62 protein-coding genes are annotated in these 56,886 nt (G+C 39.2%); 52 read left to right on the top strand and 10 right to left on the bottom strand.

All coding sequences use genetic code 11. The annotated features are described in order from the left end of the window. The first annotated feature begins 141 nt into the window (after positions 1 to 141). A complete protein-coding gene (locus B3394_RS03750) occupies positions 142 to 1,683 on the top strand; it encodes a T9SS-dependent choice-of-anchor J family protein (RefSeq protein ID WP_286913045.1) in 1,542 nt (513 codons plus the stop codon). Between the two features lie 54 nt (positions 1,684 to 1,737). On the opposite strand, the gene B3394_RS03745 is transcribed toward B3394_RS03750, so the two are convergent. After that, entirely contained in the window at positions 1,738 to 2,277 is a 540-nt protein-coding gene (locus B3394_RS03745; RefSeq protein ID WP_286913041.1) for a hypothetical protein, read from the bottom strand. A 119-nt stretch (positions 2,278 to 2,396) separates the two neighbouring features. Here B3394_RS03745 and hpt point away from each other — a divergent pair, with 119 nt between their 5' ends. The 7 genes from hpt to B3394_RS03710 all read left to right on the top strand — a co-directional run bounded on the left by hpt (position 2,397) and on the right by B3394_RS03710 (position 11,661). Then, on the top strand, positions 2,397 to 2,927 hold the full coding sequence (gene hpt, locus B3394_RS03740; protein WP_177732369.1) for a hypoxanthine phosphoribosyltransferase: 531 nt from the start codon (positions 2,397 to 2,399) through the stop codon (positions 2,925 to 2,927). Positions 2,928 to 2,979: 52 nt separating this feature from the next. Next, positions 2,980 to 3,552 (top strand): adenylate kinase, encoded by a 573-nt coding sequence (locus B3394_RS03735; RefSeq protein WP_177732372.1) that lies wholly within the window; start codon positions 2,980 to 2,982, stop codon positions 3,550 to 3,552. 144 nt (positions 3,553 to 3,696) lie between these two features. After that, a complete protein-coding gene (locus B3394_RS03730; protein ID WP_246297046.1) occupies positions 3,697 to 4,920 on the top strand; it encodes a hemolysin family protein in 1,224 nt (407 codons plus the stop codon). A 51-nt stretch (positions 4,921 to 4,971) separates the two neighbouring features. Next, positions 4,972 to 5,976 (top strand): GTPase ObgE, encoded by a 1,005-nt coding sequence (obgE, locus tag B3394_RS03725; protein ID WP_177732378.1) that lies wholly within the window; start codon positions 4,972 to 4,974, stop codon positions 5,974 to 5,976. 186 nt (positions 5,977 to 6,162) lie between these two features. Further along, positions 6,163 to 8,310: a S46 family peptidase gene (locus B3394_RS03720; RefSeq protein ID WP_286913036.1), complete on the top strand. Its 2,148-nt coding sequence runs from the start codon at positions 6,163 to 6,165 to the stop codon at positions 8,308 to 8,310. Between the two features lie 146 nt (positions 8,311 to 8,456). Further along, positions 8,457 to 9,464, top strand: coding sequence for a hypothetical protein (locus B3394_RS03715; RefSeq protein WP_286913032.1), 1,008 nt, complete (start codon positions 8,457 to 8,459; stop codon positions 9,462 to 9,464). Next, positions 9,421 to 11,661, top strand: a complete 2,241-nt coding sequence (locus B3394_RS03710; protein WP_286913028.1) for a hypothetical protein — start codon at positions 9,421 to 9,423, stop codon at positions 11,659 to 11,661. Before B3394_RS03715 ends, B3394_RS03710 begins: the two co-directional genes overlap by 44 nt. Before the next feature lie 28 nt (positions 11,662 to 11,689). Here the strand turns inward: B3394_RS03710 and B3394_RS03705 are convergent, their stop codons facing one another. Beyond that, positions 11,690 to 12,898 carry a carboxypeptidase-like regulatory domain-containing protein gene (locus tag B3394_RS03705; RefSeq protein WP_286913024.1) on the bottom strand — a complete coding sequence of 403 codons (1,209 nt, stop codon included), beginning with the start codon at positions 12,896 to 12,898 and terminating at the stop codon, positions 11,690 to 11,692. Between the two features lie 97 nt (positions 12,899 to 12,995). On the opposite strand from B3394_RS03705, the gene B3394_RS03700 reads away from it, so the two are divergent. Continuing rightward, positions 12,996 to 13,691: a tetratricopeptide repeat protein gene (locus B3394_RS03700; protein WP_286913022.1), complete on the top strand. Its 696-nt coding sequence runs from the start codon at positions 12,996 to 12,998 to the stop codon at positions 13,689 to 13,691. Positions 13,692 to 13,693: 2 nt separating this feature from the next. Next, the gene (locus B3394_RS03695) at positions 13,694 to 15,049 is read left to right on the top strand and encodes a UDP-N-acetylmuramate--L-alanine ligase (protein WP_177732390.1); all 1,356 of its coding nucleotides are present in this window, start codon (positions 13,694 to 13,696) and stop codon (positions 15,047 to 15,049) included. A 37-nt stretch (positions 15,050 to 15,086) separates the two neighbouring features. Here B3394_RS03695 and B3394_RS03690 read toward each other — a convergent pair whose 3' ends face one another. Next, the gene (locus B3394_RS03690; protein ID WP_177732393.1) at positions 15,087 to 15,668 is read right to left on the bottom strand and encodes a DUF1287 domain-containing protein; all 582 of its coding nucleotides are present in this window, start codon (positions 15,666 to 15,668) and stop codon (positions 15,087 to 15,089) included. A gap of 80 nt (positions 15,669 to 15,748) precedes the next feature. Between B3394_RS03690 and radC the strand changes: the two genes are divergently transcribed. The 6 genes from radC to B3394_RS03660 all read left to right on the top strand — a co-directional run bounded on the left by radC (position 15,749) and on the right by B3394_RS03660 (position 20,532). Beyond that, on the top strand, positions 15,749 to 16,444 hold the full coding sequence (gene radC, locus B3394_RS03685; RefSeq protein ID WP_286913011.1) for a RadC family protein: 696 nt from the start codon (positions 15,749 to 15,751) through the stop codon (positions 16,442 to 16,444). A 148-nt stretch (positions 16,445 to 16,592) separates the two neighbouring features. Beyond that, positions 16,593 to 17,222: an ABC transporter ATP-binding protein gene (locus B3394_RS03680; RefSeq protein WP_286913007.1), complete on the top strand. Its 630-nt coding sequence runs from the start codon at positions 16,593 to 16,595 to the stop codon at positions 17,220 to 17,222. Then, positions 17,219 to 18,502: an ABC transporter permease gene (locus tag B3394_RS03675; RefSeq protein WP_286913004.1), complete on the top strand. Its 1,284-nt coding sequence runs from the start codon at positions 17,219 to 17,221 to the stop codon at positions 18,500 to 18,502. The genes B3394_RS03680 and B3394_RS03675 overlap by 4 nt, the downstream gene beginning before the upstream one ends. Beyond that, the gene (locus B3394_RS03670) at positions 18,495 to 19,037 is read left to right on the top strand and encodes a hypothetical protein (RefSeq protein ID WP_273246404.1); all 543 of its coding nucleotides are present in this window, start codon (positions 18,495 to 18,497) and stop codon (positions 19,035 to 19,037) included. Before B3394_RS03675 ends, B3394_RS03670 begins: the two co-directional genes overlap by 8 nt. A gap of 11 nt (positions 19,038 to 19,048) precedes the next feature. After that, positions 19,049 to 19,738 carry a YjjG family noncanonical pyrimidine nucleotidase gene (locus B3394_RS03665; RefSeq protein WP_177732406.1) on the top strand — a complete coding sequence of 230 codons (690 nt, stop codon included), beginning with the start codon at positions 19,049 to 19,051 and terminating at the stop codon, positions 19,736 to 19,738. Positions 19,739 to 19,770: 32 nt separating this feature from the next. Next, a complete protein-coding gene (locus B3394_RS03660; protein ID WP_286912998.1) occupies positions 19,771 to 20,532 on the top strand; it encodes a hypothetical protein in 762 nt (253 codons plus the stop codon). Here B3394_RS03660 and B3394_RS03655 read toward each other — a convergent pair. Next, positions 20,529 to 21,806 (bottom strand): replication-associated recombination protein A, encoded by a 1,278-nt coding sequence (locus B3394_RS03655; RefSeq protein ID WP_286912996.1) that lies wholly within the window; start codon positions 21,804 to 21,806, stop codon positions 20,529 to 20,531. The two genes, B3394_RS03660 and B3394_RS03655, sit on opposite strands and share 4 nt — an antisense overlap. 186 nt (positions 21,807 to 21,992) lie before the next feature. On the opposite strand from B3394_RS03655, the gene B3394_RS03650 reads away from it, so the two are divergent. Next, positions 21,993 to 22,787: a rhomboid family intramembrane serine protease gene (locus B3394_RS03650; protein WP_286912994.1), complete on the top strand. Its 795-nt coding sequence runs from the start codon at positions 21,993 to 21,995 to the stop codon at positions 22,785 to 22,787. A 45-nt stretch (positions 22,788 to 22,832) separates the two neighbouring features. Here B3394_RS03650 and rlmB read toward each other — a convergent pair whose 3' ends face one another. From rlmB to B3394_RS03620, 6 genes are all read right to left on the bottom strand, one after another. Continuing rightward, entirely contained in the window at positions 22,833 to 23,570 is a 738-nt protein-coding gene (rlmB, locus tag B3394_RS03645; RefSeq protein ID WP_177732417.1) for a 23S rRNA (guanosine(2251)-2'-O)-methyltransferase RlmB, read from the bottom strand. 72 nt (positions 23,571 to 23,642) lie between these two features. Beyond that, on the bottom strand, positions 23,643 to 25,199 hold the full coding sequence (locus B3394_RS03640; RefSeq protein ID WP_286912988.1) for a SusD/RagB family nutrient-binding outer membrane lipoprotein: 1,557 nt from the start codon (positions 25,197 to 25,199) through the stop codon (positions 23,643 to 23,645). 19 nt (positions 25,200 to 25,218) lie between these two features. Further along, positions 25,219 to 28,359, bottom strand: coding sequence for a SusC/RagA family TonB-linked outer membrane protein (locus B3394_RS03635; RefSeq protein ID WP_286912986.1), 3,141 nt, complete (start codon positions 28,357 to 28,359; stop codon positions 25,219 to 25,221). A gap of 387 nt (positions 28,360 to 28,746) precedes the next feature. Then, complete coding sequence (locus tag B3394_RS03630; RefSeq protein WP_286912983.1) at positions 28,747 to 30,225, bottom strand: SusD/RagB family nutrient-binding outer membrane lipoprotein; 1,479 nt, start codon at positions 30,223 to 30,225, stop codon at positions 28,747 to 28,749. Positions 30,226 to 30,228: 3 nt separating this feature from the next. Next, positions 30,229 to 33,459: a SusC/RagA family TonB-linked outer membrane protein gene (locus B3394_RS03625; RefSeq protein ID WP_177732426.1), complete on the bottom strand. Its 3,231-nt coding sequence runs from the start codon at positions 33,457 to 33,459 to the stop codon at positions 30,229 to 30,231. A gap of 289 nt (positions 33,460 to 33,748) precedes the next feature. Further along, positions 33,749 to 35,413, bottom strand: a complete 1,665-nt coding sequence (locus B3394_RS03620) for a hypothetical protein (RefSeq protein WP_273246399.1) — start codon at positions 35,411 to 35,413, stop codon at positions 33,749 to 33,751. Positions 35,414 to 35,593: 180 nt separating this feature from the next. On the opposite strand from B3394_RS03620, the gene rpsL reads away from it, so the two are divergent. The 35 genes from rpsL (at position 35,594) to B3394_RS03445 (ending at position 56,851) form a co-directional block, all read left to right on the top strand. Beyond that, positions 35,594 to 35,974, top strand: a complete 381-nt coding sequence (rpsL, locus tag B3394_RS03615; protein ID WP_114757561.1) for a 30S ribosomal protein S12 — start codon at positions 35,594 to 35,596, stop codon at positions 35,972 to 35,974. 26 nt (positions 35,975 to 36,000) lie between these two features. Further along, entirely contained in the window at positions 36,001 to 36,477 is a 477-nt protein-coding gene (gene rpsG / locus B3394_RS03610) for a 30S ribosomal protein S7 (protein ID WP_177732432.1), read from the top strand. 19 nt (positions 36,478 to 36,496) lie between these two features. Further along, positions 36,497 to 38,632 (top strand): elongation factor G, encoded by a 2,136-nt coding sequence (fusA, locus tag B3394_RS03605; protein WP_177732435.1) that lies wholly within the window; start codon positions 36,497 to 36,499, stop codon positions 38,630 to 38,632. Positions 38,633 to 38,643: 11 nt separating this feature from the next. Further along, entirely contained in the window at positions 38,644 to 38,949 is a 306-nt protein-coding gene (rpsJ, locus tag B3394_RS03600; protein WP_020213633.1) for a 30S ribosomal protein S10, read from the top strand. Between the two features lie 115 nt (positions 38,950 to 39,064). Further along, positions 39,065 to 39,682, top strand: a complete 618-nt coding sequence (gene rplC / locus B3394_RS03595) for a 50S ribosomal protein L3 (protein WP_177732437.1) — start codon at positions 39,065 to 39,067, stop codon at positions 39,680 to 39,682. Next, positions 39,682 to 40,311, top strand: a complete 630-nt coding sequence (rplD, locus tag B3394_RS03590; RefSeq protein WP_177732439.1) for a 50S ribosomal protein L4 — start codon at positions 39,682 to 39,684, stop codon at positions 40,309 to 40,311. The genes rplC and rplD overlap by 1 nt, the downstream gene beginning before the upstream one ends. 6 nt (positions 40,312 to 40,317) lie before the next feature. Then, entirely contained in the window at positions 40,318 to 40,608 is a 291-nt protein-coding gene (rplW, locus tag B3394_RS03585) for a 50S ribosomal protein L23 (protein WP_177732442.1), read from the top strand. Between the two features lie 6 nt (positions 40,609 to 40,614). After that, entirely contained in the window at positions 40,615 to 41,439 is an 825-nt protein-coding gene (gene rplB, locus B3394_RS03580; RefSeq protein WP_177732445.1) for a 50S ribosomal protein L2, read from the top strand. A 10-nt stretch (positions 41,440 to 41,449) separates the two neighbouring features. Next, entirely contained in the window at positions 41,450 to 41,728 is a 279-nt protein-coding gene (rpsS, locus tag B3394_RS03575; RefSeq protein WP_014085019.1) for a 30S ribosomal protein S19, read from the top strand. Positions 41,729 to 41,737: 9 nt separating this feature from the next. Then, complete coding sequence (rplV, locus tag B3394_RS03570; RefSeq protein ID WP_136403049.1) at positions 41,738 to 42,148, top strand: 50S ribosomal protein L22; 411 nt, start codon at positions 41,738 to 41,740, stop codon at positions 42,146 to 42,148. 5 nt (positions 42,149 to 42,153) lie between these two features. After that, positions 42,154 to 42,888: a 30S ribosomal protein S3 gene (gene rpsC / locus B3394_RS03565; RefSeq protein WP_177732448.1), complete on the top strand. Its 735-nt coding sequence runs from the start codon at positions 42,154 to 42,156 to the stop codon at positions 42,886 to 42,888. 18 nt (positions 42,889 to 42,906) lie between these two features. Further along, positions 42,907 to 43,326: a 50S ribosomal protein L16 gene (gene rplP / locus B3394_RS03560; RefSeq protein WP_177732451.1), complete on the top strand. Its 420-nt coding sequence runs from the start codon at positions 42,907 to 42,909 to the stop codon at positions 43,324 to 43,326. Positions 43,327 to 43,338: 12 nt separating this feature from the next. Then, positions 43,339 to 43,530 carry a 50S ribosomal protein L29 gene (gene rpmC / locus B3394_RS03555; protein WP_177732454.1) on the top strand — a complete coding sequence of 64 codons (192 nt, stop codon included), beginning with the start codon at positions 43,339 to 43,341 and terminating at the stop codon, positions 43,528 to 43,530. 17 nt (positions 43,531 to 43,547) lie between these two features. After that, entirely contained in the window at positions 43,548 to 43,805 is a 258-nt protein-coding gene (gene rpsQ / locus B3394_RS03550; protein ID WP_177732457.1) for a 30S ribosomal protein S17, read from the top strand. A 2-nt stretch (positions 43,806 to 43,807) separates the two neighbouring features. Then, positions 43,808 to 44,176, top strand: a complete 369-nt coding sequence (rplN, locus tag B3394_RS03545; RefSeq protein ID WP_007803649.1) for a 50S ribosomal protein L14 — start codon at positions 43,808 to 43,810, stop codon at positions 44,174 to 44,176. A 12-nt stretch (positions 44,177 to 44,188) separates the two neighbouring features. After that, positions 44,189 to 44,503, top strand: a complete 315-nt coding sequence (rplX, locus tag B3394_RS03540; RefSeq protein WP_177732459.1) for a 50S ribosomal protein L24 — start codon at positions 44,189 to 44,191, stop codon at positions 44,501 to 44,503. A 2-nt stretch (positions 44,504 to 44,505) separates the two neighbouring features. Further along, positions 44,506 to 45,057: a 50S ribosomal protein L5 gene (gene rplE, locus B3394_RS03535; protein ID WP_177732462.1), complete on the top strand. Its 552-nt coding sequence runs from the start codon at positions 44,506 to 44,508 to the stop codon at positions 45,055 to 45,057. 3 nt (positions 45,058 to 45,060) lie between these two features. Continuing rightward, the gene (gene rpsN, locus B3394_RS03530; protein ID WP_177732466.1) at positions 45,061 to 45,330 is read left to right on the top strand and encodes a 30S ribosomal protein S14; all 270 of its coding nucleotides are present in this window, start codon (positions 45,061 to 45,063) and stop codon (positions 45,328 to 45,330) included. A gap of 76 nt (positions 45,331 to 45,406) precedes the next feature. Further along, positions 45,407 to 45,805: a 30S ribosomal protein S8 gene (rpsH, locus tag B3394_RS03525; RefSeq protein WP_177732469.1), complete on the top strand. Its 399-nt coding sequence runs from the start codon at positions 45,407 to 45,409 to the stop codon at positions 45,803 to 45,805. Between the two features lie 15 nt (positions 45,806 to 45,820). Further along, entirely contained in the window at positions 45,821 to 46,363 is a 543-nt protein-coding gene (gene rplF / locus B3394_RS03520) for a 50S ribosomal protein L6 (RefSeq protein ID WP_177732471.1), read from the top strand. Positions 46,364 to 46,374: 11 nt separating this feature from the next. Next, complete coding sequence (gene rplR, locus B3394_RS03515; RefSeq protein ID WP_177732474.1) at positions 46,375 to 46,725, top strand: 50S ribosomal protein L18; 351 nt, start codon at positions 46,375 to 46,377, stop codon at positions 46,723 to 46,725. A gap of 5 nt (positions 46,726 to 46,730) precedes the next feature. Next, complete coding sequence (gene rpsE / locus B3394_RS03510; RefSeq protein ID WP_177732477.1) at positions 46,731 to 47,255, top strand: 30S ribosomal protein S5; 525 nt, start codon at positions 46,731 to 46,733, stop codon at positions 47,253 to 47,255. Between the two features lie 12 nt (positions 47,256 to 47,267). Further along, complete coding sequence (gene rpmD, locus B3394_RS03505; RefSeq protein ID WP_177732479.1) at positions 47,268 to 47,450, top strand: 50S ribosomal protein L30; 183 nt, start codon at positions 47,268 to 47,270, stop codon at positions 47,448 to 47,450. Positions 47,451 to 47,464: 14 nt separating this feature from the next. After that, on the top strand, positions 47,465 to 47,917 hold the full coding sequence (rplO, locus tag B3394_RS03500; protein ID WP_177732481.1) for a 50S ribosomal protein L15: 453 nt from the start codon (positions 47,465 to 47,467) through the stop codon (positions 47,915 to 47,917). Between the two features lie 13 nt (positions 47,918 to 47,930). After that, positions 47,931 to 49,277 (top strand): preprotein translocase subunit SecY, encoded by a 1,347-nt coding sequence (gene secY, locus B3394_RS03495; protein ID WP_177732484.1) that lies wholly within the window; start codon positions 47,931 to 47,933, stop codon positions 49,275 to 49,277. A 5-nt stretch (positions 49,278 to 49,282) separates the two neighbouring features. Beyond that, a complete protein-coding gene (infA, locus tag B3394_RS03490) occupies positions 49,283 to 49,498 on the top strand; it encodes a translation initiation factor IF-1 (protein ID WP_007136545.1) in 216 nt (71 codons plus the stop codon). Positions 49,499 to 49,509: 11 nt separating this feature from the next. Next, positions 49,510 to 49,626, top strand: a complete 117-nt coding sequence (gene ykgO, locus B3394_RS03485) for a type B 50S ribosomal protein L36 (protein ID WP_002987490.1) — start codon at positions 49,510 to 49,512, stop codon at positions 49,624 to 49,626. A gap of 2 nt (positions 49,627 to 49,628) precedes the next feature. Further along, positions 49,629 to 50,003 carry a 30S ribosomal protein S13 gene (rpsM, locus tag B3394_RS03480; RefSeq protein WP_177732487.1) on the top strand — a complete coding sequence of 125 codons (375 nt, stop codon included), beginning with the start codon at positions 49,629 to 49,631 and terminating at the stop codon, positions 50,001 to 50,003. Positions 50,004 to 50,014: 11 nt separating this feature from the next. Next, positions 50,015 to 50,398, top strand: coding sequence for a 30S ribosomal protein S11 (rpsK, locus tag B3394_RS03475; protein WP_023570324.1), 384 nt, complete (start codon positions 50,015 to 50,017; stop codon positions 50,396 to 50,398). Positions 50,399 to 50,484: 86 nt separating this feature from the next. Continuing rightward, positions 50,485 to 51,090, top strand: coding sequence for a 30S ribosomal protein S4 (rpsD, locus tag B3394_RS03470; RefSeq protein WP_177732490.1), 606 nt, complete (start codon positions 50,485 to 50,487; stop codon positions 51,088 to 51,090). 25 nt (positions 51,091 to 51,115) lie between these two features. Then, complete coding sequence (locus tag B3394_RS03465; RefSeq protein ID WP_177732494.1) at positions 51,116 to 52,108, top strand: DNA-directed RNA polymerase subunit alpha; 993 nt, start codon at positions 51,116 to 51,118, stop codon at positions 52,106 to 52,108. A 36-nt stretch (positions 52,109 to 52,144) separates the two neighbouring features. Next, positions 52,145 to 52,630 carry a 50S ribosomal protein L17 gene (gene rplQ, locus B3394_RS03460; RefSeq protein ID WP_177732498.1) on the top strand — a complete coding sequence of 162 codons (486 nt, stop codon included), beginning with the start codon at positions 52,145 to 52,147 and terminating at the stop codon, positions 52,628 to 52,630. A 192-nt stretch (positions 52,631 to 52,822) separates the two neighbouring features. Next, entirely contained in the window at positions 52,823 to 53,932 is a 1,110-nt protein-coding gene (gene carA, locus B3394_RS03455) for a glutamine-hydrolyzing carbamoyl-phosphate synthase small subunit (RefSeq protein WP_286912977.1), read from the top strand. A gap of 50 nt (positions 53,933 to 53,982) precedes the next feature. Then, positions 53,983 to 55,275: a phosphopyruvate hydratase gene (eno, locus tag B3394_RS03450; protein ID WP_177732504.1), complete on the top strand. Its 1,293-nt coding sequence runs from the start codon at positions 53,983 to 53,985 to the stop codon at positions 55,273 to 55,275. A 292-nt stretch (positions 55,276 to 55,567) separates the two neighbouring features. Further along, the gene (locus B3394_RS03445) at positions 55,568 to 56,851 is read left to right on the top strand and encodes a citrate synthase (protein WP_177732507.1); all 1,284 of its coding nucleotides are present in this window, start codon (positions 55,568 to 55,570) and stop codon (positions 56,849 to 56,851) included. Positions 56,852 to 56,886 lie beyond the last annotated feature (35 nt).

The following is a 56,886-nucleotide window of genomic DNA, read 5'->3' as shown; positions in this document are numbered from 1 at the left end:
TTAAAAGAAATGTTTTAAAAACATGTATAATGTTTGATTTGTGACAAAATCCAATTAATGGGTTGTTTTTTAACAATTTAATTGTAGGGTAATTATAAATATTGTAAATTGTGCTAACGTTTAATCAAAAAAGCACATATTATGATTAAAAAACTACTTTATGGACTAGTACTTGCTCCATTGTTTAGCTATGGGCAGTTCTTACAAAATTTTGACGCAGGAACAACGATTCCTGCCGGTTGGACAGTTGCTAACGGTGGTGATACCGGAACCTGGCAAATTATCGATTTCTCTTCTTCAACAACGCTTACAGCACACAGCGGCACGAATGCGGCCGGAATCAGATACGGATCCACAGCCCACGATGATTATTTGATTACACCGGCTATTACGGTTACAGCAGGTGTATCGGACTTCCTGACTTTTTGGGGAAGAAGCAGAGATCCGCTTTTTCCGGAGGTAATTAGTGTGAAAATATCTACAACAGGAACAGCTCCGGCTAATTTTACAATAGTATTGGATCCTAACGTAGCACCATCCAGCGGCGCTTCTTTCTATAAATACCAATATGACTTAACACCTTATATAGGACAAACCATTTATGTTGGTTTCTATTCTTCAACAACAGACATGTTCTATTTTGATATTGATGATGTTGAGGTAACGGCTTTACCGGCTTGTTTGGCGCCAACCAATCCTTTGGTTGCAGGAGTTACTTCTCAAACAGCTGATTTGTCGTGGACAGCCGCTACTGGAAATTTCCAGGTACAATACGGTGCACCGGGATTTACGGCAGGATCAGGAACAGCAGCTCCTCCTGTGGTTGGGGCAACTACTACTACTTTAAGCGGCTTAACAGCAAATACTGCCTATGAGTATTATGTGAGAAGAGATTGCGGAAGTGGAACATACAGTGCCTGGGTTGGTCCTAAAGCATTTACAACAAGTTGTGCTTCGGTAACGGCATTTCCATTTACGGAAGGTTTTGATAATGCGACGATTCCTTCCTGCTGGAGTAATGAAACGATTTCGGGTACTGCAAACTGGACCTATGTTACTGCAAACGGAAATAGTTCTATTACACCAAGAACCGGAGCGCGAATGGCTGAATTCAGAACAGCGACTACCGGTAATAAAACAAAACTGGTTTCGCCTCCATTGGATTTAACAGGAGTGGCGAGCCCTCAGTTGGATTTCTATTATGCAAATGTTAACTGGTTTGGTGATATCGACGAATTAAGAGTGTATTACAAAACAAGTGCAGGCGGATCATGGGTACAGTTAGGGACTGATTATATTACTGAACATACAGCCTGGACTCAGGTAACATTGCCATTGCCAAATCCATCGGCAACATATTTCATTGCTTTTGAAGGTACTTCAAATTGGGCAAGAGGTCTGAACCTTGATGATGTAACGGTTAGCAGTTCTTTAGCAAATGCCAGCTTTACAGAAGCAGCTTTCAGAGCTTATCCGAACCCGGTTAAAAATGCGTTGAATTTAGCGTATAATGAGACGATTTCTTCCGTTGAGATTTATAACCTTTTAGGGCAAAAAGTTTTGGCTCAAAAAGTAAATCTTTCTGAAACACAAATCGATATGAGCAATCTTTCAGCAGGTAATTATTTGGTGAAAGTTTATGCCGGTGATTTAGTGAAAACAATTAAGATCATTAAAGAATAATCCAGACAATTGATCGGGAATATAAAGGCAGCTCTAAGAGCTGCCTTTGTTTTTTTAGATTTTCTTTAAAATCCTTTTGGCTACACTTTTATAGGCAGGTGTGTGGTTCGGGAAATCCTGGGATAAGATCTGTTTTAATTCCGGATAGACCCATGCCTCCGTTTTGCCAATGAGGTATAAGGTTTGGATGGCATAGGCTTTTGAGGCTACTTTCATATCGTTGATCAGCCAGTCAAAGCAGGTTTCGGTGATTTTCTGAAGATTGTCCTGTGATAAAACAGACTGCTTTTTATTATTGTGGGTAACTAAAAACAGTACAATTTTGGATATCGGGCGAATGGCGCTGTCGTTCGTGAACTTATTGATGGTTTCGCAGAAAATGTTGGTGTACGGAAAGATAAAATCCAGTTTTTGTTCTAAAACCAGTTCCATGACCCAGCAGGCTCTGTGGTGGTTTTTGTCTTTCAGATTGGTGGCTAACGAAAATAAATCGCTGAATAAACCGGGATTTTCAAACAGGTAAGCGGTGTTTTGTTCCCTGCTGGCACGATGTGCGGTGCTGTTCGCAATTTTAGTATAGAAAATTTCGTTCATTTTTTTCTAAGAATCTTCATCGAAAATACAAATTAATTTAAAATTTTATAATTCTTAATTGTTAATTATCAATAGTCCATCTGCAATTATTATCTTTGCCAATTATTCTAAAGGTTACAATGGAAATACAACTTCATGACAAACAGTTTGTGCCATTTCTTTCTGCAAAGGAAATTGATGATGCAATTGCAAAAATGGCAAATAAAGTTGCTGCGGATATGGGTGAGGAGACTCCTGTTTTTGTAGGAGTGCTTAATGGTGCGTTTATGGTTGTTTCAGATTTTATGAAACATTATCCTAAACCGTGTGAAGTGAGTTTTGTGAAAATGGCTTCTTATGAAGGTATGGAAACAACACACGAAGTAAAGCAGCTAATCGGATTAAATCAGGATATAACCGGAAGAACGGTGGTGATTATTGAAGACATCGTGGATACGGGCAATACGGTTGTGGAATTGCAAAAAATGTTTCAGGACAGAAATGTGAAACAGCTCAAATTTGCAACCTTATTCTTAAAGCCGGAGGCTTATGATAAGGATATCACGATTGATTATATAGGTCTGGAAATTCCAAACAAGTTTATTGTTGGTTTCGGACTGGATTATGACGGATTGGGCAGAAACATTCCGGAAGTTTATCAGTTAAAATAAAAAGAAGTTAACCATAACTATATACCATTAAACAACAATTTAAAAAACAACAATGATTAATATCGTATTATTTGGAAAGCCAGGTGCCGGAAAAGGAACGCAAGCTGAATTTTTAAAAGATAAATACAACTTAAAACACATTTCTACAGGTGATGTATTTCGTTACAACATTAAAAACGAAACACTATTAGGAAAAGAAGCGCAGACTTATATTGATAAAGGAGATTTGGTTCCGGACAGTCTGACCATAAAAATGCTACAGGATGAAGTTGAAAAAAACATGGAATCCCGTGGATTTTTATTTGATGGTTTTCCAAGAACTTTAGCGCAGGCAGAAGCACTGGATGCTTTTTTGAAAACAAAAAACTGGGAAATCACCGGAACGATAGCATTAGAGGCCGACGATGAAATTCTGGTACAACGACTGCTGGAAAGAGGAAAAACTTCCGGAAGACCAGACGATCAGGATGAAGAAAAAATCAGAAACCGTTACCAGGAATACAACGAAAAAACAGCACCGCTGATTGCGTATTACCAGGGACAAAATAAATTTCATGCGGTTAACGGAATCGGGAGCATCGCAGAAATTACCGAAAGATTAAGCAGTGTAATCGAGCAATTATAAGCATTGCCCTTTACGATATTCATACAATAATTTATATTAAAATTTAAAAGTAAGTCAGGAAAACTGATACGATAACTAACTAGTAATCACACATTGGAAATAATAATAATTTTCTTTTTAATCCTTTTGAATGGTGTCTTTTCCATGTCGGAAATTGCATTAATATCCGCTCGGAAAAATCGCCTTGAAACTGCAGCTAAAAAAGGGAATACAAGCGCGAAAACAGCTTTGGATTTAGCTAATTCGCCAAATAAATTTTTGTCAACAGTTCAGATAGGGATTACCCTGATCGGAATTCTTACCGGTATTTACAGCGGTGACAAAGTAACCGGAGATGTTAAACTCTTTTTAGACGGGTTTGAAACATTAAGACCATATTCGCCAACATTATCCGTTGGTATTGTGGTTGTTATTTTAACCTTTTTCTCATTGGTTTTAGGGGAATTACTACCCAAACGAATCGGACTGAATTACCCGGAAGCCATTGCTAAAACGGTAGCCGTTCCGATGAAAGTGATCTCTATTGTAACAGCTCCGTTTATATGGTTGTTAACAACTTCTACCGATTTTATACTGGATGTTTTAAAGATCAAACCTACCGCCGACGGAAAAGTTACGGAAGAGGAGATCAAAGCCATTATTAAAGAAGGTACCGAAGGCGGCGAGGTTCAGGAAATTGAACAGGACATCGTGGAACGTGTTTTCCATATCGGTGACCGAAAAGTAAACTCGCTGATGACGCACCGTAAATCGGTCGTGTATCTTTCCGTTGAAGATGATGTTAACGAACAAAAGGAAAAAGTACTGGAAGAAATACATTCCGTTTATCCGGTTTGTGATGATAATTTAGATGAGGTAATTGGTATTGTATTGTTGAAAGACCTGTTTCTGAGCTTTGAAACCGGAAATTTTGACTTAAAGGCAATCATCAAGGAGCCGGTTTACCTTATTGAACATACTTCTGCGTATAAAGCGCTGGAGATTTTCAAAAAAACAAAAGTGCATTATGCTTTAATCACGGATGAATACGGCGTGGTTCAGGGGATTATAACACTTAACGATATTCTGGAAGCTCTGGTAGGGGATGCCTCCGAGTTTTATGAAGAAGAATTCCAGTTAATTGCAAGAGAAGACGGAACATGGCTGGTTGACGGCCACTATTCGCTGCATGACTTTTTAACGTATTTTGATATGGATGACCTGATTAATGACTATGATGTTACTACGGTAAGCGGATTGATCATGACGGAGTTGTCCTATATTCCGAAAGTAGGTGAAAAGCTGATCTGGAATAAAATGGAATTGGAAGTGATTGATATGGACGGTGTTAAAATCGATAAGGTTTTAGTACGTTCGTTAAAAGAATAAAAATAGTTTTTAGTGCCGCCAGCCGGTAACTGAAAACCAAATGGATATTAAATGACAGAAGGGAATTTTGTAGACTACGTAAAAATATATGTTTCTTCCGGTAAAGGAGGTAAAGGTTCTACGCATTTACACAGAGAAAAATTTATTGAAAAAGGTGGTCCTGACGGAGGTGACGGAGGTCGCGGCGGACACGTGTATCTGGTGGGGAATAAAGGACTATGGACTTTGTTTCACCTGAAATTTGCACGTCACATCAAAGCCGGACACGGCGGCGATGGAGGAAGTGCCAGAAGTACCGGTGCAGATGGAGAAGATAAATTTATCGAAGTACCGTTAGGAACAGTGGTAAGGGATAAAGAAACCAATGAGATTCTTTTTGAAGTTACCGAACACGGAGAGAAAAAGATCCTGGTTAAAGGAGGAAAAGGCGGTTTAGGAAACTGGCATTTCAGAAGTTCGACAAATCAGACACCGCGTTATTCCCAGCCGGGTATGCCGCCGGAAGAGCTGGATGTTATTCTGGAATTAAAAGTATTGGCCGATGTTGGTTTGGTAGGCTTTCCGAATGCCGGAAAATCGACGTTACTATCGGTGCTGACTTCTGCTAAGCCAAAAATTGCCGATTACCCGTTTACAACCCTGAAACCGAATCTGGGCATTGTGGCCTACAGGGATTTTCAATCGTTTGTAATTGCCGATATTCCGGGAATTATTGAAGGTGCTGCCGAAGGTAAAGGTCTTGGGCATTATTTCCTGCGTCATATTGAGCGTAACTCCACGTTATTGTTTCTGGTTCCGGCAGATGCTCCGGATATCAAAAAAGAATACGAAATCCTTTTGGATGAGCTGAGACGATACAATCCGGAAATGCTGGATAAAGACCGTCTGGTAGTGATCTCAAAATCGGATATGCTTGATGACGAATTGAAGGCAGAAATGAAAGCACAACTGGATAAGGAATTTAACGGGATGCCGTATTTGTTTATTTCTTCGGTTGCCCAGCAGGGTCTGGTAGAACTGAAAGATAAATTATGGCAAATGCTTAATCAAGAATAAGATAGCTTGCATATTTGTAAAAAGGCGTTCCGTGGAACGCCTTTTTTTATTTTTTGTCACACAATGTTGGAATAATAATAAAATAAAAAGTTAAAGTTGTTTTGTTAGGGATTTTTTGTAATCCATATATTTTATAAAATTCTTAAAAAAAGGTATATTCGCACCACTAAAAATAACAAATTAATTATGAAAAAAATTATTTTATCCTTAATCGCTACGATACTACTTGTTCCTGCAAGTGTTAGAGCAGACGAAGGGATGTGGTTTTTAATGTTCATCGAGCGTTTGAATCACAGGGATATGCAAAAAATGGGATTGCAGTTAACTGCTGAGGAGATTTACAGTATTAATCACCACAGTTTAAAAGATGCAATCGTTCAGTTCAACGGAGGTTGTACAGCAGAAATGATTTCTAAAGATGGTTTGGTATTAACAAATCACCACTGTGGTTATGATGCTATTGCAGAATTATCGACTCCGGAAGCAAACTATTTAAAAAATGGTTTCTGGGCAGCGAACAGAAAAGCGGAATTAAAACCAAAAAGTTTATTCGTTCGTTTCTTCGTTCGTATGGATGATGTTTCTAAAAGAATTTTATCAAAAGTAAATGATAAAATGACAGAAGCAGAGCGTGAAGCAGCAATCAACAAAGAGATCGCTGTGATTGAAAAAGAAAACAACGAAGGTGGAAAATATACGGTTTCCGTTCGTCCTTTCTTCCAGGGTAATGAATACTACTATTTCGTTTACCAGGATTATAAAGACGTACGTTTAGTAGGGACACCTCCTGAAAATATCGGGAAATTCGGTGGGGATACAGACAACTGGGAGTGGCCTCGTCACACAGGAGATTTCTCTATGTTCAGAATTTATGCTGATGCAAACGGAAACCCTGCTGACTTTTCACCAAACAACGTTCCTTTACAGCCAAAACACCATTTACCGGTTAATTTAGGTGGTGTAAAAGAGAATGATTTCGCTATGATTTTAGGATATCCTGGTAGAACAAACCGTTGGATGCCGGCAGGTGGAATTGAGCAAAATGTGAAATTTGCTTATCCTGCATGGGTTGAAGGTTCTAAAATGGGTATGGACAAAATGAAAGTTCATATGGATGAAAGCGATGGAGTACGTTTAATGTATGCTTCAAAATATGCGTCATTGGCGAACTACTGGAAAAACCGTCAGGGAATGATTGACGCACTGACAAAATTCGGTACGGCAAAAACAAAAGCAGCTCAGGAAGCGAAATTCAACAAATGGGCTAACCTGAAAGAAAATAAAGGTAAATATGGTAATGTTGTTGAAACAATCAACAAATATTATACGTTAACGAACGAGAAATCACGTCATGACAACTATTTAATGACGCTTTTAAGATCAAGTTCATTCGGAACAATCTCAAGATCTCTTGGAAGACAATTGGAAAACTACGCGAAAGCTGACGAAGCGAAAAGAAAAGAAATGTATCCAGGTTTTGTAGAAATGATTGATGAGTTCTACAAAGAAGCTTACATTCCTGCAGAAAAAGATATCTTGGCCGGACAGTTAAACCTTTATGCTACAAAAGCAGGTTATACGTTAGCGCCAATGGTTGAAAAATTAGGTAAAGAAAATAACAACAACTTTACAAAATATGTAAACAATGCTTTTGACAGCAGTATTTTTGCTTCACCGGAAAAAGTAAAAGCATTTTTAAATAACCCGAATGCAGCTACTGTAACAAATGATCCGTTAGTAGTATTGTCTAACGACTTATTAAACCACTACAACGCAAAATCGGAAGTGATTTCTAAAGCACAAAACGATTTCGGAGCTTCTTTCCGTTTATTGGTTGAAGGACTTCGTGAATCTAAATTAGCACCAATCCAATATCCGGATGCTAACTCTACATTGCGTTTAACGTATGGTAAAGTTCGTGCATTACCTGCAGATAAACGAAATGATGCTAAAGTAAACAACTATACTACTATGGACGGTATGGTTAAGAAATACAAAAAAGGTGATGAGGAATTCGATTTACCGGTTCGTTTAATTGAAATGAACAAAGGAAAAGACTACGGTCGTTATGCTGATAAAGACGGTTCTATGCACGTGAACTTCTTAACAGATAACGATATCACTGGTGGTAACTCTGGTTCTCCGGTATTAAACGGAAAAGGAGAGTTAATCGGTTTAGCATTTGATGGTAACATCGAAGCTATGGCTGGTGACGTTATCTTTGACAAAAACCTGCAAAGAACAATCAATGTGGATATTCGTTATGTATTATGGGTAATTGACAAATTCTCAAATGCGAAACACATTGTTGATGAAATGACAATCGTAAAATAATCCGATAGCATTTTAAAAATATTCAAAAGCCGTTTCAACAGAAGCGGCTTTTTTTATGCAGTACCGGACAATAAATTTCAGAAGATTTGGTTTTGTTTTTAAACAAGGTCAATTTGAAAGTTTATTATTATAAATTTGAACTAAAAGTGAAGAGAATAATTATTGGTTTCGTTTCCTTTTTCCTGCTGCTGTCCTGCTCGGAAGAACAGGTACAACCGGAGGTTTCCTTTTATTACTGGAAAACAATTTTCCAGCTGAATAACAACGAGAAAACAATTTTAGAAGCAAATAAGGTGTCTAAAATTTATGTTCGTTATTTTGATGTCAGCCTGAAAGATAAGGAGGCAATTCCGCTGTCGCCGGTGGTTTTTAAAGAGAAGAAGATACGCTATGACATTGTTCCGGTTATCTACATCAAAAATGAAGTCATGCTGGAAGAAGCGGTTAATCTGGAAAATATGGCGCGGAATATTTATACCTTTATTGCACAGATGAATGATAAGAATGGTATCCGGTGCCATGAAATACAAATTGATTGTGACTGGACGCTGAAAAGTAAAGACCGTTACCTGAAGTTTATAGAAGATTTCAAAAAGATCAGTGCCAAGAAACTCTCGGCAACCATTCGTTTGCATCAGGTAAAATACTATCAGAAAACCGGTATTCCAAACGTAGATAAAGGCGTGCTGATGTTTTACAATATGGGTAGTATTGCGCCGGATAGTCTGAATTCTATTTACGACCGGAATATTGCCCAGAGCTATATCAAGAGCCTTCACAAGTTCCCGTTGCAGCTGGATATTGCGCTGCCGATTTATTCCTGGGGAATTCACATCCGGAATCACAAGGTGATAAAAGTAGTGGGCAAGCTCGATCATGCGGAACTGGAAAAAGATACCCATTTTAAAAAGACAGACGGGATGCACTTTACCGTTGTGGAAAGTGTTATCAGAGGCGGGAATTACTATAAAAAAGGCGATGTCGTTAAAATAGAGTGCATTACAAAAAAAGATTTAAAAACAATGGCTGAGGATCTGAAGGAACATATAGCGGAGCAGCCGGAAGACATAATTTTTTACGATCTGGATTCTTTTAATTTAAAAGCATATAATGATGATGAGCAATTCTTTAAAAAAGTGGCTGGTTGGTTTTAGCCTGTTAACAGGGGTTACCTATACTGTGATTTATGCCTGTGCGGATGATTTTTGGGGCTATCGGTACCAATCAAACTTTACACCCGAAACCTATGTGGATAAGTCGTATACGCCTTTGCTTTTTTCGGATGAAATGTTTTATAGTATCGGGCATGATACCGAATACACCTCTCGTTTTAACAATGATATTATACAGGAATGGGACGGCTATCTGGATGGCAAAATAAAAAAAGAAGACCTGACCTACCTTATTCTGAAAGACAGTGCGAAGGCTGAATTGAATAACCTGTATGAGGCTGCTTTTGCTAAAAAAAGCCTGAAGTATGCCGATAGAAAGATAGCACTTAAGGACAAAAAAGTAAAAAACTTTTTGGAGTTTATGTATTATGCCAAAATGATCGAGGAGCATGCAACGGTGGCCTATCATTACTGGGATTACGAAAGCCGGCAGGTTTCCTATGTGGCTCCGGAAGTAATCAGGGATGTGGAAAATAAATTCACAAAAGCTACTGACGCCTTTCTGAAAAACAGGTATTGGTTTCAGGTGATGAAAGCATATTTCTACAGCGATTCCAAACAGCAGGCTTTTGTTTTTTTTGAAAAAACAAAAGCACAGGTTCCGCAAAATGTATTGTACTACCGCGCGCTTTCCTATATCGCCGGTGTGTACTATAAAGACAAAGACTATGTAAAAGCCAATTACCTGTACAGTGTGGTATTTGACAAATGCCCGCAGCTGCGTGTTGTAACGGCATATAATTTTCATCCGCAGGAACAATCCGACTTTGATGCCGCATTGCAACTGGCCAAAAGCAATGATGAAAAAGCCGCTTTATGGGCATTGCTGGGCTATTATGCTGATGAACGAAAAGCAATCGATGCGATTTACCAGCTAAACCCGAAGAGTGAACACCTCGAGTACCTGCTAACCCGTTTGGTCAACAAAGAAGAAACGGAATTAAACGGAGAGGAATTCAAATCGGTAAAAGAATACAAGAAAGTTGTCAAAGAAAAGCTGAACAAAGAATCCCTGGCATTGCTCAATAAGATAGCCGGTGAGGAGCAAACACTAAAACCGTATCTGTGGAACATTGCAGCGGGGTATCTCAATATCTTTAACGGTGATTATGCGCTGGCCGAAAAACAATTTGCGAAAGCGGAAAGCAAAGCGCCCAAAACAGAACTGTCGGCAAAACAGTTACGTCTTTTAAAACTGATCAATACGCTCAGCAGGCAGAATGCCATGAATGCCGATGCTGAAAGTAAACTGCTGACGGATTTAAACTGGCTGTATCACGAGTGTCCGAATAGTGACTATAACGAACCGTTCCGGTACACTAAAGCCTTGGATTGGAGTAAAAAATATATTGCCGCGCTTTACAAGACACAAAAGAACGGTGTAATGGCGGAATTATTCGACCGGGACAACAAATACTATTTAACGGGAGTCAATCAGGAAGCAATGAAAACCTTTTTGATGCGCAACCAAAAAAGTGCCTGGGAAGAGTTAGCGGTAAGCGTTTACAGTGTTACACTTTCCGATATTTACGAATACCAGGCTGTGATGAGTGCCTACGCCAATAAAATAGAGCGGGCGATTGCCTTTATGGAGAAATCGGAAAAAGGAAAAGAAGTCATCTTGGAAGGGAACCCGTTTAACGGAAAGATTAAAGACTGTAACGATTGTGACCATCAGGCATATCAAAAAGTAAAATATACCAAGCTTTCGTTTTTGCAAAAACTAAAAGAAATGCAGGACAAAGTAACCAAAGGAGAAGAGGTCTACAGCAACAGCCTGCTGCTGGCAAATGCCTTTTACAATATGACCTATTACGGCAATGCACGTTCCTTTTATTATAGCAATATAATGGATCAGGGAGGAAATTATATCGATGAAGATTATAAACCCTACCTGTTAAACTCGGCTTTGGCCAATTCCTATTATAAAAAAGCTTTTGAAGCGGCAGCCAATCCGGAGCAAAAAGCAAAATGCGTATACATGATGGCCAAGTGTGAACGCAATGCGTTTTATACCGATAACTACCATACCAATCGCTATGATTACCGCCAGCCGGAAGTGCACTTCCTGGCCTGGAACGGTTTTAAAAAGTTAAAGGCAGAATATTCGAACACGCAATATTATAAAGAGGTCATAAACGAATGCGGTTACTTCCAGAAATATCTTGGCATGAATTAACACAAAAGGAGGCAAACCGCCTCCTTTTTTATTTTGTGACCGCCATGTCTAAACCGTAATCAAAAGGAAGCATGTCGCCCGCTTTTTTCCAGCCCATATATCCGAAAATAATAATGGCTTCCGGATCGGCAATCTGTCCGTTGTGGTAAATTTCAAGAGCGCCTTCAGCCAACTTCAGCTGTGAGGTTTGAAAAGTTGGATTCCGGCTACGGGCGCCAATGTAGTTGTCCTCTTCTTTTTCCCGGGTGTAGGTTATATTCAGGTAATCGTCAAAAGCAATAGACTTCCTGTTGGATTCCTCTGTGATAAACGATTCCCTTCTGCTGGAATTCGGTTCGACCACCGTTATAAAAGGCTCTTTGACTGCCCGCAGGTATTTTAGATCCCTGGTTTCGCGGTACTGCTTCATATAATAAGGAATACTGTCGGCACCGGGATATTTAGGATTGCTTTTCAGGAACATCTTACGAACCGTAAAACCTTCACTGTTTAAGGTGTTGTAATAGCAGGCCCTTATAAAATGCATAAAAGAACCTCTGTAAGCATCAAGTCTGTTGCGTTCAACAACTTTCGGATTCAATTTTTTCTCATTTACTATGTCTGTAAAATAAGGATAGCCGAAATGAATTACTGCGGTGCTTGTTGTGCCGTAAACACCGGGTACATGCCCGCGCGGACATTCAAAGCGGACAAGTTCATAACGAATCTGGTAGCCCAGTTTTTCATTATAGATCTGTAATGGTGCGTCTGCATTGGCAACAATTTTCAAAGAATCATCACTGATGCTGAAATACAGCACTTCGGGATTTAGAATTTTTGCCTGTCTCGCTATTTTGCTGTTGCCCAGAAATTCGGTCTGGAACATGTCATAATATTGCTGCCAGTTTTTACGGTTCATTTTCTTTCGCTTCCGGACAATGACCTCATTTAATTCGCTGACCTCGGTTTTTAAATAAATAACGTTCAGGCTTTCGTCTTTTGTCAGCAAAGCCACTGGAGCCATAACACTTTCATAGCCCATAAAGCTGACGATAATCGCATCGTTGTCTTTGAGCCATATTGTAAATAAGCCGTTTTGGTCACTGCTCACCCCATTTGTAGTTTGCGGAACATAAACAGAAGCACCGCTAACAGGCAATTTAGTAGCCGCATCTTTTACAATTCCGGTTATTTTGGTTTGAGCCTGTAAGCCCGTGATGCTGAAAAGAAGATAAATTACAAGATAAATAGATTTCATGGCGTTGAATTTTGTTAACAATATACTGAAAATTTACCGCTTTTAAAGATTCTGGAAATGATAGTGATAATTTGTTCCGTTTCTTTATTTTTGAGTTATGAAGCAATTGGGTTATATTTTCTTTTTACTGCCGTTAGCGGTTTGGTCACAGGGGAATTTTGAAAAGGGAGAACAGCTTTTTAAACAGGAGCAATATGCTATGGCAGCACCCTATTTTGAAAGCTTTTTAAATGAAAACCCGAATAACCCCCAAACGATGGAGTATTTAGGAGATATTGCGGCACATCAAAAAAAATGGGACAAAGCCATTGCCAATTATAAGAAATTAAAAACACAGTTTCCTAAAAACGCAGGCTACCAATACAAATATGGTGGTGCTTTGGGAATGAAAGCAAAAGAAAGCAGTAAGTTCAAAGCTTTGGGAATGATTGGCGAAATTGAAGATTCTTTTAAGGCGGCGGCAAAACTGGATGTCAGACACATAGAATCCCGGTGGGCATTGGTAATATTGTACCTGGAATTACCCGGAATAGTAGGCGGTAGTGAAAAGAAGGCACAATATTATGCCGGTGAATTAATGGCCATTTCGCCGGTGGACGGAAACCTTTCCAAAGGACATATTGCCGAATATTTCAAACGTTATACCGAAGCGGAAAAATACTATCTGAAAGCAATGGCCATAGGACAGTCCAAAACAACCTACCAGCGATTGGCAGACTTGTATAAAAATAAAATGAATTTGCCGGAAAAAGCAAAACAAACCTTAGATTTGTATCAAAAGAAAAGAACATAAAAATGCGTACACATTTTATCGCAATAGGAGGCAGTGCCATGCACAATCTGGCATTAGCGCTACACAATAAAGGATACCACGTTACCGGAAGTGATGATGCTATTTTTGAACCTTCCAGAACCAGGTTAGAAAACAAAGGATTACTACCGGAAGAAATGGGCTGGTTCCCTGAAAAAATAACGGCCGATATTGAAGCGGTTATTTTGGGTATGCACGCCAAAGCGGACAATCCGGAATTATTAAAAGCACAGGAATTGGGATTGAAGATCTATTCATATCCTGAATTTTTATACGAACAGTCCAAAAATAAAACCCGCGTGGTTATTGGCGGTTCCCATGGAAAAACAACCATAACCTCGATGATACTGCATGTTATGCATTACCACAATATTGAAGTGGATTATATGGTGGGCGCACAATTGGAAGGTTTTGATACAATGGTTCATCTAACGGAAGAAAACGATTTTATTGTTCTGGAAGGAGATGAGTACCTGTCGTCACCAATGGACAGAAGACCGAAATTCCACCTGTATCAGCCCAATATCGCTTTGATCAGCGGTATAGCCTGGGATCATATTAACGTGTTTCCAACCTATGAAAACTATGTGGAGCAGTTTGAGATTTTTATTGAAAAAATAACAAACGGCGGTATCCTGGTCTATAATGAAAATGATGCTGAGGTAAAAAGAGTAGCGGAAGCGGCAACAAATCCGATCCGTAAAATTCCATACCACACTCCGGAATATACGGTAGATAATGGCGTTACTTTATTAGCAACACCGGAAGGACCTATGCCGATTGAGGTTTTTGGCGCACACAACCTGAATAACCTTGCCGGAGCCAAATGGATCTGCCAGAATATGGGTGTTGATGAAGCCGATTTCTATGAAGCCATTGCCAGTTTTAAAGGAGCCTCCAAACGTTTGGAAAAAATAGCCGAGAGCAAGAGCAAAGTAGCCTATAAGGATTTTGCACACTCTCCAAGTAAGGTGGCGGCTACAACCAAAGCCGTAAAAGAACAATACCCGAACAGAAAACTGATTGCCTGCCTGGAACTGCACACCTACAGCAGCCTGAATGCGGAATTCCTGAAAGAATACCAGGGTGCTCTGGAGTATGCCGATGAAGCCGTTGTTTTTTATTCGCCTGATGCTGTTAAAATCAAACAGCTGGAAGAAGTTACCTACGAACAGATTGCAAAAGCATTTGAACGGGAAGACCTGATTATCTACACCAATCCGGAAGACTTTAAAAAATACCTCTTCCATCTGGATCTGGAAAATACAGCCTTATTGTTAATGAGTTCCGGAAATTATGGCGGACTTAATTTTGACGATGTAAAAGAGCTGGTAAAATAGCTTACAATAACAATAAAGGTTAGCATTGGCTAACCTTTTATTTTTTATACCGGTAATGACCGGTTATCGCATACTGAAACAAAAAATCTTCCAGCACCTGGCCGGCACCCACATTGTGGACAATCATGTTGCGTTTGCCATCTCTTGATTTCCGGTTTACCACTATCCCGATATGCGGAAGCGCACCCGGAAGCATCCATGTTACGATATCTCCGGTTTTGTAATCGGAAGCCACTGCCGTTACCGGAATTGCTTCGCCATGGCGGGAAAAGAAAACCTCCAGATTAGGAACCCGGCGATGGTCGATGTTGGTATCCGGTTTTTTTAGTCCCCACCGGGTCGGGTATTTCGAAAAATGCTTTTTCATGTCAAGATGAACCTCCTGCTGTAAGTCTATGCCGAGCTTCCGGTAGGCTCTTATAACCACATCCGTACAAACACCTTTGTCTTTAGCCACATCGCCGTTTGGATAGGCTATTTTGGTATAGCCGGAATCGTAAGTCACCTTGTCTTTTGTTAAGGTCAGGGCTGCTTCTGATAATCTGGAATAAAAATTATCCGGAATCCAGGATGTTGAAAACGAACAGCTTAGCAGTAGTAAGATTTGAAAAACTTTCATTATATTTAAGGTTTGCTAATAGGTATAACGGAGATCGGATAACTTTGTTATACATTTTATAATCAAATATATACGCCAAAATGAAAGTTATAAGCTACATCCCGATCAAAGGCTGGGCAACCGATGATAAACCCAGAGAAAAACTGATCCACAAAGGAGAATCGGTTTTGAGTGATACCGAACTGCTGACCATTTTAATACGTTCCGGAAGCAGGGAAGTGAGTGCTTTGGAAGTTGCCAAAAAAATCTTGTCAAGCCTGGACAACAATCTGAATAATTTAGGGAAACTTTCGGTGAAAAAGCTGATGTCTTTTAAAGGAATCGGCGAAGCCAAAGCGGTAACCATTGTCGCGGCTTTGGAACTCGGCCGCCGCAGGAGAGAAGAGGAATTTGTGCGCTGTGATAAAATTACTTCCAGTAAAGCTGTTTTTGAAATCATGAAGCCGTTAATCGGAGAATTGCAGCATGAAGAATTCTGGGTTATTTTTCTGAACAATTCCAATAAGGTAATCAGCAAATCCCAGATCAGCAAAGGCGGCATCGAAGGAACCATTGTTGATGCCCGCCTGATTTTTAAAACAGCTTTGGAAAACAATGCCACCGGAATTATTTTATGCCATAACCATCCTTCCGGCGTTTTAAAGGCCAGTGAGCCGGATAAAAAAATCACCCTAAAACTAAAAGAAGCCGGAAAGAGCCTGGATATTAAAGTGCTGGATCACGTGATCATTGCCGAACGGAATTATTATAGTTTTTTAGATGACGGGCTGTTATAGCAGTATGCTCAGGAATAAGTTATAAAAATCACAATAAAAATAAGAAGATATTTTTTTTTGTTATTTTTGAAAAAGATAGTGGAAAGCTCTTTTAAAGAGCTTTTTTTATGGCATGGCGTTTCGCCGGAATGTTTATTTATAACTGCTTATGATTAATACAAAAGATATCACTTTTTCGTACGGGAAAGAAACTGCGTTTGCTTTTCCCGATATTCAATGCCGGGATGGGGAAGCTATCCTGATTACAGGCGGTTCCGGAAAAGGAAAAACAACATTGCTGCATTTACTGGGAGGATTGTTACGGCCGCAAAGCGGAGCGATTCAGGTGAACAATACTGATATTGGTGCGCTTTCCGAAAAAAAGCTGGACCATTTCAGAGGGGAAAATATCGGACTGGTTTTACAGCAATCCCATTTTATTGAATCTTTTTCGGTTCTGGAAAATGTAGCCCTGGCTTCCTGGCTGGCAACCGGAAAACAGCGTATCGAAAAAGCAAAATCATTATTGAAACACCTGGATCTTGAAAAACAAATGCATAAACTGCCGTCCCAGTTAAGTATCGGGCAGCAGCAGCGTGTTTCTATTGCAAGAGCACTTATTAATGAGCCCAAAGTTTTATTAGCCGATGAGCCGACTTCGAGCCTGGATGATGAAAATGCCTTTAAGGTAGCCGATCTTTTGGGTAACTTATCAAAAGAATTCCAATCGGCATTAGTGATCGTAACCCACGATTCCCGATTAAAACAACGTTTCACCAATCAAATTTCCTTATCATGATTACGAAATTAGCCTGGCGAAATACATGGTTTAAGCCGCTAAACACCACTTTAAGTATTATTTTGCTCACGGCGAGTGTGGCGATTATTACCGTTTTGATCTTATTGCAAAAACAGTTTGAAGACCAGTTTTCCAGTAATGCAGACGGGGTCGATTTAGTACTGGGAGCACAGGGAAGCCCGTTGCAGTTAATACTGTCTTCGGTGTATCAGGTGGATGCGCCAACCGGAAACATCGACTATCCTGAAGCTAAAAAATGGATGGAAAACCCGTTTGTAAAAACCGCTATTCCATTAGCCTTTGGCGACAATTACCACGGATTTAAAATTGTAGGAACCACACCGGATTACCTGGCAAAATATGACGCAAAGATTGTTTCCGGAAAAATATTCGAAAACAATTTTGAAGTCGTTATCGGAAGTGAAATTGCTAAAAAGCTAAACCTGAAAGCTGGCGATACATTTTTCGGTTCTCATGGTGATGCCGAAGAAGGCGAAGTACATGAGGAACATGCCTATAAAATTGTAGGTGTGGCATCAAAAACAGGAAAAGTGATCGATAACCTTATTCTGTCCAATATACAGAGTGTCTGGGCAATGCATGACAGTCACGAGCATGCTGAAGAAGCTGAGCATGATCACGGGCACGAAGAAGGACATGTACATGAAGAAGGAGAAGCGCATCATCACGATCACGATCATGACCACGAAATGCCGCAAATTAGCGAAGAAGGAAAAGAGATTACCGCAGTATTGTTAAAGTTCCGGAACAAAATGGGAATTGTAACCTGGCCGAGAATGATTCCGCAAAACACAAAAATGCAGGCGGCCTCGCCGGCTATTGAAATAAACCGCTTGTTCACCTTGTTTGGTATTGGATTGCAGGCATTGCAATACCTGGCTTACGGGATCATGCTGATTTCCGGGATCAGTATTTTTATAGCGCTGTACAATACGCTGAAAGAAAGAAAATACGAATTTGCCTTATTGCGGGTCAATGGTGCAACACGTTTTCAGCTGCTTTACCTTGTGGTTATTGAGAGTTTGATTTTATGTGTGCTCGGATTCCTTTTTGGAACAATTGTTGGAAGAATAGCCCTGACCTTTATCTCGGGATCATCGGAAGAAGAGTTTAAAATGTCCTTTAACCCTTTTGAGTTTGTTTGGGAAAAGGAAGGATTTTTATTTTTAGTAACTATATTTGTCGGGATTTTAGCGGCTGTTATTCCGGCGGTTAAAGCCTACCGACTTAATATTTCAAAAACATTAGCAAATGCGTAAAAAACATATTTTAGCAGTGGCTCTGATGGCAGTATTGCTGACATTGGAATACGTTTATCAGACAGATAAAAGCGAACAGCCTGAAGCACCGGTAAACCGGGTAGCGAAAGCCGGTTTTTTAGACTTTGACCATAATAGTCCGCTATTGGCAGCGAATCCGGATACACTTAGCTGGAAGCTGTTAGGCGATATAAAATATGTCAAAAAACAGGATAAAACCTATGGAGAAGTAATGTTTCCGCAGGTGAATACCAAACTGAAACTGACAAACAAAAGACGAATTGTGATGAGCGGGTTTATTATCCCGATCGATAATAAATCGTATGCCTTGAGCAAAAACGTATTCGCGTCTTGTTTTTTCTGTGGAAAATCAGGACCGGAAACCATCATGGGGATAAAATTTAAAGGAAGTACACCAAAATTAAAAACAGATCAGTATGTTACTATAGAAGGTAATTTCAGATACAATGATACAGATGTAGAGGATTGGGTTTACCATGTTGAAGATGCTGTTATTGTGAAAGGTGCTAAATAGAAGATTATTAAATGAGATTTACAGATAAAACGGATATTTTTTTTGATCTTGACCATACACTTTGGGATTTTGAGAAAAATTCAGCATTGGCTTTTCAGGCTATTTTTGAAAAACATGAAATTAAAATTCCGCTGGATGACTTTCTGAAACATTATGTTCCGGTTAATACAAAATACTGGAAATTATACCGTGAAGAAAAGATCAGCCAGAAGGATCTGCGTTACAACAGGTTTAAAGAGGTATTCGATTTGTTGGCTTTTCAGATTGATGATGAGAATATCAATTTCCTGGCACAGGAATACATCCTGTACCTGCCGCAGTTCAATTACCTTTTTGATGGAGCCATCGAGATTTTAGACTATCTGAAAGCGAAATATAATCTGCATATTATTACAAACGGTTTTCATGAGGTGCAGCAGGGAAAATTGCGGAATGCCAATATTGAACATTATTTTGTAACGATTACCAACTCGGAAAATGCAGGTGTTAAAAAACCGAATCCGAAAATATTTGAATATGCTTTGGATCTTGCCCGTACGGAAAAACATAAAAGCATTATGATTGGCGACAGCTTTGAAGCCGATATTGAAGGGGCGCTCAGCGTAGGACTGGATGCTATCTTTTTTAGTGACGGTAATATGGAAATTCAGAATACCGTACCGCAGGTAGGGCATTTACTGGAGCTTAAAAACATGCTCTAATCAAAAACAAAAGTTATACTAAACGAATACAAATGAAAAAGACCTTTATTTTACTGACGTTGCTGCTGTTGTCGATTACAGGATTCTCGCAAAAGCTGACAGAATATAAATATGTAATTGTACCGGCTAAATTTTCTTTTCTGAAAGATGCCAATAAATACAACCTGAATGCGTTGACCAAAATGGTTTTCGAAAAGAAAGGTTATGTGGTGTTGTATGATACCGATATACTGCCTGATGATCTGGCGAAAAACCGCTGCAAAGCTTTAAGTGCGGACATGTTAGAGGATAACACGCTTTTTTCTACGAAAATAAAGATCGAGCTGAAAGATTGTAAAAACCAGACCGTCTTTTTTTCGGAAGAGGGAACAAGCAGGCTGAAAGAGCTTGATAAAGCCTATATCCAGGCTTTCCGTATTGTCGGCAAGTCAATAGACGAAGGATTGGCAATGGCTAAACCTGCAACAAACCAAGAGGAAGAAGTGGCTGTTGTAAAAGAAGAGGCCGCGCCTAAAGCTGTCGAAACGGTAAAAGCTGTTGAAACAACAACACCTGTGGCTACAAAAACGGTAATTTCAGGTGCACTTTATGCTCAGCCTATTGCCGAAGGTTACCAGCTTGTAGATAGTACTCCGAAGATTGTAATGAAACTTTTAAAAACCGGAAATGCCGATATGTTCATCGCTAAAAAAGATGCCATTCAGGGTGTTCTGATTAAAAGAAATAACGCGTGGTATTTTGAATACTACCAAAATGAGAAATTGTTATCCGAAAAAATGGATATCAAATTCTAATAGTTGTATTTGTCTTTCCAGCGATTCTTTAAAAACTCCCGGGTCGAATTTTCACGGGAGTTATTTCCCGGTTCATAGAATATGGTATTTTGAAGGTCTTCAGGCAGAAATTCCTGGTCTACAAAATTGTTGGCATAATCATGAGCATATTTATACTCTTCCCCATAACCAAGTTCCTTCATTAACCTGGTCGGCGCATTCCGCAAGTGGATCGGTACCGGTAAATCACCGGTTTGTTTCACGAATTGCTGCGCTTTTCCAATAGCCATATAGCTGGCATTACTCTTAGGCGATGTAGCCAGGTAAATAGCACACTGGCTTAACAGTATCCGGCTTTCGGGATAACCGATAGCGGTTACCGCCTGAAAGGTATTGTTGGCCATGATCAATGCGGTAGGATTGGCATTTCCAATATCTTCCGAAGCTAAAATAAGCAAACGGCGGGCAATGAACTTCACGTCTTCACCACCTTCAATCATCCGGGCTAACCAATATACGGCACCATTAGGGTCGCTGCCGCGGATGGATTTTATAAAAGCAGAAACAATATCATAATGCTGTTCGCCGGTTTTGTCATACAAAACGGTATTTTTCTGAACCAGCTGCATTACCTTGTCGTTTGTAATCTCAATCGTATCGCCTTCGGATGCATTGATCACCAATTCGAAAATATTTAAAAGTTTTCTTCCGTCACCACCGGAAAGCCTTAGCAGGGCTTCGGTTTCTTTCAGCGAGATGTTTTTGGCTTTTAAGATGGTGTCCTGTGCTATCGCGCGGTGCAATAATGCTTCCAGATCTTCTTTGGAAAACGCATTTAAGATATAAACCTGACATCTTGACAATAAAGCGGGAATAACTTCAAAACTCGGATTTTCGGTAGTTGCCCCAATGAGCGTTACCCAGCCTTTTTCGACAGCTGCCAGTAAGGAATCCTGCTGCGATTTGCTGAAACGGTGGATCTCATCAATAAATAAAATAGGGTTTTTAGCCGTAAACAAACCGCCGCTTTGTTTTGCCTTGTCGATCACTTCACGCACGTCTTTTACTCCCGAATTAATAGCACTCAAAACATAGAAAGGACGTTTGCTTTCCTGTGCCATGATTTGTGCCAGGGTTGTTTTTCCGGTACCCGGCGGTCCCCACAAAATAAGGGATGGAATGATCCCGCGGGAAATCTGAAGGGTTAAGGAACCTTGCGGCCCTACTAAATGCGACTGACTGATATATTCGGATAAATGCTGTGGACGTATACGTTCTGCTAAAGGTGCTTCCATGATGTAAAATTACAAAAAAGATTTTTTTATATGGCGGGAATACCGGGCTTAATAGTGATGTGTTTTGTCGGAAATGCGGTGCGGAAAGTTTTTTTAACAACTGCTTGTAAAGAATGAACTGACAAAAAAGCATTAAAAAACTTTTGGTTATGTTTTTGTTGGTGTTTGTGTAGAAAAAAAGAATAGATGAAAGATATTGACTTTAAATTTTCACCTTCTGTAATTGCCTGGCCGTTATATTTCGTCCTGAGTTTATGGCTGGTTTTCTGGGTTGAGGTGAAATTCAAAATAAGCCTTTCGGAATATGGTATTTATCCCAGAACCTTATCCGGTTTGAAAGGTGTGCTCTTTAGCCCTTTCCTGCATGGCGATCTCAAACATTTATATAATAACTCCATTCCGCTGTTAATGCTGATCGCTTCCTTGCGCTATTTTTACAGAAAGCAGGCATTGGAAGTGATGGTTTACGGTATCCTGCTTTCCGGATTCGGAACCTGGCTGATCGGGCGGGAGAGCTACCATATTGGTGCCAGCGGACTGATTTATGTATTGGTAAGTTTTATGTTCTTTAAAGGAATACAAACAAAGTATTACCGCCTGGTGGCGTTATCGCTTACGATTATTGTACTGTATGGCGGAATGATCTGGTATGTTTTCCCGAGTGCCGAACAGAATATTTCCTGGGAAGGACATTTAGCCGGTTTTATTACAGGTTACCTGCTGTCCTTTTTCATGAAAACACCGGAATATCAAAAGTCCATTCGGTACGATTGGGAACGCCCAGATTTCGATCCTTCAACCGATCCGTTTATGAAGCATTTTGATGAAAACGGCAATTTTGTAAACCTGCCGAAAGAGGAGGAAACAGTGATAGAACCTGCCGATGAAAGTCCGGGGCATTATGCCACTCCGAGTATGCCGGTGTATTACCGGATCATTTACCGAAGCAATGAGGAAAGTACAGGAGAAAATAAGGAATAAAAAAAGGATTGGGTACCCAATCCTTTTTTTGTGTTATATATGTTTTTATAAACTTCTCTGACGTACGGTTTCGTATAAAAAGGCACCGCAGGCAACGGATACATTTAAAGAGGAAATGGTTCCGAACATTGGCAGTTTGGCTTTCTCGTCTACAATTTTTAAAACCGAAGGATTCACACCACGGTCCTCACTACCCATGATAATGGCAAGCGGCTCATTCAGGCTAATGTCATAAATGTTGTGCTCTGTTTTTTCGGTAGCCGCTATGGTTTTAATACCGGAACCCTGTAAATAGAAGATCGCATCTTTAATGTGGTCTACTTTACAGATAGGCACGTTAAAAACGGCACCAGCCGATGTTTTAACCGTATCACCGTTTACCGGAGCCGAACCTTGTTTCTGAACAATAATACCATCCACACCGGTACATTCTGCCGTACGGATAATCGCTCCGAAATTTCGGGCATCCGATAGCTGGTCCAAAATTAAGAATAATGGTTTTTTACCACTTTCAATTACCGATTCAACCAGGTTTTCCAAAGTGTAAAAAGAAATAGGAGCAATACTCGCCACCGCTCCCTGGTGGTTATTGTGGGTTAAGCGGTTTAGTTTTTCTACCGGGACATAAGAAAAATTAATGTTGTTTTTCTTAAGTGTTTTCATCAATTCCTGCATCAAATCACCTTGCGCATCTTTTTGAATAAAAACCTTGTCAATCTCTTTTCCTGCATGTACGGCTTCAATGATTGCCCTGATTCCGAATATCTGATGTTCTTTTTCCATGGGGCAAAGATAAAAAAACCATCACATAAATACTGTGATGGTTTTTAAATAACTCAAATAAAAGACAGCGGGTTAATTTGTATCCCAGATTAACTTCGTGTCTAATTTGTCTCCTCCGATGTTTTGGGAAGCTTCAAGGTATTTTGCCGGGTTGAGATCTTTCTGGTTTACCGGATAGGTGAGCCTTGAAGGCATTTCTGTTAATTGTTTCAGAGGTGTGAAGATATAGGTGTAAGATCCGTTGATAGGATTGATGAGCGTGCCGGTTCCGCCCGGCTGGATCAGGATGTTCGGGAAACCGGTTCTTCGCCATTCTGCCCAGGCTTCATAAGGCTGCATAAACAGGGCGATATATTTTTGTGTCAGTACCGTTTCCTGGGTTGCTGCCGGAAGTGCCGCAATATAAGCATCGATGGCTGTTTGCGTAACATTCCATTTTGCCATCGAGGCCCGAATGCCTTTTTCGTAGTGGCTCTGGCTCCAGCCGTTCACTTCGGATAACAGGAATTCAACTTCGGCATATTCCATTAGGTACTCGGTATAATCCGGTCTGAAAATGCTGTAACTGTAATGGCAGACACCGCTAACCTGGCTGTTTGTCTGGCCGGAAGTAATTCCGTATGGCATTCCCTGGTATTTGCTCAGGTCGCTGGTTTCCGTATAATTATTGTTTAGCGAATTGATTTTTGAAGTACCTCTTGGCGCCAGTATTTTTTGTAATCTCGGGTCGGTGCTAAAAGGGCCGATCTGTCCTTTTAAAAGATCGGTAAAGGTTTTCGAAACAGTATAATCGGTTCTGTTGTCTACAAAAAAGGCACGGTAGGTGGGTGCCGGGTTTACAGAATTGGCTTCGAACCGGACACCTATATTATCATTGGCAGAGAGCATTACTCCGGAAGCAATGGCTTCCTGGATATGGGCATTTGCCGATGGGATAACGTTTTTTACCCGGTTGGCGATTCGTAAGCGCAGGGAATTTCCAAAGCGTTTCAGCTTTACAGCGGTGCCAAAAAAGTTATCCTGGTTGTTGTAAAAAACATTGTCGGTAAGGTCAATCATCGCTACAGCCTCCTTTAGTTCTTTTAGCAAATCGGCATAGATTTTTTGCTGTGAGGCAAATTTCGGCGTGAGGTTATTAATGTCCAAAGCCTGGAAATCGGGATCGTCACTCCCAAAAGAATAGTAAGGAATGTCGCCGTAAGTGTCCACGAGATTGTGAAAGATATATGCGAGCATGATCCGGGCGGCAGCTATCTGATTGTTAGTATTGCCATAAACAGACATTCCGGAAGCCGTAGCGGGATCGGTATTGAGTTCAAGAACCGATTTGAAATTTTTCGCCTGTAAATAGTAGCTGTTAAACAAAGAGGTGTTGGTGGTTTCCCTGAATTGAAAACGGTCTTCCTCGGTATAATTCCGCTGCGCAGAATATTGTACCCAGGGTAAGGTCATCCGGGCAGAACCAAAGGATCCTCTCATGTTGACATCAACAATATTCCGGGTAGCGCTGTTAAACAAACCGGGAGTAGTAACATTCGTGGGATTGTTCGGGTTGGTGTTAATCTCGTCAAATCGGTCTGTACAACCGGTAAAGGTGAGAAGAGTGAGTAATAGTATTAATTTATTCATGATGTTTAATTTGAAAAGGTTAGATCTTAATTTCTATGTTCATACCGTAGGTTCTGGTTGAGGGCAATGAACCTCCTTCGATACCCTGAATGTTACCGCTTCCGTAACTGGTATTTTCAGGATCCATTCCTCTCCAGGCTAAGTTCCAGGCAAACAGGTTTCTTGCAAAAGCTGCAAAAGTGACACTGTTTATTTTCTTTCCAAGGAATTTTTTAGGCAGGCTGTACCCCAGAGTAGCTTCTCTTAATTTGATATAACCGGCATCGAAGACGTTTTGGGCATCTACACCATTATAGTGTGCTCTTGCCCAGTTATACCCGGAAAGTACGGTGGTGTTCGGTGAGCCGTCTGCTTTGATACCTTCCAGTACAATTCCGTTTTCGCGAATCCCGTTTGCAGCTGTGGCTTCTAAAAGCCCGGAATAGGAACCCCACATGTGTGAGGTGGAAAAATAGCTTCCTCCTTTTTGAATATCAATTAAAAATCCGAGGTTGATGCCTTTGTATTGGAAAGCATTGCGGATTCCCATATTGTAATCCGGAATTATGGAACCTAATGCTTTTCGTTCGCCAACTTTATAGGTTCCGTTTGCGTTGATTATTTTGTTGCCATTCTCATCATAGGCATAATCGTTGCCGTATATCTGTCCGTATTTTTCACCAACCACCGCTAATAATGAAACACTGAAAGGGGCATTTACCAGCGTTAAGGATTGGGTGTCTTCATATAAGGAAAGCAGTTTGTTGTTGTTTTTTGAAAAGTTCCAGGTAATGTCCCAGCTAAAGTCGTTTGTTTTTATGGGTGTAAGGTATACTGATGCTTCAATACCGCGGTTGCGCAGTTTGCCGGCATTTATATATTTTGATGTAAACCCGGTGGAAGAAGTAATCTGTAAAGGGGTAATCAGATCTTTGGTGATGTCTTCATAAAGCGAAATGTCGAATCCGATCCGGTTGTTCAGCAATTTCATTTCCAATCCTATTTCTTTGCTGGTTTTTATTTCCGGAACTAAATCGGGATTGTTTGCTGTTGACTGATTGGAATAGGAAGGGATGTCCTGAAACGGCGTGCCGATGTTGTAATAATTGGCAATTACATAAGGCGAAGCGCCATTACTCACCCGTGCCCAGCCGCTTCGGATTTTTCCATAGGATAGCCAGGAGGTGTCTTTTAGCAGTTCGGAGAAAATAAAGCTTCCGGTTACAGAAGGGTAGTTGGCTGCTTTTTTAACGGTTGAAAACCAGTCTTTCCTGTTGGTCGCTTCAAGAAACAGCATGTCTGCATATCCTAAGGATACCATGCCATACAGGCTGTTTACCCTTTCCTGTGAATCATAATTGGAAGAACGGGAAAGGTTTCTGGAATTGGAAAGGCTGTACAGGTTCGGGATAATCAATCCTCCGGAAGTAGTTCCGGATAAAGAGCTATAGCTTGAATGTCTCCGGTTTACCCCGACAAAAGTGTTCAGGCTTAATTTGTCCCAGCGTTTGTCAAGATGAAGGCGTCCTTCATAATTCATTTCGGAGACATTTCGCACTACCTGTGAATAGCCTGACTGTGCCTGTGAGTAAACGGCAACCCGTTCTCTGGTGGTAAGGTTGTACAGGTCGCCGTAAACATTTCCAACCACATAAAGGTTTGTTTGTTTGTTTGTTTGTGTGAAATTGTATTTCAGCTTGATGTTCCCGATGTAACGGTTTCGCCGGTCTTCGGAAGTGTTTTCATAAACAGACCAGTAAGGATTGTCGCTATACAAGGGTGTCGCATCGTCCCATGATGCCCTGTTCCAGGAACGCTGCATTCCGTTAGCGAGTTTGTAATCTTTTAAAGCATCATAATCCAGTTGTCGTTGCGTCCACTGGAAAAATTTCTGGGCTACAGAGTTGTCGCCATATCCCTGCTCGGGTCGGTTAAAGCCTTTTGTTCCGGTATAGGTTAGCATACCGTCAAAGCGCAGCTGTTTGTTTAACTCTGCCCCGCCATTTATAGAAAATGTATTTTTAGACAGCTTGGAATTGGGAACAATCCCTTCGGTAGTCTGGTTGCTGAAAGAAGTCCGGATGTTGTTTTTTTCGGTGGCATGACTCATCGCAATATTGGTTGTGGAGGTATAACCGGTATTGAAAAACGATTTGACCCCTTTTCTGGGGGCGACCCATGGTTTTGTGACCATATAATCGTTGGAAAACTCCGGATCGAATGCATTCCAGGGAAGATACATCAGGTTCGGATCATATCTTGGTCCCCAGCTTTCATCGGCACTATAATCCACTAAGTTATAAAGCTGACCGTTAATGGTAGCAGTAGGTAAGGTGGTCGAAGAGCCGCCGCCGTATTCGTTTTGCAGTACCGGCATTATATTAATGCTTTCCAGTGTTAATCCTGTTTTTAACGATACTTCCGACCGGCCTTTTTTACCGGATTTTGTGGTGTACATGATTACCCCGTTAGCCGCTCTCGATCCGTATAAAGCAGCGGCAGGACCTCCTTTCAGGACGGAAACGGATTCGATGTCGTCCGGATTGATATCGGCAGAAGCGTCACCGTAATCCCTTCCGCCGGCACCTCTCTGGGTTGCTGTGCTGTTGTAGTTTGAATTGTCCATCGGAATACCGTCAATAACAATGAGCGGGCGGTTGTTCTGGGTTACAGAGCCGATACCCCTGATGAGGATTCGTGCCGAGCCGCCCATAGAAGAAGGTGCCGTTACCTGAACTCCGGCAATATTTCCCGATAGCGCACTGAGGGCATTGGTTTGTCCGGCCTGATTGATGACGTCACCTTTTACTTCCTGAGCCGAATAGCCAATGGCCTTCTTTTCCCTTTTTATGCCTAATGCCGTTACTATAATGTCCTGAAGTTCTGTAGTGTTTTCTTCCAGTGTGATGTTCAGGGTAGTGGAAGTCGCCCTGACTTCCTGCGTTTTCATTCCGATAAACGTAATGACTAATGTTGCGGCCGGACTTACCCGGATAGAAAAATTCCCGTTGATGTCGGTTTGTGTACCGTTAGTTGTTCCTTTTTCCATAACACCGGCTCTTGGAATCGGGAAATTATTCAGATCGGTAATTTTACCGCTAACCAGTCGTTCCTGTGCAAAAAGATTTTGGAGGACTAATACAAAGATTAGTGTGACATAAAATTTAAACTGTGTTTTCATCGTAAATATGTTATGGTTTTATCGCTAACATAGTTAAAATGATTGTTGATTATCAGTTGTTTAGATACTCAAATATACACAGCTGTGTTTTTTTGGATATAATGGATTAAAGAATTGATTTTACTGCTGTAATTGTGATAATTTTCGATTTAAATGATGAAATAGCAATGAAAATTGAAATGGATACCGGTAGTTTTGTTTTTAAAATACTGATTGTTAGTTTGTTGAGTGTGATATGAGTGTTTTGTTGCGGCAGTATTGTGGCAAAGCGGAATAAAACGGGGTATGTTTTTGTTTTTTTAATCAATGCATAAGGGATAAACATAAAAAAACCATCACAAAAATGCTGTGATGGTTTTTAAATAACTCAAATAAAAGAACTAAGTTTTAATTTACGTCCCAGAAAACTTTTGTGGTAAGCTTGTCGCCGCCAATAGCAGCACTTGCCGCCTGGTAGCTGTTACCGTTAACGGTTTGTTCGTTAACAGGATAGGTTAGCCTAACCGGTATTTTGCCTTCTGCAACAGGGAATGCACTGGGAGGAGCAGTAAGCCCGGGTGCATCTAATCTTCTGAAGGAGTTCCAGGATTCAAAGCCTCTGTTGTACAGTGCTATCCATGCCTGTTTTCCTATTTTTTCTTTCCAGGTTCCGGCTGCCGTAGCATAGGCTACCGTACTTTGTCCAAGATAGGTCGTGATATCGCCGGTTGGGATGTTCCAGTAATTTAATGATGCGGTAATGGCCGCACTATAGTAAGTATCTGGTGTACCACCCACGTTATAACCTCTGGCTGCTGCTTCTGCTAGGTAGAAGTTAACTTCTGCCGCATCGAATAGCACTCCTTTGGCATCTGCCTTTTTGATTTCGTCCCCTATGTGGGAATAAGACGTTTCATAAGGTTGTGTATTGGTATATCCGTATGCACCGCCCACATAGCTTCCGTCTGCCATTGGGGTGAAAAATACAGGTCTTCTGGGATCGTTTAGGGTGTTCAGCTCATCAACAAACACAGATGTGGGAACAAAGTCATTTCTGTTGCTGGCAACCAATTCTCCGAAAATCTGGTTGTAGTTTGGCGAAAAGGAATTGAACTGTACCAGAGCGTTGTCGCTATTTGCTGTGATCACACCGGCTGTATAAGCACTTTCAATGGTGGACTGAGCCAGGGAGTTGTTTACATCCGAAATGTTGATCGCCAGTTTTACTTTCAGGGAATTGGCAAACAGTTTCCATTTGGCAATATTACCGTTGTATAGTAAATCTCCTTTGCTGAAAGAAGCAAAGTTGGCATCCAATTGTGCTGTGGCGGCATTCAGCCTGCTAAGCAAATCAAGATAGATTGCCTGGTCGTCGTCATATTTCGGTAAAACAATGTTAACCGGCTGTAAGGCTTCCGTGTAGGGAACATCTCCGAAGGAGTCTACCAATATCTGGTAAGTGTACACATTTAAGATTTCGATAATAGCCGATTTGTTGATCTGTATTTTATCCCATGTGGCCTGATCGATGTTTTCCGGTTTTGCTTCGGCATCAACTACTTCCTTGGCTGTTTTTAAGTTTCCTAAAACACGGGTATATAAAACTCTCCAGTGGTTGTCCGGAATTCTTCTGCTGGTAAGATTGTATCGGGATTCGGCTCTGTATAGGGTTGCCGCCCAATATTGCGAAAAATAGCGGAATACGTTCAGGTTAACACTTGGTGTTGTCATCTGGTCGGTTAATTCTTTTTGCGAGTTCGATAATAACGCTTCGGCACTGGCGGTATAAGTCTTGCTGGTGTCGTCGTTAAAGTCGATATCATCATTAACACATCCTGTAAAGAATAATGATGCGATTGCTAGTATCGGGATTAATAACTTTTTCATCTTTTAGAAGTTTAATTTTACATTAAATGAATATACTTTAACCGAAGGCATTACACCAGACTGGTATCCTTGTATGTTTCCACCGGATGATCCGGCTTCCGGGTCTGAATATGGAGTGTTTTTATGAATGATCCATAAGTTGTTGCCCAGCAGGCTGAAAGAAGCTCCTTTGATAAAAGAACGACCCAGTAATTTTGCAGGCATGGTATAGGTTAAACCAACTTCTCTTAATTTTACAAAAGACGCATCATAAACATAGGCTTTTTCAGGAGTGGAATCTGCTCCGAAAACATTGGCAGATGCTGTTGCGTCTACACGGATGTCATTTGGCGTTCCGTCTTCTTTTACACCCGGAAGGATGATACCACCACCCTGGCTTAACGGGCTTCTGACAGGGTTTCCTAAATCGTTCAGCCCTGCTGTTTCCGGATATAAACCGGTTTCCTGTCCGTATGCCTGGTCAAGTGAGAAGATGCTACCGCCTTCTCTAACGTTAATCAGGAAGCTTAATGATAAATCTTTATAGGTTACTTTGTTGTACACACCGCCAATCCAGTCCGGTTGGATGTTACCCAATACCTGATCCTGTTTTTGAAGGTATAATCCATCGTCGCCAACTACCGGATTTCCGCTGCCATCATATACATAGTCTGTACCTCTGATGGTTCCGTATGGTTCGCCTACCGTTGCGTTCAGGGAAGTACGCTGGAAAGTAGTCAGTAACAGGTTGGTTCTTCCGGCATCTAGCGATAACAGCTTGTTGACGTTTTTAGACCAGTTCACATTGATCTGCCATGAGAAGTCGTTTGTTTTGATAGGGGTAGCGGTTAAAGCAACCTCGATACCTTTGTTTTCCAATTCCCCGGCGTTGATCTGTTTGGAGATGTATTGTGTTGCCGGCGATTGCGGAACAAAGAAAATCTGGTCTTTGGTATTGGTTTTGTATACCGAAGCATCCAGGCTCAATCGGTTTTTGAATATGGAAGCTTCCAGACCTAATTCCCATGAATGGGTGATTTCCGGTCTTAGTTTTTCAAATTCAATCAGCTGGTCGCTGTTTCCGAAAATCGGGTTGTTGTTAACGGAACCGTTGTTTTGTTTGGCACCAAGTCTTCCGTATAACGGGTCGTTACCCACTCTTGCGTAGTTTAATCTTAGTTTTGCAAACGAAAGCCAGTCTGCTTTTATCATTTCTGATAGGATGATACTGGTTCCGGCTGAATAGTAGTCATAACCACGGCTTGATTTTGGTAACGCGGTTGATTCGTCATGACGGAATGAACCTTCCAGGTAAACCATTTTTTTGAAGTCGATATTGGCCTGTCCGTAAACACCTGCTTTTTCATATTTAATGGTCGATTCCACCGGCGGAATGAATACGCTCGAATTGGAAAGGCTGTAAATACCCGGAATTAATAATCCACCGGCAGTTGCTCCTTCAAAAGAGTAGGAGTCGGCCCGGATAAAGTTAAAACCTCCGATTATTTTTGCAGACAGGTCCGAAGACAGGCTTAAGTCGTAGGTACCAATGATGTCGTAGTTTTGTTGCAGGAAGTCCCGGGTGAACATTACATATCCTGATGATTCTGTTGCCTGGTTTGTAACCTGCGAGATTCCAAATTCTTCGGCGTGGCTGCCTATTGCTTTTCTTAATTCCTGTTTGTCATAAGAATAGTCAATACCCACACGGCCTAACAGGTTGAAGTTTTTGGTTACATCAAAACTGATACTGGCTCCGGTTAACAAACGTTTTCTGTTATCGGTCGTGTAGTTTTCATATCTTTCAAAGTAGGGGTTGTTCCAGAAGTTTGGTCTTAAGTCACCGTTTGTCGGGTCGATCATGTTCCAGGTTACGTTACGTCCGGTTCTGAAATATTCGGAACGCAATTCCTGTACATCTACGTTAACAGGCCACCATTGTCTGAAACCGGTTAAGAGGTTATCACCATATCCAACGCTGTTTCTACCGGTTACACTCTGATGGGAGAATGTCATAAAAGAGTTTATCTTGATTTTGTCATTCAGATCTCTGGAGTAGTTACCGCTAATAGCGTTTTTAATTAATTTACTGTTTGGCATAATCCCGGTTTCGGAATTATTGGTATAGCTCAGGTTAAAAGCACTGTTGCTGTCGCCGCCATTCAGGGAAACGTTGTTCACATAGGAGGTTGAATTCTGGAAGAAAGTGCCCGGATCGTTCTGTGCCGCTACCCATGGGGTTGCCTGTCCGTAGTGTGGATTACCGGGTACGAATGCATTCCAGTTATACACCATTAAGGAAGGATTGAAGGCATTACCGTAGGAGGCATCGTCACCGGTTGAGGCGACTAAATCAGGAATCCCGTCTCCGTCTACATCAGCCGAATAGATACTGTCTTCTCCGGCATACCCCTGTCCGTATTCTTTCTGGTATTTCGGGAATGTGGATTTGTCATAATACCCTACCGATACTGTTGAGCTGACAGCGATACCAATATCGGAATTTTTTCTTCCTTTTTTAGTGGTAATCATGATCGCTCCCTGTTGGGCTAAACTTCCGTATAGCGCTGTAGCAGCAGCTCCTTTCAATACGTTTATCGACTCGATATTGTTCGGGTCAATATCGGCTGCAGCATTACCAAAGTCATAACCGTCTCTTCCGTTTACGGCATCTTTAGTGTTCAGGTTGGCATTACTGATCGGAATACCGTCTACGACTATTAATGCTTGGTTGTTACCGGTTATGGATTTCGATCCACGCAGTACAATGTTTGTGGATCCTCCAAAGTTGGAGTTGGTTTTTACATCCAGTCCGGCTACTTTACCGGCAAGATTGTTTACGAAATTTGTGGTTGGTGAGGAGTTTATCTGGCTTCCTTCTACTTTTTGAGAGGAATATCCTAAAGATTTTTTATCCCGGGTAATCCCTAAAGCGGTTACTACCACACCTTCTAATACTTTTGCTTCTTCATCTAATTTTACATTCATAACTGTAGATGCTGCCCTGATTTCTTGGGTCTTCATCCCAATAAATGAATAAACCAAAACTGCTGTAGGGCTTACTTTTATTTTATAGTTGCCATCAAAATCAGTTTGTGTTCCATTTGTGGTGCCTTTTACAATGACACTAACACCAGGTAGCGGTAAGCCACTTACATCTGTTACTTTACCGGAAACTGTTCTTTCTTGGGCAAAGAGATTTTGCACAAGTAACACCAATACAAGTGTTAAAAAAGCTTTGAATTTTGCTCTCATTTGTAGTTCTAATTACGGTTATGCGATCAAATTTCTTAAAAATCTCTTAAAAAAACAAGTGAAATGCAAATATTTTATTAAAATAATGAAATACTGATAATTTAAATCTTAACATTTGAGGGATTTTTCTTTCCTTTTAGATTTGGTTATAAAAAATAATTCACCCTTTATTTAAGTGTTAAATAGTAGTTAATTGTTATGAAATGTGTGTTTTTGCTGATGTTTTGTTATGATGAAAAAAACGCAAAGAATTTGGTGTGATAATTTTGGAAGGGAATTTTAAGACTTGTTAAAATCTTGTTTTGACACTGATGTGGATAATGGAGTTGGAAAGTTTTATTTCCTGGTTTTTTGTACTTCCGTTAGCATAAACGATATTGAAGAGTCCGTTTTTGGTTAGCAGCCCGAAACCGAAACCAAGACCGAGTAAGTTGTCTTTTAAATTGGAGGTCTTGTCCTGGAAATAGGCGAAGTCGGTAATGGAATGAACGTAAATGTTGGAAGCCAGTACGTAGCGGTACTCGATGAGTAGTCCGGAGTATAAATTGGCCTGCAGGCTGTTTTCGTTAAATCCGCGGATGGAGTTGATTCCTCCGAAGCGGTATAATTCGTTAATGATGTAGTTGTTGCTTTGCAGGTAAAAAGTCTGATTCCGCAGGTTAAAGATGTTTCTCCTGTTGAGGTAAATGTTGTGGGCGGCATTGATCTGGAAAAAATACTGATCGTTGCTTTCTATTTTTGATTTCCGGGAGCCGATACCGCCTTTTAACAGCAGGCTGGTTCTTTCCGGGAAAAGGAAATCGTCCGGGTTATAGGCGTAGTATTCGTAGGAGCTGGTAATAAAGGAATTGTTGTAGTTGCTCAGTGTGCTGGAATTTGCTTTTTGAATGTCTACAGATTCGGTTTCCTGGTAGCCAAGGAATACTTTTGAGTTGTAATTAAAGTAATAACCGAGATTGATGTCGGTTGAGGTGTTTTGAAAGGTACTGTCCTGTTTGAATATTTTTAAATTTCCTTTGATCCCCAGCGGACTTTTAAAGAGGTAGGGGATTTCTGCGCCCAGATTGAAGGTGGTTTGTTCTTTTCCGTCGTTTTTCCAGTACAGGTTGAATTTCTCTCCGGAGTTCAGGATGTTGTTTAGCAGCAGGTCAAGGTAACCGTTAAATTTTACGGCACCGTTGTCGTCATTGGAAAAGCCTACAAAGCCGTCAAAGCGATTGGGTTTTGCTTTTTCCAGGTAAACATAAACTTTGGTGCTGTCTTTTGTGAAAAGGATTTCCGGATATTTTGTCTGGTTAACAAAAGGCAGTGCATTAAAGCTGTTGTGGATTAGTTTCAGGTTTTCCTGGTTAAAGGTTTTCTTCCGGTTTTGTTTTAAAATGTTTTTGCGGATGCCTTCCGGGAATTTGGTGTATCCGGCAATGACGATGTCGTTCAGGCTGCGCTTTTTTTCTGTGTGGATTTCCAGCTGTGCGGTTAACGCGTGGTTTATTTTTTTATAGTCTGTTAATTGAAGTGAGCTAAGGGAGTATCCTTTTTTTTCGAGTGTCTGTATTCCCTGGTTCATAAAGGCTTCTGTTTCGGATAGAGGAATCTGCAGCGTATCGTTTTTGAAATGTAACAGTTCTTTTTCTTCGGCGGTTATGTTACCTATATATATATGTATAAGGCTGGTTTTCTTTCCGATAGCATACGTGAAGGTAAAAGTACTGTCGTTTGTTTTGGATTGCTCCAGCAGTCTGCTTTCCAGGTAGCCTTTCTTAAAAAGGGAAGTGGCGAAGGTGTTGTTCTCGTCCAGTATGGATTTGGCATTGGCGTGCTTGTGCTGGTAGCCGATGCTGTCGATGGTTTTGTTTTCGGAGATGGCTGCTCCTTCAATTTTCAGGTACAGATTTTGGGCTTTACCGGAGTGGCAGAGGAGTATGAAAAATGAAAGTAGGAGTAGCTTTTTCAAAGACTAAATTGTTTTGGTAAAAATAACGTAAAAATTACAAAAAAGTATGCCGGAGTTATTTGTGTATTAATGTGGTTGAAAATTAATGTTTTATGATTTGATTTTTGAAAATTAATTTATACATTTGCAACCCCGTAAAAAGCGGGAATTTAATAACGTTAGAAATTTTATTAAAAAATTATGCCAACAATTCAACAATTAGTAAGAACAGGGAGAGCCCAGATAACTAAGAAGAGTAAATCGGCTGCTTTAGATTCTTGTCCTCAAAGAAGAGGGGTTTGTACGCGTGTTTACACTACTACGCCAAAGAAACCAAACTCTGCAATGCGTAAAGTTGCGCGTGTACGTTTGACAAATGGTAATGAAGTGAATGCTTACATCCCAGGAGAAGGACACAATCTACAAGAGCACTCGATAGTATTAGTTAGAGGCGGAAGGGTAAAAGATTTACCAGGTGTTAGATACCACATCGTTCGTGGTGCTTTGGATACTGCCGGAGTTAACGGTAGAACTCAAAGAAGATCTAAATATGGTGCTAAACGCCCTAAAGACAAAAAGTAATTTTTAAAAACTTTTAAAGAAAAGACATGAGAAAAAGACAGGCCAAAAAAAGACCTCTTTTACCAGATCCGAAATTTAACGATCAGTTAGTAACACGTTTTGTGAATAACTTAATGTGGGACGGTAAAAAATCGACTGCTTTCAAAGTATTCTATGATGCTTTAGAGATCGTTGAGACTAAAAAGCAAGATGCAGAAAAATCTTCATTGGAAATCTGGAAAGATGCATTAACAAATGTTATGCCTCACGTAGAAGTAAGAAGCCGCAGAGTTGGTGGAGCTACATTCCAAATCCCAATGCAAATTCGTCCGGATAGAAAAATTTCTATGGCGATGAAATGGATGATTCTTTATGCCAGAAGAAGAAATGAGAAATCTATGGCAGGGAAACTTGCTTCTGAAATTTTAGCTGCTGCAAAAGAAGAAGGTGCTGCTGTTAAAAAGAGAATGGATACTCACAAAATGGCAGAAGCGAACAAAGCATTCTCTCACTTTAGATTTTAATTCATAAGAAACATTAGAAATGGCTAGAGATTTAAAATATACTAGAAATATTGGGATTGCTGCTCACATTGATGCTGGTAAAACAACAACAACAGAGCGTATCTTATTCTATACGGGAAAAACACACAAAATTGGTGAGGTGCACGAAGGTGCTGCAACAATGGACTGGATGGAGCAAGAAGCAGAAAGAGGTATTACTATTACTTCTGCTGCAACAACTTGTACCTGGAATTTCCCTACAAATCAAGGAGCTTCTACTCCTGATACCAAAGACTACCACTTTAATATTATCGATACTCCGGGACACGTTGACTTTACAGTTGAGGTAAACCGTTCGTTACGTGTATTAGATGGATTAGTTTTCTTGTTTAGTGCTGTTGATGGTGTTGAGCCACAGTCGGAAACTAACTGGAGACTTGCTGACAACTATAAAGTTCCTCGTATGGGGTTTGTTAACAAGATGGACCGTCAGGGTTCAAACTTCTTAGCAGTTTGTCAACAAGTAAAAGATATGTTGAAATCAAACGCTGTTCCATTGGTATTGCCAATTGGTGATGAGGCTGATTTCAGAGGAGTTGTTGATTTGATCAAAAATCAGGCTATTGTTTGGCATGATGAGACTCAAGGAGCTACTTTTGATATCGTTCCTATCCCTGAGGATATGGTTGCTGATGCAAAACAATACAGAGCACAGTTAATTGAAGAAGTTGCTGCGTATGACGAAAACCTTTTAGAGAAATTCATGGAAGATGAAAGCTCTATTACTGAGGAAGAAATCAACAATGCATTAAGAAGAGCAACTATCGATATGGCTATCATCCCGATGTTGTGTGGTTCTTCATTTAAAAACAAAGGAGTTCAGTTCATGTTGGATTCAGTTTGTAAATTCTTGCCTTCTCCATTGGATAAAGAGGCAATTGAAGGAACAAATCCTGATACCGAGGAGCCAATTTCTCGTAAGCCATCTGTTACAGAGCCTTTCGCTGCTTTAGCATTTAAAATCGCTACTGACCCTTATGTTGGTCGTTTAGCATTCTTCAGGGCTTATTCTGGACGTTTGGACGCAGGTTCTTATGTGTTGAATAACCGTTCTGGGAATAAAGAGCGTATTTCCCGTATCTACCAAATGCACGCTAACAAACAAAATCCTATCGAATATATTGAGGCAGGAGATATTGGAGCTGCTGTTGGATTTAAAGATATCAAAACGGGTGATACCTTATCTGATGAGAAACACCCTATCGTATTGGAATCTATGGATTTCCCTGATCCGGTAATTGGTATCGCTGTTGAGCCTAAAACTAAGGCAGACGTTGATAAAATGGGTATGGCTTTAGCTAAATTAGCTGAAGAGGATCCTACGTTTACAGTGAGAACTGACCATGCTTCAGGACAAACTATTATTTCTGGTATGGGTGAGCTTCACTTAGACATTATCGTGGATCGTATGAGACGTGAGTTTAAAGTAGAAGTAAACCAAGGTGAGCCTCAGGTTGAGTACAAAGAAGCTTTCACAAGATCTGCTCAACACAGAGAAACTTACAAAAAACAGTCTGGTGGACGTGGTAAATTCGGTGATATCGTATTTAGAATTGAGCCTGCTGATGAAGTTGACGGAAAAGTGCCGGTTGGATTACAGTTTGTTAACGAAGTTAAAGGTGGTAACGTTCCTAAGGAATATATCCCGGCTGTAGAAAAAGGATTTAGAGAAGCTATGAAATCAGGTCCGTTAGCTGGATATGAAGTTGATAGTTTAAAAGTTACTTTATTGGATGGATCTTTCCACCCGGTGGATTCCGATGCACTATCTTTCGAATTGGCTGCTAAAATGGGATATAAAGAGTCTGCTAAAGCTGCAGGAGCTGTTATCCTTGAGCCAATCATGAAATTAGAGGTATTAACTCCGGAAGAAAATATGGGTGATATTGTTGGGGATTTGAACCGTCGTAGAGGTCAGATCAACAACATGGATGATAGAAATGGTGCTAAAGTTGTTAAAGCTAGTGTGCCGCTTTCTGAAATGTTCGGATATGTAACAACATTGAGAACATTATCTTCAGGTAGAGCAACTTCTACAATGGAGTTCTCTCACTATGCTGAAACGCCAAACAATATTTCTGAGGAAGTAATTAAAAAAGCAAAAGGTAACGCTTAATTTTTAGGAAAATGAGTCAAAAAATCAGAATAAAATTAAAGTCTTACGATCACAGCTTAGTAGACAAATCTGCTGAGAAAATCGTAAAAACTGTAAAGAGTACAGGTGCTGTGGTAACAGGTCCAATTCCGTTGCCAACACACAAAAAGATTTTCACTGTATTGCGTTCTCCGCACGTAAACAAAAAATCTAGAGAACAATTCGAAGTGAGTTCATACAAAAGATTATTAGATATCTATTCTTCATCTTCAAAAACAATTGATGCTCTAATGAAGTTAGAGTTACCAAGTGGAGTAGAGGTAGAGATCAAAGTGTGATAAAAATCGCATTTTAAAGTATTTAAGCATTAAGTTTTTTTATTTAAAACTTAATGCTTACTTTTGCGCACTCAAAAAATAAATATTTCAATAAGTAATTAATAATTAGTTTTATATGTCTGGGTTAATTGGTAGAAAAATCGGCATGACTAGTATTTTCGATGAAAACGGGAAAAACATTCCTTGTACAGTAATCGAAGCTGGACCATGCGTTGTTACCCAAGTCAGAACCAATGAGGTTGACGGGTATGAAGCGTTACAACTTGGTTTCGATGACAAAACAGAAAAACACGCTACTAAAGCGGACTTAGGTCACTTTAAAAAAGCGGGTACTGTTGCGAAAAAGAAAGTCGTTGAATTCCAAGATTTTGTAACTGAACACAAATTAGGTGATGTGATCACTGTAGATTTGTTTGAAGAAGGTGAGTTTGTAGACGTGCTAGGTGTGTCAAAAGGTAAAGGTTTCCAAGGGGTTGTTAAACGTCACGGTTTTGGTGGTGTTGGACAGGCTACTCATGGTCAGCACAACCGTTTGAGAGCGCCAGGTTCTGTTGGAGCATCATCTTATCCATCTAGAGTATTCAAAGGAATGCGTATGGCTGGAAGAACAGGAGGAGAAAATGTAACAGTTCAAAACCTTAGAGTTTTAAAAGTGGTTGCTGAAAAGAACTTACTTTTGGTTAAAGGAGCTATTCCTGGACACAAAAACTCTTACGTAATCATTCAAAAGTAATGGAAGTAAAAGTATTAGATATCAACGGAAAAGATACTGGAAGAAAAGTTCAACTTTCTGATTCAGTATTCGCAATTGAGCCTAATAATCACGCAGTATATCTTGATGTTAAACAATATTTAGCAAATCAAAGACAAGGTACTCACAAAGCTAAAGAGAGAGCTGAGGTTACTGGAAGTACGCGTAAGATTAAAAAACAAAAAGGAACCGGTACTGCTCGTGCAGGAAGTGTTAAGTCTCCTTTGTTTAAAGGTGGAGGTACAGTTTTTGGACCAAGACAAAGAAGTTATTCTTTCAAATTGAACAAAACTTTAAAGAGATTAGCTAGAAAATCTGCTTTCTCTATCAAAGCAAGTGAGTCCAATTTAGTAGTTCTTGAAGACTTTACTTTTGAAGCTCCAAACACTAAAAATTTCATTAATGTATTGAAAGCTTTAGGGTTAGAAAATAAAAAATCTTTATTTGTGTTGGGTGAATCAAATAAAAATGTATATTTGTCGTCACGCAATTTAAAGGCTTCTAGTGTTGTAACTACTTCAGAATTAAGTACTTATGCTATTTTAAATGCAAATAGTTTAGTGCTTTTGGAGGGTTCTTTAGAAGGAATTGAAGAAAATTTAAGCAAATAATAGGGTATGAGTATCATAATTAAACCTATCATTACTGAAAAAATTACCAAAGAGGGTGAAGTATTCAACCGCTTTGGTTTCGTTGTTGATAAGAAAGCAAACAAAATTCAGATCAAAAATGCAGTTGAGGCTGCTTACGGAGTGAATGTAGTTGCTGTAAACACAATGAATTACAGAGCTGATAGAACGGTTAAATTTACTAAGAGTGGTTTAATCAGTGGAAAGACTAATGCTTACAAAAAAGCAATTGTTCAAGTACAAGAAGGAGAAACAATAGATTTTTATAATAATATCTAATAGAACATGTCAGTTAGAAAATTAAAACCTATTACCCCGGGTCAGCGTTTTAGAGTTGTTAATAGCTTTGACACTATTACAACTGATAAGCCGGAGCGTTCTTTGATCGCACCGAAAAAAAACTCTGGAGGTAGAAATAGTCAAGGAAAGATGACCATGCGCTACACAGGTGGTGGTCACAAACAAAAGTATCGTATTGTTGATTTCAAAAGAACTAAAGTTGGAATTCCGGCTACAGTGAAAACAATCGAATACGATCCGAATCGTTCAGCGTTCATTTCGTTATTGTACTATGCAGATGGTGCTAAAACGTATATCATCGCTCAAAATGGTTTACAAGTGGGACAAACTGTAGTTTCTGGTCCTGAAGCGGCTCCAGAAATTGGTAATACTTTACCTTTAAGTAAAATTCCTCTAGGAACTGTTATTTCTTGTATTGAGTTAAGACCTGGTCAGGGAGCTGTAATCGCTCGTTCTGCTGGTACTTTTGCTCAATTAATGGCGAGAGACGGTAAATATGCTACAATTAAAATGCCTTCAGGTGAAACAAGATTAATCTTGTTAACTTGTTCTGCAACTATTGGAGCAGTATCTAACTCAGATCATCAATTAGTTGTATCAGGAAAAGCTGGTAGATCTAGATGGTTAGGAAGAAGACCGAGAACAAGACCGGTTGCAATGAACCCAGTAGATCACCCGATGGGTGGTGGTGAAGGACGTTCTTCTGGAGGTCACCCACGTTCTAGAAAAGGTTTACCTGCTAAAGGTTATAGAACTCGTTCTAAAGTTAATCCGAGTAATAAGTATATCGTAGAACGTAGAAAGAAATAATAAGTAAGATATGGCACGTTCATTAAAAAAAGGACCTTTTGTACACTATAAATTAGATAAGAAAGTTCAGGAAAATATCGAAAAAGGTAATAAAGGAGTTGTTAAGACTTGGTCTAGAGCTTCAATGATTACTCCGGATTTTGTTGGACAAACTATCGCAGTTCACAACGGTCGTCAATTTGTACCTGTTTACGTAACAGAAAACATGGTAGGTCATAAATTAGGAGAGTTTTCACCAACAAGATCTTTTAGAGGTCATGCTGGAGCAAAAAATAAAGGTAAAAAATAATAAGAAGCTATGGGAGTTCGTAAAAGAGAAAGAGCCGAGCAGATTAAAGAAGCTAACAAGCAAATTGCATTTGCTAAGCTGAATAACTGCCCTACTTCACCTAGAAAAATGCGCTTAGTGGCAGATTTAGTTAGAGGTCAGAAGGTAGAAAAAGCTCTTAATATATTAAGATTTAGTTCAAAAGAAGCTTCTCGCAAATTAGAGAAATTGTTGTTATCGGCTATTGCTAACTGGCAAGCTAAAAACGCAGACGCTAATATGGAAGAAGCAGGCTTATTTGTAAAAGAGATCCGTGTTGATGGTGGTATGATGTTGAAAAGACTTCGTCCGGCTCCACAAGGTCGCGCACACAGAATCAGAAAACGTTCTAACCACGTTACAATCGTGATTGGAGATATTAATAACACACAAAGCAATTAATAAAGATGGGACAAAAGACAAATCCAATCGGAAATCGCCTTGGTATCATCAGAGGATGGGATTCTAACTGGTATGGTGGAAATGACTACGGTGATAAACTTGCCGAAGATCACAAAATCAGAAAGTACATTCATGCTCGTTTATCAAAAGCTAGTGTATCTAAAGTAATCATCGAGAGAACTTTGAAACTTGTAACCGTTACTATCACTACTGCCAGACCTGGTATCATTATCGGAAAAGGTGGTCAAGAGGTAGACAAGTTAAAAGAAGAACTTAAGAAAATTACTGACAAAGAGGTTCAAATTAACATCTTTGAAATTAAAAGACCTGAACTTGATGCTTACTTAGTAGGTACAAGTATCGCTCGTCAGATTGAAAGTCGTATTTCTTACAGACGTGCAATTAAAATGGCTATTGCTGCTGCTATGCGTATGAACGCTGAAGGTATCAAAGTTATGATTTCTGGTCGTTTGAACGGTGCTGAAATGGCACGTTCAGAAATGTTCAAAGAAGGACGTATTCCTCTATCAACTTTCAGAGCTGACATCGATTACTCACTAGCTGAAGCACATACTACTTATGGTAGAATGGGTATCAAAGTGTGGATCATGAAAGGTGAAGTTTACGGAAAAAGAGATCTTTCCCCGTTAGTAGGTATGGACAAAAAACAGTCTAAATCTACAGGATCTTCTTCTTCTCCAAAAGGAAATGGTAGACCTAACCAACGCAAAAGAAAGTAATTTTTAAACTAAAGAAAAATGTTACAGCCTAAAAGAACAAAATACCGTAAGGTACAGAAAGGTAAAATGAAAGGCATTTCTCAAAGAGGACATGAACTTTCTAATGGAATGTTTGGTATCAAATCTTTAGATTCGTCATTTATTACTTCTCGTCAAATCGAAGCTGCGCGTATTGCTGCAACTCGTTACATGAAAAGAGAGGGACAATTATGGATTAAAATTTTCCCAGATAAACCTATCACCAAGAAACCTCTTGAAGTACGTATGGGTAAAGGTAAAGGTGCAGTTGAATACTGGGCTGCAGTTGTGAAACCTGGAAGAATTATGTTTGAAGTTGGAGGAGTTCCTCTTTCTGTTGCAAAAGAGGCTTTACGTCTTGCTGCACAAAAACTTCCTGTTAAAACTAAGTTTATCGTTGCTAGAGATTTCGAAGCATAATCAATTTTTATTATGAAACAATCAGAAATTAAGAATCTATCTGCAGCTGAGTTACAAGGACAACTTAGTCAGTTAAAGAAGACATATGCCGACCTAAAAACAGCTCACGCTATTTCTCCAATTGAAAACCCGTTACAGTTAAGAACTGTAAGAAGATCGATTGCTAGAGTTGCCTCTGAGCTAAGCAAAAGAGAGTTACAATAATTGTATTCTGCTGAAAGATGGAAAAAAGAAATTTAAGAAAAGAAAGAATAGGTGTAGTTACAAGCAACAAAATGGAAAAATCTATTGTTGTTTCTGAAACAAGAAGAGTAAAACACCCGTTATATGGTAAGTTCGTGTTAAAGACTAAAAAATATGTTGCGCACGACGAAACAAACGATTGCAATATTGGAGATACTGTAAGAATTATGGAGACACGTCCATTAAGTAAATCTAAATGTTGGAGATTAGTTGAAATCATTGAAAGAGCGAAGTAATTATGGTACAACAAGAATCTAGATTAAAAGTAGCAGATAACACGGGAGCTAAAGAAGTTTTAACTATCCGTGTTTTAGGAGGAACGAAACGTCGTTATGCCTCTGTTGGAGATAAAATTGTAGTGTCAATTAAAGATGCAACACCAAACGGAAACGTTAAGAAAGGTGCTGTATCCACTGCAGTTGTTGTACGTACCAAAAAAGAAGTGAGAAGAGCCGACGGTTCATACATCAGATTTGACGATAACGCTTGCGTATTGTTAAATGCTGCTGGTGAAATGAGAGGAACTCGTGTTTTTGGTCCTGTAGCAAGAGAACTTCGTGAAAAACAATTCATGAAAATTGTATCATTAGCACCAGAAGTGCTTTAATTCGTTGTAAAAATGATAAAGCTAAAAATTAAATCAGGAGATATCGTAAAAGTAATCGCTGGAGACCATAAAGGTGCTGAAGGTAAAGTTTTACGTGTACTTCGCGAGAAAAATAAAGCGGTAGTTGAAGGTGTTAACATGGTTTCGAAACATACTAAACCAAGTGCAAAAAACCCTCAAGGTGGTATCGTTAAAAAAGAAGCTCCAATTCATATCTCTAATATCGCTCTAGTTGATCCTAAAACTAAGGAAGCAACAAGAGTAGGAGTTAAAGTAGAAGGAGATAAGAAAGTGAGATTTTCAAAAAAATCTAATCAAGTATTATAGTGATGGCTTATATACCTAGACTAAAAGAAGAATATAAGAGCAGAGTAATTGCTGCTCTTACAGAAGAGTACGGTTACAAAAACGTTATGCAGGTTCCTAAACTTGAAAAAATCGTTGTAAGCCGTGGTGTTGGTGCAGCTGTATCAGATAAGAAATTAGTTGATCATGCAGTTGAAGAATTAACAAAAATTACAGGTCAAAAAGCAGTATCTACCATTTCTAAAAAAGACGTTGCGTCTTTCAAATTAAGAAAAGGTATGCCAATTGGTGCTAAAGTAACTTTACGTGGAGAAAGAATGTATGAATTCTTAGATCGTTTGATCACTTCTGCATTACCACGTGTAAGAGATTTCGGTGGTATCAAAGCAACTGGATTTGATGGTAGAGGTAATTATAACCTAGGAGTTTTGGAGCAAATCATTTTCCCTGAAATTGATATTGACAAAGTAAACAAAATTGCTGGTTTCGATATTACTTTTGTAACTTCAGCATCAACAGATAAAGAAGCGAAGTCATTATTAGTACAATTAGGATTACCTTTTAAAAAGAATTAAGTTATGGCTAAAGAATCAATGAAAGCCCGCGAGGTAAAAAGACAAGCGTTGGTAGACAAGTATGCTGAAAAAAGAAAAGCTTTGTTAGAAGCTGGAGATTATGAAGGTTTACAAAAGTTACCAAAAAATGCTTCTCCTGTTCGTTTACACAATCGTTGTAAATTAACCGGAAGACCAAGAGGGTATATGCGTCAATTCGGTATTTCACGTGTAACTTTCCGTGAAATGGCTAATAATGGATTGATTCCAGGGGTTAGAAAAGCTAGCTGGTAATATAAAAGAATTATAAATTGATTAAAGGTTCGGTAAATGAGTATTTACCGAAAACCATAATCGCAAATTAATACATATGTATACAGATCCTATTGCAGATTTTTTGACAAGAGTTAGAAATGCGGTACGTGCTAACCACAAAGTGGTTGAAATTCCTGCTTCTAATTTGAAAAAAGAAATCACAAAGATTTTATTTGATCAAGGCTATATTTTAAGCTACAAATTTGATGACAGTACTGTTCAAGGTACCATCAAAATCGCTCTTAAGTATGATAAAGAAACTAAAGAGTCTGTAATTAAAGATATCCAAAGAATTAGTAAACCAGGTTTACGTAAGTACGCTGGTGCTGCTAACCTACCGAGAATCTTAAACGGTTTAGGTATTGCTATCGTTTCTACATCAAAAGGTTTGATGACTGGAAAACAAGCGAAGCAATTAAATGTTGGTGGTGAAGTAATTTGTTACGTATACTAATTAAAAGACTTACACATGTCAAGAATAGGTAAAAATCCAATTGTAATTCCAGCTGGCGTAACTGTAGAAGTTAAAGAAGGTGTAGTTACAGTAAAAGGAAAATTAGGTGAACTTACTCAGGAATTTTCAGATGTATCTGTTAAAATTGAGGATGGTCAAGTAATCGTTGAGAGATCTTCTGATCATAAAGATCAAAGAGCAAAGCACGGTTTATACAGAGCTTTAATCAGCAATATGATTGTTGGTGTTGCTGAAGGATTTACAAAACAATTAGAATTAGTTGGAGTTGGGTATAGAGCATCAAATCAAGGTCAAAGACTTGATGTTGCTTTAGGTTTCTCTCACAACATCGTTCTTGAAGTAGTTCCAGAAGTAATTGTAGAAACAGTTTCTGAGAAAGGTAAAAACCCAATCATTAAGTTAGCTTCACACGACAAACAACTTTTAGGTCAAGTTGCGGCAAAGATTCGTTCTTTCCGTAAGCCTGAACCATACAAAGGAAAAGGTGTTAAATTTGTGGGTGAAGTATTAAGAAGAAAAGCAGGTAAATCAGCTTAAAAATTAAGACTATGTCATTAACAAAATCTGAAAGAAGACAAAGAATACAGTTCAGAATCAGAAAGATTGTAAGCGGAACTGCTGCTAAACCAAGACTTTCTGTTTTTAGATCTAATAAAGAAATCTATGCGCAAATCATAGATGACGTTAACGGTGTAACCTTAGTTGCAGCTTCTTCAAGAGAGAACGGAGTAACTAAAGGAACGAACGTAGAAACAGCTGCTGCAGTTGGAAAACTAATTGCAGAGAAAGCTTTGAAAGCAGGTATTGATACCATCACTTTCGATAGAGGTGGTTATTTATACCATGGACGTGTTAAATCATTAGCCGAAGGAGCTAGAGAAGCTGGACTTAAATTCTAAGAATTATGTATCATAATTATAAAAATGTAGAACTAGTAAAACCAAGTGGTCTTGAATTAAAAGACCGTTTGGTAAGTGTTAATCGTGTTACTAAAGTTACAAAAGGTGGTAGAGCTTTCGGTTTTTCTGCTATTGTAGTTGTAGGAGACGAAAACGGTGTAGTAGGTCATGGTCTAGGTAAATCTAAAGATGTGTCTGAAGCTATTGCTAAAGCAGTAGAAGATGCAAAGAAGAATCTAGTTAGAATTCCTTTGGCAAGTCATACTATTCCTCACGAACAAAAAGGTAAATTTGGTGGAGCACGTGTATTCTTGATGCCTGCATCACATGGTACCGGAGTTATTGCTGGTGGTTCTGTAAGAGCCGTAGTAGAATCTTTAGGTATTCATGATGTATTGTCAAAATCACAAGGTTCATCAAACCCACACAATGTTGTTAAAGCTACTTTTGATGCTTTATTACAATTGAGAAGTGCTCACACTGTTGCAAAACAAAGAGGTATTTCTTTAGAGAAAGTATTCAAAGGTTAATTCAAGGAAATTATGGCAAAAATTAAAGTAAAACAAGTAAAAAGTCAAATCAACTGTCCTCTTACACAAAAGAGAACATTAGAAGCTTTAGGTCTTCGTAGATTAGGACAAGTTGTTGAGCATGAAGCAACTTCTGCTATCCTTGGAATGGTAAATAAAGTTCAACACTTAGTTTCTGTAGAAGAAACTAAATAATAACAGTATTCGTTATGAATTTAAGTAATTTACAACCAGCTGAAGGGTCAACACACAATCAAAATAAAAGATTAGGTAGAGGAGAAGGTTCTGGTAAAGGTGGTACTGCTGCACGTGGTCACAAAGGAGCTAAATCTCGTTCTGGTTATTCTAAAAAGATTGGTTTTGAAGGAGGTCAAATGCCTTTACAAAGACGTGTACCTAAGTTTGGTTTCAAAAACATCAACCGAGTAGAGTACCAGGGTGTTAATTTAGACACACTTCAATTATTAGTTGATAATGGAGTTGTTACTGATACTGTTGATTTTTCAGTTTTAGTAGACAATCGTTTAGCAACAAAAAATAGCTTAGTAAAGATTTTAGGAAGAGGAGAGCTTAAAGCAAAACTAAAAGTAACTGCTCACAAATTTACTGCTACTGCAAAAGCGGCTATCGAGGCTGCAGGTGGAGAAGTAGTAACTTTATAATCTTTATAGACAGATGAAGAAATTTATAGAATCATTAGTAAATGTTTGGAAGATAGAAGAACTAAAAAATAAAATTTTAGTTACTCTAGGATTGTTATTAGTTTATCGTTTAGGTGCGCAAGTAACACTTCCAGGTATTGATGCTACTAAATTGCAAAGTTTATCTAGTCAAACAGATCAAGGTATTGGTTGGTTAATCAATGTATTTACAGGTGGTGCGTTCTCGCAGGCATCTGTATTTGCATTGGGTATCATGCCGTATATTTCAGCGTCAATTGTAGTTCAGTTAATGGGAATCGCGGTTCCTTATTTACAGAAACTACAAAAAGACGGTGAGAGCGGAAGAAAAAAGATCAACCAAATCACAAGATGGTTAACTATTGGTATTACCCTATTGCAAGGTCCAGGTTATATTTATAACTTGTATAAACAATTGCCTGCTGATGCCTTTTTATTAGGATTTAGTTCATTCTCATTCTTATTCTCATCTGTAATCATCTTAGTTACAGGTACGATTTTTGCAATGTGGTTAGGTGAAAAAATTACTGATAAAGGTATTGGAAACGGTATTTCTTTGTTGATCATGGTGGGTATTCTTGCCCGATTGCCTCAGGCTTTCATTCAGGAATTCTCTTCCCGTGTAACAGAAAATAACGGAGGGCCTATGCTTATCGTTTTAGAAGTAATTATTTGGTTATTAATCATCATTGCTTGTATTTTATTAACCATGGCTGTTAGAAAAATACCGGTACAATACGCTCGTCGTACAACAGCCGGAGATTTCGAACAGGACATGATGGGAGGTAACAGACAATGGATTCCTTTAAAGCTTAATGCTTCAGGAGTTATGCCGATTATCTTCGCACAAGCAATTATGTTTATTCCTGCTGCAGTTGCTGGTTTGTCAACTTCAGATGCGGCTCAAACTATCACTACGAGCTTCCAAAATATCTTTGGATGGCAGTATAATTTAGTTTTTGCCTTATTAATCATAATTTTTACTTACTTTTACACCGCAATTACAGTACCTACAAATAAAATGGCAGATGATCTGAAGCGTAGCGGAGGTTTCATCCCTGGAATTCGTCCGGGTGTTGAAACAGGAGACTACCTGGATAAAATCATGTCACTTATAACTTTTCCAGGTTCGTTATTCTTGGCTTTAATAGCTGTGTTCCCAGCTATTGCAGTAAGCCTTTTAGGAGTACAACAAGGGTGGGCAATGTTTTATGGCGGAACATCGTTACTTATTATGGTGGGTGTTGCAATTGATACTATTCAACAAATAAATTCTTATTTATTGAATAAACATTATGATGGTTTGATGAAAAGTGGTAAAAATAGAAAAGCAGTAGCTTAATTTTTATGGCAAAACAATCAGCAATAGAACAAGACGGATCAATCATTGAAGCATTGTCAAATGCGATGTTCCGTGTAGAATTAGAAAATGGACACATAGTAATTGCTCATATCTCTGGTAAAATGCGTATGCATTATATCAAATTATTACCTGGTGATAAAGTGAAGTTAGAGATGAGCCCTTACGATTTGTCTAAAGCAAGAATTACTTATAGATACTAAAGGCTATTAAAATGAAAGTAAGAGCATCAGTTAAAAAAAGAAGTGCCGAGTGCATTATTGTGCGTAGAAAAGGAAGATTATACGTTATTAATAAAAAGAATCCTAGATTTAAACAAAGACAAGGATAGTTATGGCAAGAATTGCAGGGGTAGATATACCTAAAAACAAAAGAGGAATCATCGCTTTAACCTATATCTTCGGAATTGGGAATAGTAGAGCTAAAGAGATTTTAGAAAAAGCTAACGTAAGCGAAGATAAAAAAGTTCAAGACTGGAATGATGACGAGATCGGAGCGATCCGTGAAGCCGTTTCTTATTTCAAGATTGAAGGTGAATTACGTTCTGAGATTTCATTAAACATCAAACGTTTAATGGATATCGGATGTTATAGAGGAATTCGTCACAGAGCTGGACTTCCATTAAGAGGTCAAAGAACTAAGAACAACTCTAGAACAAGAAAAGGTAAAAGAAAAACTGTTGCTAACAAGAAAAAAGCAACTAAATAATAAGTAGTAGTATGGCTAAGGCAAGTACAAAAAAACGTAAAGTTATCGTTGAATCAACAGGCGAAGCTCATATTAATGCTACCTTTAACAACATCATCATCTCGTTAACAAACAAGAAAGGTGAAGTTATTTCTTGGTCTTCAGCTGGTAAAATGGGCTTTAGAGGTTCTAAAAAGAACACTCCTTATGCAGCTCAAATGGCAGCAGAAGATTGTAGCAAAGTAGCGTTAGAAGCAGGTCTTAAAAAAGTAAAAGTTTACGTAAAAGGTCCTGGAAATGGTAGAGAATCTGCCATCAGATCTCTTCATAACGGAGGAATAGAAGTTACAGAAATTATTGATGTAACTCCAATGCCACACAATGGTTGTCGTCCTCCAAAAAGAAGAAGAGTTTAATTATAATAGTATAACCTAAGGTAGGAATAAGATTATCGGAGGAAAGACCTGAATTCATAATCCCTACCTTTTTTTAATTTTTAGCAATGGCAAGATATACTGGTCCACAAACTAAAATTGCTCGTAAATTTGGCGAAGCAATCTTCGGAGATGATAAAGCCTTCGAAAAAAGAAATTACCCTCCAGGGCAACATGGTTTAGCGAAAAAAAGAGGTAAAAAATCTGAGTACGCTATTCAGTTAATGGAAAAGCAAAAAGCTAAGTACACTTACGGAATTTTAGAACGTCAGTTCAGAAGTTTGTTTGAAAAAGCATCTGCATCAAGAGGTGTTACAGGTGAAGTTTTAATCCAATTATGTGAGTCAAGACTTGATAACGTAGTATACAGAATGGGTATCGCTCCTTCTCGTCGTGCTGCACGTCAAATCGTTTCTCACAGACATATCACGGTTAATGGAGAAGTAGTAAACATTCCTTCTTATCACTTAAAACCTGGTGACAAAGTTGCAGTTCGTGAAAAATCAAAATCTCTTGAAGCTATCGAACGTTCGTTATCTAATTCTAGCACTGTTTACGAATGGATTACTTGGAACAATGAAACTAAAGAAGGTACTTTCGTTTCTGTACCTGCTAGACTTCAGATTCCAGAAAACATTAAGGAGCAGTTAATCGTAGAGTTGTACAACAAATAATAATTAGACATCAGTCGAAATAAATATGGCAATATTTAATTTTCAAAAGCCCGATAAAGTTATCATGATCGATTCAACCGATTTTGAAGGTAAATTTGAATTTAGACCTTTAGAACCGGGATATGGATTGACTGTTGGTAACGCATTAAGACGTGTTTTGCTTTCTTCTTTAGAAGGATATGCAATCACTTCGGTTCGTATTGAAGGAGTGGATCACGAATTCTCTACAATATCAGGAGTGGTTGAAGATGTAACAGAAATTATATTGAATCTTAAACAAGTACGTTTCAAACGTCAGATCGAAGATATCGATAACGAATCTGTTTCTATCTCTTTTTCAGGTAAGGATCAATTGACAGCTGGAGATTTTCAAAAGTTTATCTCTGGTTTTCAGGTACTAAACCCGGATTTGGTTATCTGCAACCTTGATAGCAAAATTACCATAAACATGGAATTAACTATTGAGAAAGGTCGTGGTTACGTTCCTGCAGAAGAAAACAAAAAACAAAACGCACCTATAGGAACTATTTTTACAGATTCTATTTACACACCAGTAAAGAACGTAAAATATTCAATAGAAAATTTCCGTGTTGAGCAAAAAACTGACTACGAAAAATTAGTTTTTGAAATCATTACAGATGGTTCTATTCACCCTAAAGATGCATTAACAGAAGCAGCTAAAACGTTGATTCATCACTTTATGTTGTTCTCTGACGAAAGAATTACACTTGAGGCTGATGAAATTGCACAAACAGAGTCGTATGATGAAGAGTCATTACATATGAGACAATTGCTTAAAACTAAGCTTGTTGATATGGACTTATCTGTAAGAGCATTAAATTGTTTAAAAGCGGCTGAAGTTGATACACTTGGCGATTTAGTATCATTTAATAAAAATGATCTGATGAAGTTCCGTAATTTCGGTAAAAAATCATTAACAGAACTTGATGAATTAGTTGCTGTTAAAGGTCTTACTTTCGGGATGGATTTAACTAAATATAAATTAGATAAAGAATAATCTAGTCCGCTTTATGCGCGATTAAATTGTATAGCAATGAGACACGGAAAAAAAATAAATCATTTAAGCAGACAGTCAGGACATAGAAAATCTATGTTGGCTAATATGGCTTGTTCTCTAATCGAGCACAAGCGTATCAATACTACTGTTGCTAAAGCTAAAGCTTTAAAGCAATTTGTAGAACCATTGGTAACGAAATCTAAAGAAGATACTACTCACAATCGTCGTGTTGTTTTCTCTTATTTGAGAAACAAATATGCGGTTACTGAATTGTTCAGAGAAGTTGCAGCAAAAGTTGGAGATCGTCCGGGTGGATATACTCGTATTATTAAATTGGGTAACCGTCTTGGAGATAACGCTGATATGGCAATGATCGAACTTGTAGATTTCAACGAATTGTACAACGGAGGTAAAAAAGAAGTTAAGAAAGCAACTACCCGTCGTGGTAGAGCAAAAAAAGCTGAAACAACTGCTGAAGCTCCCGCTGCTGATACTACTGAAAATACAGAAGTTACTGAATAATCATGAAACAATTGATTCTTCAATAAAAAATAAGGATGAACTTTTTAAGTTTGTCCTTTTTTTTTGCCCTTTTGAAACCGTTTGAGCCACTAGCACGCAGAATTATAAAATCTTTTTTACTTGTTTTAATTGAATCGTTTCAGAAAGAAATAATTTAGATTAAATTTGCAAAATTTTACAACACAACAAAAAATGAAATATTCAAATCGAAATCAAGCCATCCTTTTATTAAGCGACGGAACTGTTTTTTATGGTAAATCCATAGGAATCGAAGGAACTACCTTCGGCGAAGTCTGTTTTAATACCGGAATGACGGGATATCAGGAAATTTTTACAGACCCTTCTTATTTTGGTCAATTAATGGTAGCTACCAATGCTCATATCGGTAACTACGGAGTTCATGAAGACGAAGTTGATTCAGACGGGATCAAAATTGCCGGACTGGTATGCAAAAACTTTAGTTTTAATTATTCAAGACCTGATGCTTCTGAAAGTCTTTTCGATTATTTCGATAAAGTAAAACTGGTTGCCATTTCCGATGTCGATACCAGAGCTTTAGTGAGCTATATCCGTGACAACGGTGCCATGAATGCAGTGATCTGTACAGACGGTACACCGCTTGAAGATTTGAAAAAACAACTGGCTGCAGTTCCGAATATGAAAGGTCTGGAACTGGCTTCTACCGTTTCTACTAAAGAAGCATATTACTTTGGTGACGAAAAGGCAACTTACAAAATTGCCGCACTCGACCTTGGAATCAAAACCAATATCCTGCGATGCCTGGCAGAAAGAGATGCTTATATTAAAGTATTCCCTTATAATGCTACTTTTGAAGAGCTGAAAGCATTTAACCCTGACGGTTACTTTTTGTCGAACGGGCCTGGTGATCCGGATCCGTTAAAAGACGTACAGGAAGTGGCACGCCAGATTTTAGCAACCGATACACCTGTTTTCGGAATTTGTTTGGGACACCAGATCATTGCCCTGGCAAATGGTATCTCAACCTATAAAATGTTTAACGGTCACAGAGGGATTAACCACCCTGTAATGAATGTTATTACCAATAAAGGGGAAATTACCTCACAGAACCATGGTTTTGCAGTGGTGCGTGAAGAATTGGAAAAACACCCGGATTTTGAAATAACACATGTTCACCTGAACGACGGTACTGTTGCGGGTATGCGTATGAAAAACAAAAGCTGTTTCTCGGTACAATACCACCCGGAAGCAAGTCCCGGACCTCACGATGCGCGTTATTTATTTGACCAATTCATCGAAAACATTAAATTAGCTAAAAAATAAATTCGTTACACACCTAACGAAAGAAGTTAACCAAATTAAAGTATCAGATTATGAGCATGATTATAAAAGTTCACGCAAGACAAATATTAGATTCAAGAGGTAATCCTACCGTAGAAGTAGATGTATATACAGAAAATGGTGTTTTAGGAAGAGCAGCAGTGCCTTCCGGAGCATCAACCGGAGAACATGAGGCAGTAGAATTGCGCGATGGCGGAAAAGCCTACATGGGGAAAGGAGTTTTAAAAGCAGTTGAAAATGTAAATACAACTATTGCTTCGGAAATTGTTGGGATGTCGGTTTTTGAGCAAAATGCGATTGATAAAATGATGATTGAATTGGATGGAACACCAAACAAATCCAATTTGGGAGCAAACGCTATTTTAGGAGTATCGCTGGCAGTGGCAAAAGCAGCTGCTAACGAATTGGGAATGCCGTTGTATCGTTATGTTGGTGGTGTATCTGCCAATACCTTGCCGGTACCGATGATGAACATTATTAACGGAGGATCACATTCTGATGCGCCTATCGCTTTTCAGGAATTTATGATCATGCCGGTAAAAGCTCAGAACTTTACACATGCCATGCAAATGGGTACGGAAATATTCCATAACCTTAAAAAAGTATTACACGACAGAAAATTAAGTACTGCTGTTGGCGATGAAGGTGGTTTTGCACCAAATTTAGCCGGAGGTACCGAAGATGCTCTGGATTCTATTAAATTAGCGGTAGAAAATGCAGGGTATACTTTCGGGGAAGATATTAAAATTGCATTGGACTGTGCCGCTTCTGAATTTTATGTAGACGGAAAATACGATTACACTAAATTTGAAGGCGCCACCGGGAAAATCAGAACCTCAGAAGAGCAGGCGGCTTATTTGGCTGAATTAGCGGCTAAATACCCGATTATTTCAATCGAAGACGGGATGTATGAAGACGACTGGAACGGCTGGAAGCTGTTAACAGAGAAAATCGGTGATAAAGTACAATTGGTAGGGGACGATTTGTTTGTAACAAACGTACAACGCCTGTCAAGAGGAATTGAAGAGAATATTGCCAATTCCATTTTAATTAAAGTAAACCAGATCGGAACCTTAACCGAAACGATTGCAGCGGTAAACATGGCGCATAATGCCGGATATACTTCTGTAATGTCACACCGCTCCGGAGAAACGGAAGACAATACCATTGCCGACCTGGCTGTGGCGTTAAATTGCGGTCAGATCAAAACCGGATCGGCTTCCCGTTCAGATCGTATGGCAAAATACAATCAATTGCTTAGAATAGAAGAAGAATTAGCCGAAGTGGCTTATTTCCCTCAGGAAAGAGCTTTTAAAGTGAAATAAAGCAATTAAAGCGATATTTGAAAAAACCTGATAGTTATTATCAGGTTTTTTTGTTTGTAAAAAGGAATTCCTGTGATAAAGCTAACTTTTTTAAGGGATAAATAACGGTTTGAAAGAGCCTGTATTTTGAGGCCGGTTTTCCGGTGGTTAAAAATGTGAAAAATGTAATTTTTACCCCCAATTTTTACGGAATAATTAACGATTTCCTTATGTGATTTTCTTGAGATATCCGTTGGAATTTCTTAAATTCGCAGATAACAAAAATATTTTACATTTAATTCCTAATACAAACATGTCAAAAACTGCAATATTAGAAATTGATGGCAACAAATATGAATTTCCGGTAATCGAAGGAAGTGAGAAAGAGGTTGCTATCGATATTGAGAAATTACGTGCTGCAACTGGCGCGATTACGCTTGATCCGGGGTATAAAAATTCAGGATCTTGTAAGAGTGAAATTACTTTCCTTGACGGAGAAGAAGGTATCCTTCGTTATAGAGGTTATGCTATTGAAGATTTAGCTGAGAAAGCCAACTTTTTAGAAGTTTCTTATTTGGTTATTTTCGGTGAATTGCCAACAGCTGCTCAGTTAGAAAAATTCGAAAACGATATTCGAAAATATACTTTGGTAAATGAAGAAATGAAAAACATCATTGATGGTTTTCCTAAAACGGCTCATCCAATGGGTGTTTTATCTTCATTGACAAGTGCTTTAACCGCATTTAACCCGAAAGTTGTCAATGTAGAAAACGAAGACGAAATGTACACTGCTGTTTGTAAAACAATGGGTAAATTTTTAGTTTTAGCTACATGGACTTTCAGAAAAACATCTGGTTTCCCATTAAACTACTACGATAACACCAAAGGTTATGTAGAGAACTTTTTACGTTTAATGTTCGAATTGCCAACAAGTCCTTATACAATTAACCCGGTTATCGTGGATGCATTGGATAAATTGTTTATCCTACATGCTGATCACGAACAAAACTGTTCTACTTCAACTGTGAGAATGGTTGGATCTTCACATGCAGGTTTATTCGCTTCCATTTCGGCAGGAGTTTCCGCTTTATGGGGACCACTTCACGGAGGAGCAAACCAGGCAGTATTGGAAATGCTGGAAGAAATCCAGAAAGATGGTGGTGATGCAGATAAATACCTTGCAAAAGCGAAAGATAAGAACGATCCTTTCCGTTTAATGGGATTTGGTCACCGTGTGTACAAAAACTTCGATCCGCGTGCTAAAATCATTAAAAAAGCTGCAGATGAAGTATTGGCAACATTAGGAGTTAATGACCCAATCTTGAACATCGCTAAAAAACTTGAAGAATCTGCTTTACAGGATGAGTATTTCAAATCAAGAAACCTGTATCCAAACGTAGATTTCTATTCCGGAATTATCTACCGTGCTTTAGGAATCCCTACGGATATGTTTACGGTGCTTTTTGCTATCGGACGTCTTCCGGGATGGATTGCACAATGGAGAGAAATGCGTGTTAACAAAGAACCTATCGGTCGTCCGCGTCAGGTATATGTTGGACACCCGTTGCGTTCTTTTAAACCAATGAACGAAAGATAGTAAGCTGTCAATATTTGAGTCGTCCTAAAATAGGT

It is taken from the genome of Flavobacterium sp. UBA4197, assembly GCF_002379575.1.
Taxonomy (GTDB): Bacteria; Bacteroidota; Bacteroidia; order Flavobacteriales; family Flavobacteriaceae; genus Flavobacterium; species Flavobacterium inviolabile.
This window is presented reverse-complemented; position numbering and strand designations above follow the sequence as displayed.

What these genes read in the sequence shown, in the direction of transcription:
- B3394_RS03750 (WP_286913045.1), top strand. Translation starts at nt 142, where the DNA reads ATGATTAAAAAACTACTTTATGGACTAGTACTTGCTCCATTGTTTAGC.
- B3394_RS03745 (WP_286913041.1), bottom strand. Translation starts at nt 2,277, where the DNA reads ATGAACGAAATTTTCTATACTAAAATTGCGAACAGCACCGCACATCGT.
- hpt (WP_177732369.1), top strand. Translation starts at nt 2,397, where the DNA reads ATGGAAATACAACTTCATGACAAACAGTTTGTGCCATTTCTTTCTGCA.
- B3394_RS03735 (WP_177732372.1), top strand. Translation starts at nt 2,980, where the DNA reads ATGATTAATATCGTATTATTTGGAAAGCCAGGTGCCGGAAAAGGAACG.
- B3394_RS03730 (WP_246297046.1), top strand. Translation starts at nt 3,697, where the DNA reads ATGTCGGAAATTGCATTAATATCCGCTCGGAAAAATCGCCTTGAAACT.
- obgE (WP_177732378.1), top strand. Translation starts at nt 4,972, where the DNA reads ATGACAGAAGGGAATTTTGTAGACTACGTAAAAATATATGTTTCTTCC.
- B3394_RS03720 (WP_286913036.1), top strand. Translation starts at nt 6,163, where the DNA reads ATGAAAAAAATTATTTTATCCTTAATCGCTACGATACTACTTGTTCCT.
- B3394_RS03710 (WP_286913028.1), top strand. Translation starts at nt 9,421, where the DNA reads ATGATGATGAGCAATTCTTTAAAAAAGTGGCTGGTTGGTTTTAGCCTG.
- B3394_RS03705 (WP_286913024.1), bottom strand. Translation starts at nt 12,898, where the DNA reads ATGAAATCTATTTATCTTGTAATTTATCTTCTTTTCAGCATCACGGGC.
- B3394_RS03700 (WP_286913022.1), top strand. Translation starts at nt 12,996, where the DNA reads ATGAAGCAATTGGGTTATATTTTCTTTTTACTGCCGTTAGCGGTTTGG.
- B3394_RS03695 (WP_177732390.1), top strand. Translation starts at nt 13,694, where the DNA reads ATGCGTACACATTTTATCGCAATAGGAGGCAGTGCCATGCACAATCTG.
- B3394_RS03690 (WP_177732393.1), bottom strand. Translation starts at nt 15,668, where the DNA reads ATGAAAGTTTTTCAAATCTTACTACTGCTAAGCTGTTCGTTTTCAACA.
- radC (WP_286913011.1), top strand. Translation starts at nt 15,749, where the DNA reads ATGAAAGTTATAAGCTACATCCCGATCAAAGGCTGGGCAACCGATGAT.
- B3394_RS03680 (WP_286913007.1), top strand. Translation starts at nt 16,593, where the DNA reads ATGATTAATACAAAAGATATCACTTTTTCGTACGGGAAAGAAACTGCG.
- B3394_RS03675 (WP_286913004.1), top strand. Translation starts at nt 17,219, where the DNA reads ATGATTACGAAATTAGCCTGGCGAAATACATGGTTTAAGCCGCTAAAC.
- B3394_RS03670 (WP_273246404.1), top strand. Translation starts at nt 18,495, where the DNA reads ATGCGTAAAAAACATATTTTAGCAGTGGCTCTGATGGCAGTATTGCTG.
- B3394_RS03665 (WP_177732406.1), top strand. Translation starts at nt 19,049, where the DNA reads ATGAGATTTACAGATAAAACGGATATTTTTTTTGATCTTGACCATACA.
- B3394_RS03660 (WP_286912998.1), top strand. Translation starts at nt 19,771, where the DNA reads ATGAAAAAGACCTTTATTTTACTGACGTTGCTGCTGTTGTCGATTACA.
- B3394_RS03655 (WP_286912996.1), bottom strand. Translation starts at nt 21,806, where the DNA reads ATGGAAGCACCTTTAGCAGAACGTATACGTCCACAGCATTTATCCGAA.
- B3394_RS03650 (WP_286912994.1), top strand. Translation starts at nt 21,993, where the DNA reads ATGAAAGATATTGACTTTAAATTTTCACCTTCTGTAATTGCCTGGCCG.
- rlmB (WP_177732417.1), bottom strand. Translation starts at nt 23,570, where the DNA reads ATGGAAAAAGAACATCAGATATTCGGAATCAGGGCAATCATTGAAGCC.
- B3394_RS03640 (WP_286912988.1), bottom strand. Translation starts at nt 25,199, where the DNA reads ATGAATAAATTAATACTATTACTCACTCTTCTCACCTTTACCGGTTGT.
- B3394_RS03635 (WP_286912986.1), bottom strand. Translation starts at nt 28,359, where the DNA reads ATGAAAACACAGTTTAAATTTTATGTCACACTAATCTTTGTATTAGTC.
- B3394_RS03630 (WP_286912983.1), bottom strand. Translation starts at nt 30,225, where the DNA reads ATGAAAAAGTTATTAATCCCGATACTAGCAATCGCATCATTATTCTTT.
- B3394_RS03625 (WP_177732426.1), bottom strand. Translation starts at nt 33,459, where the DNA reads ATGAGAGCAAAATTCAAAGCTTTTTTAACACTTGTATTGGTGTTACTT.
- rpsL (WP_114757561.1), top strand. Translation starts at nt 35,594, where the DNA reads ATGCCAACAATTCAACAATTAGTAAGAACAGGGAGAGCCCAGATAACT.
- rpsG (WP_177732432.1), top strand. Translation starts at nt 36,001, where the DNA reads ATGAGAAAAAGACAGGCCAAAAAAAGACCTCTTTTACCAGATCCGAAA.
- fusA (WP_177732435.1), top strand. Translation starts at nt 36,497, where the DNA reads ATGGCTAGAGATTTAAAATATACTAGAAATATTGGGATTGCTGCTCAC.
- rpsJ (WP_020213633.1), top strand. Translation starts at nt 38,644, where the DNA reads ATGAGTCAAAAAATCAGAATAAAATTAAAGTCTTACGATCACAGCTTA.
- rplC (WP_177732437.1), top strand. Translation starts at nt 39,065, where the DNA reads ATGTCTGGGTTAATTGGTAGAAAAATCGGCATGACTAGTATTTTCGAT.
- rplD (WP_177732439.1), top strand. Translation starts at nt 39,682, where the DNA reads ATGGAAGTAAAAGTATTAGATATCAACGGAAAAGATACTGGAAGAAAA.
- rplW (WP_177732442.1), top strand. Translation starts at nt 40,318, where the DNA reads ATGAGTATCATAATTAAACCTATCATTACTGAAAAAATTACCAAAGAG.
- rplB (WP_177732445.1), top strand. Translation starts at nt 40,615, where the DNA reads ATGTCAGTTAGAAAATTAAAACCTATTACCCCGGGTCAGCGTTTTAGA.
- rpsS (WP_014085019.1), top strand. Translation starts at nt 41,450, where the DNA reads ATGGCACGTTCATTAAAAAAAGGACCTTTTGTACACTATAAATTAGAT.
- rplV (WP_136403049.1), top strand. Translation starts at nt 41,738, where the DNA reads ATGGGAGTTCGTAAAAGAGAAAGAGCCGAGCAGATTAAAGAAGCTAAC.
- rpsC (WP_177732448.1), top strand. Translation starts at nt 42,154, where the DNA reads ATGGGACAAAAGACAAATCCAATCGGAAATCGCCTTGGTATCATCAGA.
- rplP (WP_177732451.1), top strand. Translation starts at nt 42,907, where the DNA reads ATGTTACAGCCTAAAAGAACAAAATACCGTAAGGTACAGAAAGGTAAA.
- rpmC (WP_177732454.1), top strand. Translation starts at nt 43,339, where the DNA reads ATGAAACAATCAGAAATTAAGAATCTATCTGCAGCTGAGTTACAAGGA.
- rpsQ (WP_177732457.1), top strand. Translation starts at nt 43,548, where the DNA reads ATGGAAAAAAGAAATTTAAGAAAAGAAAGAATAGGTGTAGTTACAAGC.
- rplN (WP_007803649.1), top strand. Translation starts at nt 43,808, where the DNA reads ATGGTACAACAAGAATCTAGATTAAAAGTAGCAGATAACACGGGAGCT.
- rplX (WP_177732459.1), top strand. Translation starts at nt 44,189, where the DNA reads ATGATAAAGCTAAAAATTAAATCAGGAGATATCGTAAAAGTAATCGCT.
- rplE (WP_177732462.1), top strand. Translation starts at nt 44,506, where the DNA reads ATGGCTTATATACCTAGACTAAAAGAAGAATATAAGAGCAGAGTAATT.
- rpsN (WP_177732466.1), top strand. Translation starts at nt 45,061, where the DNA reads ATGGCTAAAGAATCAATGAAAGCCCGCGAGGTAAAAAGACAAGCGTTG.
- rpsH (WP_177732469.1), top strand. Translation starts at nt 45,407, where the DNA reads ATGTATACAGATCCTATTGCAGATTTTTTGACAAGAGTTAGAAATGCG.
- rplF (WP_177732471.1), top strand. Translation starts at nt 45,821, where the DNA reads ATGTCAAGAATAGGTAAAAATCCAATTGTAATTCCAGCTGGCGTAACT.
- rplR (WP_177732474.1), top strand. Translation starts at nt 46,375, where the DNA reads ATGTCATTAACAAAATCTGAAAGAAGACAAAGAATACAGTTCAGAATC.
- rpsE (WP_177732477.1), top strand. Translation starts at nt 46,731, where the DNA reads ATGTATCATAATTATAAAAATGTAGAACTAGTAAAACCAAGTGGTCTT.
- rpmD (WP_177732479.1), top strand. Translation starts at nt 47,268, where the DNA reads ATGGCAAAAATTAAAGTAAAACAAGTAAAAAGTCAAATCAACTGTCCT.
- rplO (WP_177732481.1), top strand. Translation starts at nt 47,465, where the DNA reads ATGAATTTAAGTAATTTACAACCAGCTGAAGGGTCAACACACAATCAA.
- secY (WP_177732484.1), top strand. Translation starts at nt 47,931, where the DNA reads ATGAAGAAATTTATAGAATCATTAGTAAATGTTTGGAAGATAGAAGAA.
- infA (WP_007136545.1), top strand. Translation starts at nt 49,283, where the DNA reads ATGGCAAAACAATCAGCAATAGAACAAGACGGATCAATCATTGAAGCA.
- ykgO (WP_002987490.1), top strand. Translation starts at nt 49,510, where the DNA reads ATGAAAGTAAGAGCATCAGTTAAAAAAAGAAGTGCCGAGTGCATTATT.
- rpsM (WP_177732487.1), top strand. Translation starts at nt 49,629, where the DNA reads ATGGCAAGAATTGCAGGGGTAGATATACCTAAAAACAAAAGAGGAATC.
- rpsK (WP_023570324.1), top strand. Translation starts at nt 50,015, where the DNA reads ATGGCTAAGGCAAGTACAAAAAAACGTAAAGTTATCGTTGAATCAACA.
- rpsD (WP_177732490.1), top strand. Translation starts at nt 50,485, where the DNA reads ATGGCAAGATATACTGGTCCACAAACTAAAATTGCTCGTAAATTTGGC.
- B3394_RS03465 (WP_177732494.1), top strand. Translation starts at nt 51,116, where the DNA reads ATGGCAATATTTAATTTTCAAAAGCCCGATAAAGTTATCATGATCGAT.
- rplQ (WP_177732498.1), top strand. Translation starts at nt 52,145, where the DNA reads ATGAGACACGGAAAAAAAATAAATCATTTAAGCAGACAGTCAGGACAT.
- carA (WP_286912977.1), top strand. Translation starts at nt 52,823, where the DNA reads ATGAAATATTCAAATCGAAATCAAGCCATCCTTTTATTAAGCGACGGA.
- eno (WP_177732504.1), top strand. Translation starts at nt 53,983, where the DNA reads ATGAGCATGATTATAAAAGTTCACGCAAGACAAATATTAGATTCAAGA.
- B3394_RS03445 (WP_177732507.1), top strand. Translation starts at nt 55,568, where the DNA reads ATGTCAAAAACTGCAATATTAGAAATTGATGGCAACAAATATGAATTT.